Source organism: Rhodococcus aetherivorans, from assembly GCF_025722975.1.
GTDB lineage: Bacteria > Actinomycetota > Actinomycetes > Mycobacteriales > Mycobacteriaceae > Rhodococcus > Rhodococcus aetherivorans.
The window spans coordinates 2,400,427-2,456,904 of sequence record NZ_CP106982.1; the positions used below are offsets into that span (position 1 = coordinate 2,400,427).

55 protein-coding genes and 1 riboswitch (2 of these 56 cut by a window edge) are annotated in these 56,478 nt (G+C 71.3%); of the genes, 33 read left to right on the plus strand and 22 right to left on the minus strand.

Translation table 11 applies throughout. The features are described from left to right. Together OCS65_RS10830 and guaA are read left to right on the plus strand one after the other, a co-directional pair. On the plus strand, nt 1–441 hold the 3' portion of the coding sequence (locus OCS65_RS10830; protein ID WP_029544781.1) for an FAD-dependent oxidoreductase. It extends 1,293 nt beyond the left edge of the window; only the last 441 of its 1,734 coding nucleotides appear in the window; its start codon lies off the left edge, out of view; it ends in the stop codon at nt 439–441. Nucleotides 442–489: 48 nt separating this feature from the next. Then, a complete protein-coding gene (guaA, locus tag OCS65_RS10835; protein ID WP_006934964.1) occupies nt 490–2,061 on the plus strand; it encodes a glutamine-hydrolyzing GMP synthase in 1,572 nt (523 codons plus the stop codon). Nucleotides 2,062–2,115: 54 nt separating this feature from the next. Here guaA and OCS65_RS10840 read toward each other — a convergent pair whose 3' ends face one another. Together OCS65_RS10840 and OCS65_RS10845 are read right to left on the minus strand one after the other, a co-directional pair. Continuing rightward, the gene (locus OCS65_RS10840) at nt 2,116–2,349 is read right to left on the minus strand and encodes a hypothetical protein (RefSeq protein WP_006934962.1); all 234 of its coding nucleotides are present in this window, start codon (nt 2,347–2,349) and stop codon (nt 2,116–2,118) included. After that, entirely contained in the window at nt 2,342–3,661 is a 1,320-nt protein-coding gene (locus tag OCS65_RS10845) for a PspC domain-containing protein (protein ID WP_263510152.1), read from the minus strand. Before OCS65_RS10845 ends, OCS65_RS10840 begins: the two co-directional genes overlap by 8 nt. 133 nt (nt 3,662–3,794) lie before the next feature. On the opposite strand from OCS65_RS10845, the gene OCS65_RS10850 reads away from it, so the two are divergent. After that, nucleotides 3,795–5,069, plus strand: coding sequence for an ATP-binding protein (locus OCS65_RS10850; protein ID WP_006934957.1), 1,275 nt, complete (start codon nt 3,795–3,797; stop codon nt 5,067–5,069). Beyond that, the gene (locus OCS65_RS10855; protein WP_006934956.1) at nt 5,066–5,728 is read left to right on the plus strand and encodes a response regulator; all 663 of its coding nucleotides are present in this window, start codon (nt 5,066–5,068) and stop codon (nt 5,726–5,728) included. Before OCS65_RS10850 ends, OCS65_RS10855 begins: the two co-directional genes overlap by 4 nt. Nucleotides 5,729–5,823: 95 nt before the next feature. Here OCS65_RS10855 and OCS65_RS10860 read toward each other — a convergent pair whose 3' ends face one another. Further along, entirely contained in the window at nt 5,824–6,885 is a 1,062-nt protein-coding gene (locus tag OCS65_RS10860; RefSeq protein WP_065922357.1) for a DNA polymerase III subunit beta family protein, read from the minus strand. A gap of 39 nt (nt 6,886–6,924) precedes the next feature. Beyond that, on the minus strand, nt 6,925–8,154 hold the full coding sequence (locus OCS65_RS10865; RefSeq protein ID WP_256997114.1) for a serine/threonine-protein kinase: 1,230 nt from the start codon (nt 8,152–8,154) through the stop codon (nt 6,925–6,927). 163 nt (nt 8,155–8,317) lie between these two features. Between OCS65_RS10865 and OCS65_RS10870 the strand changes: the two genes are divergently transcribed. Genes OCS65_RS10870 through OCS65_RS10880 form a run of 3 tightly spaced genes read left to right on the plus strand, consistent with a single transcriptional unit; the run spans nt 8,318 to nt 11,445 of the window. After that, nucleotides 8,318–9,106: a hypothetical protein gene (locus OCS65_RS10870; protein ID WP_065922358.1), complete on the plus strand. Its 789-nt coding sequence runs from the start codon at nt 8,318–8,320 to the stop codon at nt 9,104–9,106. Beyond that, on the plus strand, nt 9,103–10,674 hold the full coding sequence (locus OCS65_RS10875; protein ID WP_065922359.1) for a DNA polymerase Y family protein: 1,572 nt from the start codon (nt 9,103–9,105) through the stop codon (nt 10,672–10,674). Before OCS65_RS10870 ends, OCS65_RS10875 begins: the two co-directional genes overlap by 4 nt. A gap of 15 nt (nt 10,675–10,689) precedes the next feature. Beyond that, nucleotides 10,690–11,445: an alpha/beta fold hydrolase gene (locus tag OCS65_RS10880; RefSeq protein WP_065922360.1), complete on the plus strand. Its 756-nt coding sequence runs from the start codon at nt 10,690–10,692 to the stop codon at nt 11,443–11,445. Nucleotides 11,446–11,534: 89 nt separating this feature from the next. Here OCS65_RS10880 and OCS65_RS10885 read toward each other — a convergent pair whose 3' ends face one another. Continuing rightward, a complete protein-coding gene (locus OCS65_RS10885) occupies nt 11,535–11,837 on the minus strand; it encodes a nucleoside triphosphate pyrophosphohydrolase (RefSeq protein ID WP_006945808.1) in 303 nt (100 codons plus the stop codon). A 32-nt stretch (nt 11,838–11,869) separates the two neighbouring features. Here OCS65_RS10885 and OCS65_RS10890 point away from each other — a divergent pair, with 32 nt between their 5' ends. From OCS65_RS10890 to OCS65_RS10910, 5 genes are all read left to right on the plus strand, one after another. After that, nucleotides 11,870–12,976 carry an HNH endonuclease gene (locus OCS65_RS10890; RefSeq protein ID WP_065922361.1) on the plus strand — a complete coding sequence of 369 codons (1,107 nt, stop codon included), beginning with the start codon at nt 11,870–11,872 and terminating at the stop codon, nt 12,974–12,976. Between the two features lie 29 nt (nt 12,977–13,005). Then, nucleotides 13,006–13,473: a DIP1984 family protein gene (locus OCS65_RS10895; RefSeq protein ID WP_029544765.1), complete on the plus strand. Its 468-nt coding sequence runs from the start codon at nt 13,006–13,008 to the stop codon at nt 13,471–13,473. Between the two features lie 271 nt (nt 13,474–13,744). Next, nucleotides 13,745–14,266, plus strand: coding sequence for a hypothetical protein (locus OCS65_RS10900; RefSeq protein ID WP_065922362.1), 522 nt, complete (start codon nt 13,745–13,747; stop codon nt 14,264–14,266). A gap of 2 nt (nt 14,267–14,268) precedes the next feature. Then, the gene (locus OCS65_RS10905) at nt 14,269–14,844 is read left to right on the plus strand and encodes a YdeI/OmpD-associated family protein (protein ID WP_006945818.1); all 576 of its coding nucleotides are present in this window, start codon (nt 14,269–14,271) and stop codon (nt 14,842–14,844) included. Between the two features lie 22 nt (nt 14,845–14,866). Then, nucleotides 14,867–15,751 (plus strand): sucrase ferredoxin, encoded by an 885-nt coding sequence (locus OCS65_RS10910; RefSeq protein ID WP_185712872.1) that lies wholly within the window; start codon nt 14,867–14,869, stop codon nt 15,749–15,751. Nucleotides 15,752–15,811: 60 nt separating this feature from the next. Here OCS65_RS10910 and OCS65_RS10915 read toward each other — a convergent pair whose 3' ends face one another. From OCS65_RS10915 to OCS65_RS10935, 5 genes are read right to left on the minus strand one after another with little or no spacing between them, the layout of a single operon-like run. After that, the gene (locus OCS65_RS10915) at nt 15,812–17,800 is read right to left on the minus strand and encodes an SDR family oxidoreductase (protein ID WP_065922363.1); all 1,989 of its coding nucleotides are present in this window, start codon (nt 17,798–17,800) and stop codon (nt 15,812–15,814) included. 32 nt (nt 17,801–17,832) lie between these two features. After that, nucleotides 17,833–19,956: an MMPL family transporter gene (locus tag OCS65_RS10920; RefSeq protein WP_006945823.1), complete on the minus strand. Its 2,124-nt coding sequence runs from the start codon at nt 19,954–19,956 to the stop codon at nt 17,833–17,835. A gap of 60 nt (nt 19,957–20,016) precedes the next feature. Beyond that, a complete protein-coding gene (locus OCS65_RS10925; RefSeq protein ID WP_231772665.1) occupies nt 20,017–21,600 on the minus strand; it encodes an ABC transporter permease in 1,584 nt (527 codons plus the stop codon). Continuing rightward, the gene (locus OCS65_RS10930) at nt 21,597–22,514 is read right to left on the minus strand and encodes an ABC transporter ATP-binding protein (RefSeq protein ID WP_050035508.1); all 918 of its coding nucleotides are present in this window, start codon (nt 22,512–22,514) and stop codon (nt 21,597–21,599) included. The genes OCS65_RS10925 and OCS65_RS10930 overlap by 4 nt, the downstream gene beginning before the upstream one ends. A 10-nt stretch (nt 22,515–22,524) precedes the next feature. Beyond that, on the minus strand, nt 22,525–24,066 hold the full coding sequence (locus tag OCS65_RS10935; RefSeq protein ID WP_050035507.1) for a multicopper oxidase family protein: 1,542 nt from the start codon (nt 24,064–24,066) through the stop codon (nt 22,525–22,527). A gap of 270 nt (nt 24,067–24,336) precedes the next feature. Between OCS65_RS10935 and OCS65_RS10940 the strand changes: the two genes are divergently transcribed. Continuing rightward, nucleotides 24,337–24,933, plus strand: coding sequence for a dihydrofolate reductase family protein (locus OCS65_RS10940; protein WP_050035506.1), 597 nt, complete (start codon nt 24,337–24,339; stop codon nt 24,931–24,933). Between the two features lie 10 nt (nt 24,934–24,943). Here OCS65_RS10940 and OCS65_RS10945 read toward each other — a convergent pair whose 3' ends face one another. Next, entirely contained in the window at nt 24,944–25,651 is a 708-nt protein-coding gene (locus tag OCS65_RS10945; RefSeq protein WP_065923427.1) for a ScbR family autoregulator-binding transcription factor, read from the minus strand. Nucleotides 25,652–26,042: 391 nt separating this feature from the next. Between OCS65_RS10945 and OCS65_RS10950 the strand changes: the two genes are divergently transcribed. From OCS65_RS10950 to OCS65_RS10980, 7 genes are all read left to right on the plus strand, one after another. After that, nucleotides 26,043–26,465 (plus strand): ArsR/SmtB family transcription factor, encoded by a 423-nt coding sequence (locus OCS65_RS10950; protein WP_029544759.1) that lies wholly within the window; start codon nt 26,043–26,045, stop codon nt 26,463–26,465. Continuing rightward, nucleotides 26,462–27,511 carry a cation diffusion facilitator family transporter gene (locus tag OCS65_RS10955; RefSeq protein ID WP_050035505.1) on the plus strand — a complete coding sequence of 350 codons (1,050 nt, stop codon included), beginning with the start codon at nt 26,462–26,464 and terminating at the stop codon, nt 27,509–27,511. Before OCS65_RS10950 ends, OCS65_RS10955 begins: the two co-directional genes overlap by 4 nt. A 265-nt stretch (nt 27,512–27,776) precedes the next feature. Continuing rightward, complete coding sequence (locus OCS65_RS10960) at nt 27,777–28,355, plus strand: carboxymuconolactone decarboxylase family protein (RefSeq protein ID WP_029544755.1); 579 nt, start codon at nt 27,777–27,779, stop codon at nt 28,353–28,355. Continuing rightward, a complete protein-coding gene (locus OCS65_RS10965) occupies nt 28,352–29,215 on the plus strand; it encodes an RNA polymerase sigma-70 factor (protein ID WP_029544753.1) in 864 nt (287 codons plus the stop codon). Before OCS65_RS10960 ends, OCS65_RS10965 begins: the two co-directional genes overlap by 4 nt. 79 nt (nt 29,216–29,294) lie before the next feature. Continuing rightward, nucleotides 29,295–32,555: an error-prone DNA polymerase gene (locus tag OCS65_RS10970; RefSeq protein ID WP_065922364.1), complete on the plus strand. Its 3,261-nt coding sequence runs from the start codon at nt 29,295–29,297 to the stop codon at nt 32,553–32,555. Nucleotides 32,556–32,566: 11 nt separating this feature from the next. After that, complete coding sequence (locus OCS65_RS10975; RefSeq protein ID WP_006945844.1) at nt 32,567–33,418, plus strand: DUF4349 domain-containing protein; 852 nt, start codon at nt 32,567–32,569, stop codon at nt 33,416–33,418. Then, nucleotides 33,411–33,719, plus strand: a complete 309-nt coding sequence (locus tag OCS65_RS10980) for a rhodanese-like domain-containing protein (protein ID WP_006945846.1) — start codon at nt 33,411–33,413, stop codon at nt 33,717–33,719. Before OCS65_RS10975 ends, OCS65_RS10980 begins: the two co-directional genes overlap by 8 nt. Before the next feature lie 22 nt (nt 33,720–33,741). On the opposite strand, the gene OCS65_RS10985 is transcribed toward OCS65_RS10980, so the two are convergent. Both OCS65_RS10985 and OCS65_RS10990 read right to left on the minus strand, forming a co-directional pair. Continuing rightward, nucleotides 33,742–34,788 carry a DICT sensory domain-containing protein gene (locus OCS65_RS10985; RefSeq protein ID WP_065922365.1) on the minus strand — a complete coding sequence of 349 codons (1,047 nt, stop codon included), beginning with the start codon at nt 34,786–34,788 and terminating at the stop codon, nt 33,742–33,744. Nucleotides 34,789–34,798: 10 nt separating this feature from the next. Beyond that, nucleotides 34,799–34,999, minus strand: a complete 201-nt coding sequence (locus OCS65_RS10990; protein WP_029544747.1) for a hypothetical protein — start codon at nt 34,997–34,999, stop codon at nt 34,799–34,801. Nucleotides 35,000–35,224: 225 nt separating this feature from the next. On the opposite strand from OCS65_RS10990, the gene OCS65_RS10995 reads away from it, so the two are divergent. Next, nucleotides 35,225–35,779, plus strand: a complete 555-nt coding sequence (locus OCS65_RS10995; protein WP_084648607.1) for a sigma factor — start codon at nt 35,225–35,227, stop codon at nt 35,777–35,779. 4 nt (nt 35,780–35,783) lie between these two features. On the opposite strand, the gene idi is transcribed toward OCS65_RS10995, so the two are convergent. Together idi and OCS65_RS11005 are read right to left on the minus strand one after the other, a co-directional pair. Continuing rightward, nucleotides 35,784–36,305, minus strand: coding sequence for an isopentenyl-diphosphate Delta-isomerase (idi, locus tag OCS65_RS11000; RefSeq protein ID WP_044476485.1), 522 nt, complete (start codon nt 36,303–36,305; stop codon nt 35,784–35,786). A 125-nt stretch (nt 36,306–36,430) separates the two neighbouring features. Continuing rightward, the gene (locus OCS65_RS11005; protein WP_050035501.1) at nt 36,431–36,895 is read right to left on the minus strand and encodes a tRNA (cytidine(34)-2'-O)-methyltransferase; all 465 of its coding nucleotides are present in this window, start codon (nt 36,893–36,895) and stop codon (nt 36,431–36,433) included. Between the two features lie 175 nt (nt 36,896–37,070). Here OCS65_RS11005 and OCS65_RS11010 point away from each other — a divergent pair, with 175 nt between their 5' ends. After that, entirely contained in the window at nt 37,071–37,925 is an 855-nt protein-coding gene (locus OCS65_RS11010; protein ID WP_198163403.1) for a bifunctional methylenetetrahydrofolate dehydrogenase/methenyltetrahydrofolate cyclohydrolase, read from the plus strand. Nucleotides 37,926–37,929: 4 nt separating this feature from the next. Further along, a complete protein-coding gene (locus tag OCS65_RS11015; protein WP_029544738.1) occupies nt 37,930–38,232 on the plus strand; it encodes a DUF3017 domain-containing protein in 303 nt (100 codons plus the stop codon). A 36-nt stretch (nt 38,233–38,268) separates the two neighbouring features. On the opposite strand, the gene metX is transcribed toward OCS65_RS11015, so the two are convergent. Further along, nucleotides 38,269–39,396 carry a homoserine O-acetyltransferase MetX gene (gene metX, locus OCS65_RS11020; protein ID WP_029544736.1) on the minus strand — a complete coding sequence of 376 codons (1,128 nt, stop codon included), beginning with the start codon at nt 39,394–39,396 and terminating at the stop codon, nt 38,269–38,271. Beyond that, entirely contained in the window at nt 39,393–40,718 is a 1,326-nt protein-coding gene (locus tag OCS65_RS11025) for a bifunctional o-acetylhomoserine/o-acetylserine sulfhydrylase (protein WP_029544734.1), read from the minus strand. The genes metX and OCS65_RS11025 overlap by 4 nt, the downstream gene beginning before the upstream one ends. 85 nt (nt 40,719–40,803) lie before the next feature. After that, a riboswitch (SAM riboswitch) is annotated at nt 40,804–40,919 on the minus strand. A 266-nt stretch (nt 40,920–41,185) separates the two neighbouring features. On the opposite strand from OCS65_RS11025, the gene OCS65_RS11030 reads away from it, so the two are divergent. The 4 genes from OCS65_RS11030 (at nt 41,186) to yhjD (ending at nt 45,529) form a co-directional block, all read left to right on the plus strand. Continuing rightward, nucleotides 41,186–42,403, plus strand: a complete 1,218-nt coding sequence (locus OCS65_RS11030; protein ID WP_006939696.1) for an NADP-dependent isocitrate dehydrogenase — start codon at nt 41,186–41,188, stop codon at nt 42,401–42,403. Nucleotides 42,404–42,488: 85 nt separating this feature from the next. Beyond that, a complete protein-coding gene (locus OCS65_RS11035; protein WP_029544732.1) occupies nt 42,489–43,292 on the plus strand; it encodes an exodeoxyribonuclease III in 804 nt (267 codons plus the stop codon). A 72-nt stretch (nt 43,293–43,364) separates the two neighbouring features. Beyond that, nucleotides 43,365–44,405, plus strand: coding sequence for a tryptophan--tRNA ligase (gene trpS, locus OCS65_RS11040; protein WP_006939694.1), 1,041 nt, complete (start codon nt 43,365–43,367; stop codon nt 44,403–44,405). A 59-nt stretch (nt 44,406–44,464) separates the two neighbouring features. Further along, nucleotides 44,465–45,529 (plus strand): inner membrane protein YhjD, encoded by a 1,065-nt coding sequence (yhjD, locus tag OCS65_RS11045; protein ID WP_043801408.1) that lies wholly within the window; start codon nt 44,465–44,467, stop codon nt 45,527–45,529. Here the strand turns inward: yhjD and OCS65_RS11050 are convergent. Continuing rightward, nucleotides 45,474–46,070, minus strand: coding sequence for a TetR/AcrR family transcriptional regulator (locus tag OCS65_RS11050; protein WP_029544730.1), 597 nt, complete (start codon nt 46,068–46,070; stop codon nt 45,474–45,476). The genes yhjD and OCS65_RS11050 overlap by 56 nt on opposite strands. Before the next feature lie 124 nt (nt 46,071–46,194). Here OCS65_RS11050 and OCS65_RS11055 point away from each other — a divergent pair, with 124 nt between their 5' ends. Further along, nucleotides 46,195–47,202, plus strand: a complete 1,008-nt coding sequence (locus OCS65_RS11055) for an NADP-dependent oxidoreductase (RefSeq protein ID WP_006939692.1) — start codon at nt 46,195–46,197, stop codon at nt 47,200–47,202. Between the two features lie 89 nt (nt 47,203–47,291). Beyond that, nucleotides 47,292–48,329 (plus strand): NAD(P)-dependent alcohol dehydrogenase, encoded by a 1,038-nt coding sequence (locus OCS65_RS11060; protein WP_065922367.1) that lies wholly within the window; start codon nt 47,292–47,294, stop codon nt 48,327–48,329. 69 nt (nt 48,330–48,398) lie between these two features. Here OCS65_RS11060 and OCS65_RS11065 read toward each other — a convergent pair whose 3' ends face one another. From OCS65_RS11065 to sdhC, 4 genes are read right to left on the minus strand one after another with little or no spacing between them, the layout of a single operon-like run. Continuing rightward, nucleotides 48,399–49,175 (minus strand): succinate dehydrogenase iron-sulfur subunit, encoded by a 777-nt coding sequence (locus OCS65_RS11065; protein WP_003935736.1) that lies wholly within the window; start codon nt 49,173–49,175, stop codon nt 48,399–48,401. Then, nucleotides 49,175–50,926: a succinate dehydrogenase flavoprotein subunit gene (gene sdhA, locus OCS65_RS11070; protein ID WP_006939688.1), complete on the minus strand. Its 1,752-nt coding sequence runs from the start codon at nt 50,924–50,926 to the stop codon at nt 49,175–49,177. Before sdhA ends, OCS65_RS11065 begins: the two co-directional genes overlap by 1 nt. Before the next feature lie 15 nt (nt 50,927–50,941). Beyond that, nucleotides 50,942–51,382 carry a succinate dehydrogenase hydrophobic membrane anchor subunit gene (locus OCS65_RS11075; protein ID WP_029544728.1) on the minus strand — a complete coding sequence of 147 codons (441 nt, stop codon included), beginning with the start codon at nt 51,380–51,382 and terminating at the stop codon, nt 50,942–50,944. Between the two features lie 33 nt (nt 51,383–51,415). After that, a complete protein-coding gene (gene sdhC / locus OCS65_RS11080; RefSeq protein WP_072635622.1) occupies nt 51,416–51,820 on the minus strand; it encodes a succinate dehydrogenase, cytochrome b556 subunit in 405 nt (134 codons plus the stop codon). 253 nt (nt 51,821–52,073) lie between these two features. Here sdhC and OCS65_RS11085 point away from each other — a divergent pair, with 253 nt between their 5' ends. The 4 genes in view from OCS65_RS11085 to OCS65_RS11100 are tightly spaced (at most 54 nt apart) and all read left to right on the plus strand, a layout consistent with a single transcriptional unit that may run on beyond the window. Continuing rightward, complete coding sequence (locus tag OCS65_RS11085; protein ID WP_044476117.1) at nt 52,074–52,496, plus strand: cytidine deaminase; 423 nt, start codon at nt 52,074–52,076, stop codon at nt 52,494–52,496. Next, nucleotides 52,489–53,772: a thymidine phosphorylase gene (locus OCS65_RS11090; RefSeq protein WP_065923429.1), complete on the plus strand. Its 1,284-nt coding sequence runs from the start codon at nt 52,489–52,491 to the stop codon at nt 53,770–53,772. The genes OCS65_RS11085 and OCS65_RS11090 overlap by 8 nt, the downstream gene beginning before the upstream one ends. 17 nt (nt 53,773–53,789) lie before the next feature. Further along, the gene (locus tag OCS65_RS11095) at nt 53,790–54,890 is read left to right on the plus strand and encodes an adenosine deaminase (RefSeq protein WP_065922368.1); all 1,101 of its coding nucleotides are present in this window, start codon (nt 53,790–53,792) and stop codon (nt 54,888–54,890) included. Between the two features lie 54 nt (nt 54,891–54,944). Further along, nucleotides 54,945–56,478, plus strand: partial view of an AAA family ATPase gene (locus OCS65_RS11100; RefSeq protein WP_065922369.1) — the 5' portion only. Its footprint extends 557 nt past the window's final position; only the first 1,534 of its 2,091 coding nucleotides appear in the window; its start codon is at nt 54,945–54,947; the stop codon falls past the right edge of the window.

Below are 56,478 nucleotides of genomic sequence, written 5' to 3' on the forward strand. Positions count from 1 at the left end.
ATTCCCGTCGGCAACGAGGCCACCCGCCGCATCGCCGAGAAGATCGACGGCGTCCCCGGCGGCACCTGGGGGGAGATCTTCAACATCCCGCTCACCGCGCACTTCCTCGGCGGCTGCGTGATCGGGACCGACCCCGAGCACGGCGTCATCGACCCGTACCACCGCGTGTACGGATATCCGACGCTGAGCGTCGTCGACGGAGCCGCGGTCTCGGCGAATCTCGGGGTCAACCCGTCGCTGACGATCGCCGCGCAGGCCGAGCGCGCGGCGGCGCTGTGGCCGAACAAGGGGGAGCAGGACCTGCGCCCCGCCCAGGGCGAGGGCTACCGCCGGCTGGACCCGATCGCCCCGAAGAAGCCGGTGGTGCCCGCGGGCGCTCCGGGCGCGTTGTCGCTGCCGATCGTCGAGGTCCGCAGCGGCTCCACCTCCGGCGTCGCCTGACCCGAACCGCCGTTCGTTGGGCGAGGACCGGGCCTCTAGACTGTTCGGGTGTCGCAAACCCAGCAGTCCAGGCCGGTCCTCGTCGTCGACTTCGGAGCCCAGTACGCGCAGCTGATCGCCCGCCGCGTCCGCGAAGCGAAGGTCTACTCCGAGGTCGTGCCGCACACCACGACGGTGGAGGAGATCGCGGCCCGTGAGCCGCTCGCCGTGGTGCTCTCCGGCGGCCCCTCCAGCGTCTACGCCGACGGGGCGCCGCAACTCGACCCGAAGCTGTTCGATCTGGACGTCCCGGTGTTCGGCATCTGCTACGGCTTCCAGGCCATGGCCCAGGCGCTCGGCGGCACCGTCGCGCACACCGGCAACCGCGAGTACGGGCGCACCGAGATGTCCGTCACCGGCGGTGTCCTGCACGACGGCCTGCCCGCGACGCAGCCGGTGTGGATGAGCCACGGCGACGGGGTCACCGCCGCGCCGGCCGGCTTCGAAGTGACCGCCAGCAGCGCCGGCGCCCCCGTCGCCGCGTTCGAGGACCGCGCGCGCCGTCTCGCCGGCGTCCAGTACCACCCCGAGGTGCTGCATTCCCCGCACGGCCAGCAGGTGCTCAGCCGGTTCCTGCACGACATCGCCGGAATCCCCGCCGCCTGGACGGCCGCGAACATCGCCGAGGCCCTGATCGAGCAGATCCGCGAGCAGGTCGGTGACGGCCGTGCCATCTGCGGCCTGTCCGGCGGGGTGGATTCCGCCGTGGCCGCGGCCCTGGTGCAGCGCGCCATCGGCGACCGCCTGACCTGCGTGTTCGTCGACCACGGCCTGATGCGTGAGGGCGAGCGGCAGCAGGTCGAGAAGGACTTCGTCGCCGCGACGGGGGCCCGGCTCGTCACGGTGGACGCCGCCGAGACCTTCCTGCGGGAATTGGCCGGCGTGACGGATCCGGAGACCAAGCGCAAGATCATCGGCCGCGAGTTCATCCGCAGCTTCGAGGGCGCCGTGTCGGAGGTGCTCGGCGAGAACGCCGCCCACGGCGAGACCGTCGAGTTCCTGGTCCAGGGCACCCTGTACCCGGACGTCGTCGAGTCCGGCGGCGGCACCGGCACCGCCAACATCAAGAGCCACCACAACGTCGGTGGTCTCCCCGAGGATCTGCAGTTCGCGCTGGTCGAGCCGCTGCGCCTGCTGTTCAAGGACGAGGTGCGGGCGGTGGGCCGCGAACTCGGCCTGCCCGAGGAGATCGTCGGCCGCCAGCCCTTCCCCGGACCGGGCCTGGGCATCCGCATCATCGGTGAGGTCACAGGCGAACGCCTCGCGATCCTGCGCCGCGCCGACTCCATCGCCCGCGAGGAACTCACGGCGGCCGGCCTCGACGGACAGATCTGGCAGTGCCCGGTGGTGCTGCTCGCCGACGTGCGCAGCGTGGGCGTGCAGGGCGACGGCCGCACCTACGGCCACCCGATCGTGCTGCGCCCGGTCTCCAGCGAGGACGCGATGACCGCGGACTGGACCCGGCTGCCGTACGAGACCCTCGAGCGGATCTCCACCCGCATCACCAACGAGGTCCCCGACGTCAACCGCGTCGTCCTCGACGTCACGAGCAAGCCGCCGGGCACCATCGAGTGGGAGTGAGACGCGGCTGCGCCCTTCGGATCCGATCCGAAGGGCGCAGTGCGTTCCGGGGTGTCAGCGCTTCTTCTTGCCCGGCGCGAACACCAGGGCCGCGCCGACGACGACGGCGAGCGCGACGAGCAGCCAGCGGAATTCGACGTTCGCGAGCGGCTCGAGGGAGAACGGCCCGATCAGCGCCCACCCGCTGACCGCCAGCGCCGCGATCGCGGACAGCAGCATCAGGATCGACGGGCCCCGCCGGCGGGTGCCGGTCGTGGGGTCGGTGGGGTCGGTGTCGAAGTCAGCCACGGCGCACCTCCGAGTTGCCGAATGCGGTGTCGAGGTTCAGGGTCAGGACCGGTCCGCCGACGCCGTCGTCGCCGCCGTCGAGGCCTTGCATCATGCACGAGTTCGAGGCCCGCTCGGTGCAGACGACGTCGACGTCGAGGTTCTTCGGCAGCATGATCTCGGTGGCACCGAAGCGGGTCTCGACGGTGACGGTCTCGTCCTCGGTGAGTTCGAGCCCGCGCAGGTCCAGTTGCAGGGCACCCATCTGCACCGAGTACGCCGGCTGCAGTTCCGCGGCGGTGCGGGGCGAGTACAGCTGTTCCCCCCACGACGAGGTGTCGATCGGCCCGACGAGCGAGGCCAGCACCACGAACCCGAGCAGCGGGCCCGTCACCACCAGCAGTCCGTAGCCGCGGTGCAGGAACGCCCCGAACAGCAGGCCGAGTCCGATCACCGCGAGCGCGATCGCGCCGATCCGCGCCGGTGTGAGCCAGGCGACCTCACCCGCGGAGGCCACCGCGCCGGCGGCCGCCGCGGCGAGCACCGCCAGGCCCAGCACCGTCGTGGTGAGCCGTGAGCGGGGCTGTTTCGCCGGCACGACCGACGGCGCGGGCGCCGGCTCGGGCAGGTCCCAGGCGAACGGTGCGACGCCGAGCGGATCCCAGGACGGCGGCGTCGGGCGCTGCAGCAACGGATCCTGCGGGGGCTCCGGGTTCGCCTCGGGGGACTCCGCGCCGGCGGCCCGGGGCGAGTCCGGTTCCGGCTTCGTCCAGAAGTTCGGATCCGCCGGCGCGGGCCCGGTGGCGGCGGTGTGCTGCGCGAAGGGCGCCTGCTGGTACTGGCTCTGCTGGAACGGGGCCTGGAAGGGGTTCTGTGGGAACAGCTGCGGCGCCCCGGGCAGCGCCGGGGGTTCGGGCCGGCGCTGGTACAGCAGCCACAGGCCGCCGAGCATCAGCACCATGCTCACGAACCCGGAACCGCCGACCCCGGGGCCCATCGGGCCGAAGGCGCTGGCCGCGACCGCCAGCACCACCAGGAGCACCACGGCCTTGGTGCTCGATTCGGAGCTGTGCCCCCGGCCGACGAGGGACTCGGCGGGGGAGACCTGATCGCCGTAGCGCGGCAGCAGCAGCCAGCACGCCAGATACAGCACCAGGCCGGCGCCGCCGAAGAACGTGGACACCACGAACGCCACGCGGATCAGCACCGGATCCACGTCGTACCGCACGCCGATGCCCGCGCACACCCCGGCGACATGGCCCTGCCGTGGCAGCCGGACCGGACGGGTGCGCCACATGTCCGAGAGCTGCTCGGGGAAGCTTCGCGTGTTCATGCTGCACATCCTTCTCGACCGCCGCCCCGCCGCACATCAGGGACCGACCCTGAATTCTGCCGCTGCGCGCGGCCGCCGGCTCAGGGTTCGTCCCCGATGCCCGGGGCGGGGTGCGCGTGCCAGTATCGAAGGTATGCAGCCGGTTCCCTACCCGCACCTGCCCACCCCCCGCCTCGAGCGCCGGGTCGGCGGCCGGGTCGTGGGCGGCGTGGCCGGTGGTCTCGCCGACCACCTCGGGGTCGACGTGCTCAAGGTGCGGGTGGCGTTCACGGTCCTGGCGGCGCTCGCCGGCCTCGGCATCGTCGCCTACGGGTTGCTGTGGGCGCTCACGCCGCAGGGCTCGGACACCGAACCGCCGTCGCCCACCGAGCGGCGCCGGGCGCTGGGCCTGGCGGTCATCGGACTGGGCCTGGCCGTAGGGCTTTCGTGGCTGCTCAACGGCGGTGTGGGCTCGGTGATCGCGCCTGTCGTCGTGGTGGCGGTGGGCGCCGCGCTGGTCTGGCGCGAGTTCGACGCCGAGGGACCGCGTTCGGTGCTGGGCCTGCCCGCCCGCCCGACGGTGCTGACCTGGGCGCGGGTGGTCGGCGGCGCCTCGCTCATCGTGCTCGGGCTCGGTGTCGTGATCCTCGCCCAGGTCGACGTGGCGGCCCTGCGCTCGTCGGTGCTGGCGGTGCTGGTGACGCTGGTCGGGGCCGGCCTGCTGTCGGTGCCGCTGTGGGTGCGGATGTGGCGCGCGCTCGAGGAGGAACGCGCCGCCCGCGTCCGCAACGAGGAACGCGAGGAGATCGCGTCGCACCTGCACGATTCGGTGCTGCAGACGCTCGCCCTGATCCAGAAGCAGGCCGACAACTCGCAGGAGGTGCTGCGCCTGGCGCGCAGCCAGGAACGCGAGCTGCGCCGCTGGCTGTTCGGCGGCGGCGAGACCCCGCACACCAGCCTGGCCGAGGCGCTGCGCACCATCGCCGGCGAGGTGGAGGACCAGTACGGGGTCTCGGTGGCGCCGGTGATCGTCGGCGACGTGGTGCCCGGCGACGACGAGGACCTGACCGCCGAGTCGTTCACCGCGCTGCTGGGCGCCACCCGGGAGGCACTGGTCAACGCGGCCAAGCACGCGCGGGTGGACAGCGTGGACCTGTTCGTCGAGGTCGAACCCGAACAGGTGAGCGTCTTCGTCCGGGACCGTGGCGTCGGCTTCGACGAATCCGCGGTGCCGGAGGACCGGCAGGGCCTGGCCCGTTCGATCCGGGGTCGCGTGGAGCGTCGCGGCGGCCGGGTCGGTGTGCGCTCGAACCCGGGCAAGGGCACGGAGATCCGCATCCATATGCCCCGTGCCGGTGCCGGACCGGAGCGGACGACGACCCTAGAGTGGGAGGGCACCGACGCCCATCCAGAGGAGCAGCCCACTTGACGTCACTCGACGCCTCCCGCCGTTTCCGTGTGTTCCTGGTCGACGACCATGCCGTGTTCCGGTCGGGGGTGCGCGCCGAACTCGGCCGGGAGAGCGACATGGAGGTCGTCGGCGAGGCCGGCACCGTCGCGGAAGCGGTCGCGGGAATCGATGCCACCCGCCCCGACGTGGTCCTGCTCGACGTCCACATGCCCGACGGGGGCGGGGTGGCGGTGCTCGGGCGGATCACCGAGGGCCCGGTGTGCCTGGCGCTGAGCGTTTCCGACGCCGCCGAGGACGTCATCGCGGTGATCCGGGCCGGCGCCCGCGGCTACGTCACCAAGACCATCTCGGGGGCCGAGCTGGCCGACGCGGTGCGCCGCGTCGCCGGCGGGGACGCGGTGTTCAGCCCGCGCCTGGCCGGGTTCGTCCTGGACTCGTTCACCGGCCGCTCGAGCGTCCCCGAGCCGCCGCTCGACCCCGAACTCGATTCGCTCACCCCCCGGGAGCTCGAGGTGCTGCGCCTGCTGGCGCGCGGCTACACCTACCGCGAGATCGCCGAGGAACTGGTGATCTCGGTCAAGACCGTCGAGACGCACGCGTCGAACGTGCTGCGCAAGACCCAGCAGTCCAACCGCAATGCGCTCACCCGGTGGGCGCACCGGCGGCGGATCGACTGACCGGAGTTCCGTGCGTGGGCAGCCGCTCGGTCGATCCGGCCGCGAGCGCCGCCGCGATCATCGCCCCGGCGACGGCGGTCATGGTCGGGTCGCGGTCACGGGTGTTCTTCTCGGCGGACGGGCATGGCCAGGGTGGTCAGGTCGCCGGCGGCAGCGGAACGGATCACGACGGGCCGGTCGTAGGAGGCGATGTCCAGCAGCACCTCCGGGCCGACGGCAGTGTCGAGGGCGGCTCCCAGCCCGTCCCGGTCGAAGGAGAGATCCAGGTCGGCGCCGGTGATGTCGGCGGGCAGCACGCGGTCGTGCCCCCGGTGGCCGACGGTGAGTGCCGCCGCCCGCACGCACAGGTCGATCGTGCCGGCCGCGGCGTCGCGCACGGCCCCGGCCAGGGCGTCGCGGTGCACGATCACCCGCGTGACCGGTGGGTCGAGGGCGGCGAGCATGCTGCCGTAGTCGGGGAAGGTGCCCCCGACGGCCGGGCAGCGGTGCCGCTCGCCGTCCGCGCCGGTGAGGGTGAGCGCGCCCGAGTCGTCGTCGAGGGCCAGGCCGACGTTCTCGTGTTCCCGCAGCCAGGCGGCGGTCCCGCGGAGCGCGGAGCCGTCGGCGACGGTGCGGAACGGGTTCCCGGTGCGGGCCGCGGCCGTCACGGAGCCGGTGGTCAGCCGGTAACGGTTCGTCGCCGTCAGGACCACCGCCCCGGCGTCGACCTCAACGAGAATGCCTGTCAGGCAAGGGATTTCCGAATCCGTGGCGACGGACGGAAAGACGCGTTCGACGGTGTCGGCGAGGAGCCTGCCCGGTACGACGACCGTCGGCGGCGCCACGAGGCGGGCCTTGACGGCGGAGGCCAGCCGGGTCGCGCGCTCGGCCCGGCGATGCAGCTCGGCGACGTATTCGTCGAGCAGCGCGGCACCGGACTCGGCATCGCCGTCGAGGATCCGGCCGACGTCGTCGAGCGGGACGTCGAGTTCGCGGAGCTGACGGATCGTCACCGCTCGCTCGCGCTGGTCGACCGTGTAGTACCGGTAGCCGGTGACGGGATCGACCACGGCGGGCACGAGCAGCCGGCAGTCGCCGTAGAACCGCAGCGCTCCCGGGGTGAGCCCGCTGAGCCGGGCCATGGTGCCGATCGTGATCAGGTCTGGGGAGGTGGTCACGGCCCCATCATCGAGTTTCGGCCGACCCGAAGGTCAAGCTCAGCTCACGACGACCGCGATGATCAGGGCCACGATCAGCGCGAGAACGAGCACGGCCACCATGATCGCCATCGCCATCGGTGCGAACGCCACGATCTTCTCCTGCGTGGTGCGCGGCGGGGGACCGGTGGGCCGCAGCCGGTGCAGCAGCTCCGCAGGGCGGGGCACGCCCCGCGGTGACATCGAGCGGGGCACGCCCCGCGGTGACATCGAGCGGGGCGCGCTGTGGGGAGCTGCGGGCAACCCGGTGAGGGTGCCCCCGGTGCCCGCGGTGCGCCGGGAACCGACGAGGGTCGTGGCGCGCCGCGCCCACACGGGGACGGTGCCGTCGGCGGACAGGATCGGCCGGCCGCGGAGCAGTGCCGGATCGGCGTCGGGCCCGAAGGCGACCGCGGCGAGACGGTCCCGGGCCTGCTCCATCGTCGGGCGGCGGGCGGGGTCCGGTTCCAGCATCGCGAGGAGGACGTCGGTCAGCGGGCCCGTCCGGGTCGGCGGGATGATCTCGGCGCGGGCGACGCGGTGCAGCAGGGCGATCGAGTCGGGGTCGATGCCGAACGGTGGCTGGCCCTCGATTGCGGTGTAGAGGGTCGCGCCGAGGGAGAAGACGTCGCTGGCCTCGGTGGGATCGCTGCCGCGGGCGACCTCGGGTGCGAAGAAGGCGGGGGTACCGGTGATCACACCGGAACGGTCGTGGTCGCCCTTGGCGCGGGCGATGCCGAAGTCGCTGATCTTCACGGTGCCCAGCTCGCGGCCGCGCTCGGCGACGAGGATGTTGCCCGGCTTGATGTCGCGGTGCACGATCCCGGCGGCGTGGGCGGCGGCGAGCGCGTCGGCGATGTGTGTGCCGATCTGCGCCACCTCGAGCGGCGGCAGGGTGTCGGCGATGTTCATCACCTGGGCGAGGCTGCGGGAGGGCAGATGCTCCATGACGAGCCACGGCTCGCCGGAGTGGAGGGCGACGTCGTACATGGAGATGGCGTGCTCGTGGGTGAGGCGGGCGGCGATCCGGCCCTCGCGCAGCGTACGGCGGCGGATCTCCTCGGCGGCCTCCGTGGGCAGGCCCACGGTCGAGGTGACCTGCTTGACGGCCACGTCCCGGTCGAGCAGGGTGTCGTGCGCGAGCCAGACCGCGCCCATACCACCGCCGCCGAGCTTGGAAACGAGTCGATAACGTCCGGCCACCAGCTGATCCGGGCCGACGACGCTTGCCGCTCGCTCCTGTTCCGCCACCTTGACGAGGGTAGTGGATGCCGCGGTGGGCCATCGCTTGACGGGCGCCCCGCCGTCGGGTCTACTGAACCTGTTCGAATACGTGTTCGAACAATCGCGTCTTCCCCGCGGTTTGTCGGTGGGCCGTGCTATACGCGGCCGGCGCAGGGCGAGGGGAGTTCGTGTGGGTGAGGTGGCCGAGTTTCCGGTCGAGGGCGGGTCGCAGGATCCGGCGGGGCTCCCCCGGCAGGAACGGCTCGAGGCGTTGCGGCGGCAGATCGCCGCGATTCCTGTGAGGGGGGAGAGTGCTCGTCCCCGCCCCGCCGAGCCCGCGACGTCCCCGGTGCCGGTCGACCGGCTGCTTCCGGTACCCGAGCCGCTCGCACGGCTGCTCCCGGACGGTGGCCTGGTCCGCGGATCCGTCGTAAGTTTCTCCGGGGCAATGTCTTTGCTGATCGGTGTGCTGGCCTCGGCCACCGCCGCCGGTGGGCACGCCGCCGTCGTCGGGCATCGCCGCCTCGGCCTGCTCGCCGCCGCCGAGATGGGGGCCGAACTGAGCCGGATCGCGCTGATCCCCGAGCCCGGACCGGATCCGGTGGAGGTGGCCGCCGTCCTGCTCGACGGCATGGACCTCGTCGTCCTCGGCCTCGGGGGCGCCGTGGTGCCGCCGGCGCGGACCCGGGCGGTGGTTGCGCGGGCCCGCAGCAAGGGCGCGGCCCTGATGGTCACCGACGGCCGGTGGGACGGAGCGCACGTGCGGCTCGAGGCCGCGGTGCACGGCTACCGGGGACTGTCGGCCTCGGCTCGGGGCAGGCTGTGCGGCACCGGGCTTTCCGTGCGCGCGCAGGGCCGTGCCTTCCAGCCCCGTGTGGCGCGAATAGACTTGTGTGCCGGTCGAACCGGAGTGGAGTGGCGCCCCGGAGAACCGGCGCGGGTGGGGAGTGTGCCCCGCCCGGCCGAGGTGGCGCGGTGAGCGAATCCGGCTGCCCGGCCCGGGTGGTGGCCCTGTGGTGTCCGGACTGGCCGGCGATCGCCGCCGCCGCGGCTGCCGACCTGCCGCCCACGGCGCCGGTGGCGGTGATCTCGGCCAACCGCGTGGCGGCCTGTTCCGCACCGGCCCGGGCCGCCGGCGTGCGACGGGGCCTGCGGCGACGGGAGGCTCAGGCTCGGTGTCCGGATTTGTATGTCGCCCAGGATGATCCGGGCCGCGATGCGCGGTTGTTCGAGCCGGTGGTGGCGGCGATCGACGCGGCGGCGCCCGGCGTGGAGGTGCTGCGCCCCGGTCTGGTGGTGCTCGCTGCACGCGGCGTCGTGCGCTGGTTCGGTTCCGAGGAGGCGGCGGCCGAGCGGTTGGTCGACGAGGTGGCCGCCACCGGCGTCGAATGCCAGGTCGGCATCGCCGACGAGCTGTTCACCGCGGTGCTCGCCGCCCGCCACGCCCGCCTCGTCCCGCCCGGAGAGGACGAGGAATTCCTTGCACCCCTGAATATTTCGGAGATCTGCGTGGAGCCGTCCCTGACCGCGCCGGACCGCGTCGACCTGGTGGACCTGCTGAAACGGCTCGGTCTGCGCACGATCGGGGCGTTCGCCGCGCTGTCGCCGACCGACGTCGCCTCCCGCTTCGGTGCGGACGCCGTCGCCGCGCACCGCAGCGCACGGGCACGGCCGCAGCGCCCGCCGTCCGGTCGTGCCCTGCCGCCCGATCTGGTGGTGGAGCGCCCCTGCGATCCGCCGCTCGAACGGGTCGACTCGGCCGCTTTCGCCGGCCGGGCGCTCGCCGCGCTGCTGCACACCCGGCTGGCCGCGGCGGGGGTGGCCTGCACCCGGCTGCTGGTGGCCGCCCGCACCGGCAACGGTGAGGAGCTGGCCCGGACGTGGCGCTGCGCCGAACCGCTGACCCCGGACGGCACCGCCGACCGGGTGCGCTGGCAGCTCGACGGCTGGCTCACCGGGCACAGCGCGACCCGCCCCACCGCCGGGATCGTGCTGCTGCGGCTCGAACCGGTGGAGGTGGTGGCGGCGGGGGCGCTGCAGCTGGGCCTGTGGGGCGGGGCCGGCGACGAGGACGAACGGGCCCGGCGCGCCCTGGTGCGGGTGCAGGGACTGCTCGGTGGCGAAGCCGTGCTGGTGGGGGTGCTCAGCGGCGGACGTGGCCCGCTGGAACGGGTGACCCTCGTGCCGCTGGGGGAGGAGCGGGTGCCGGCGACGGATCCGTCGGCGCCGTGGCCGGGTCGGCTGCCCCCGCCCGCCCCGGCGGTGGTGCTCACCACCCTGCCCCCGATCGCGCTCGAGGACGCGTCGGGCACCCCGGTGACGGTGACCGAGCGCGGTCTGCTCAGCGGCGATCCCACCCGGCTGAGCTGGGGCAGCCGCAGCTGGCGGGTGCACGCCTGGGCCGGGCCGTGGCCGGTGGACGAGTACTGGTGGGACCCGGCCGCGGCGCGGGCGGCGGCGCGGCTGCAGGTGCGGCTCGAGGAGTCCCGGGCCCTGCTGGTGATCCACGTCGACGACCGCTGGCATGTGGAGGGCGTCTACGAGTGAGTACCCTCGGTTGACGTGGAGACCAGTGTGCTGACGGCCGCGCCGAACGGTGTGGCGATCGCCTACCGGGATTCGGCTCCCAGGACGGGCCACCACCCGGTGCCGGTGATGCTGGTGCACGGGATGGGCGGCGACGGACGCACGTGGGACCGGTTCGCCCGGTCCCTGCTCGCGGCCGGTCGGCGGGTCGTCGCGGTGGACCTGCGCGGCCACGGGCGCAGCGCCCGCGCCGCGTCCTACCGCTTCGACGAGTTCGGCGCCGACGTGCTCGGGCTCTGCGAACACCTGGGCCTCGAGACGGTCGACCTCGTCGGGCATTCCCTCGGCGGGCACACCGGATCCCTCGTCGCGCAGCAGCGCCCGGGCCTGGTGCGGCGCCTGGTGCTCGAGGAGGCGCCGCTGCCGCTGCGCCCGGGCGATCCGCCGCAGGTGCTCGGCGGGCGCCTGCCGTCGCCGGCCGAGCTGTGGCACGCCTCGACGAGCCTGCTGCGCAATCCGCGCGCGACGTTCGCCTTCGACCGCTCCATGACCAGCTCGGCGCTCACCCAGTTCCGCGCGCCGAATCCGCGGTGGTGGGAACATCTTCCGCGGATCACCGCACCGACGATGATCCTGCGGGGCGGGCCGGGCAGCATGGTCGATCCGACCCGGCTCGAGGCCGCTGTGGACGTCCTCGGCGACGTCGCGGTCCACGACTTCACCTGCGGCCACAGCATCCACCGCGATCGGCACCGCGAGTTCGAGGCCGCCGTGCTGCCCTTCCTCACCTGAGCACTCGTTCCGCCACGACAGAGCTTCCGGACAGCGACAACCGTCGAGACGGTTGTCGCCGTCCGGAACCTGTTGCCGGTGTACCGACGCTATTCCAGCCAGATGCGGCGATCGAAGCCGCCGCGCTCGGCGCGCTTGGCGGTGGCCGCGGCAGCCACCTCCTCGGCGGCGATCCCGAACGCGGCGAGCAGGGACGTGAACACCTCGTGCACGTCGGCGAGTTCGCCGAGCCGCTCGTCGCCGTTGTGCGCTTCCCGCAGCTCGTGTGCTTCCTCGACCAGCTTGTCGAGCAGGGCGCTGCGGTACTCGTCCCGATCGAGTACACGGGTGCGCGCCACCCGGCCGTCGGCCTCGATGATGTCGGGAATCCGGTCGCGGACCAGCTTGCCCATCATGATTCCTCCCGCTGCGCTACCGTGGCGGGGTGGACGGTACCGGACCACCCACGGACGCCCTCGCGCTCGGTCAGCGCGTCGTCGCCGTCCTCGAGACCGGTGCCCGGACCGCCACTTACAAGCTTGCGACCCTTTCGGCACTTGTCGGCTTCTGCGTCGAACATCTGCCGGCGGACCCGGCCGCGGCACTCGACGTGCCGATCGACGCCCTGGCCGAGCGGGTGATCGACCTGTACTGGCCCCAGGTCCGTCCGTTCGACGGGCACCGGTTGCGCCAGTCCTCGCAGCCGAAGGCTCGGATCCTGACGGCGGTGGAGGTGCTGCGCGGTGCGGCGAACGCCGGCGGGGTGGTCGGCCTGTCCATCGCGAGGCTGCGGATGCCCGACTTGTACCGCGAGGCTGTCGCGGAGGTCGCGCTCACACTGGCGCAGCAACCGCTGTACCGGCTGCAGCGGCTACCGGGCGGACGTGGCGAACCGTTCCTCTACGACGACTCCTGGTTGCACTCCGGAATCACCCGAGCGGCGATTGCCCGGCACGGTGGCGTAATCCGCCTGTTTCCGGGGGTCGCGGCGGCGCTGGCCCGCCTGTCCGGTCTGCTCACCCCGACACTGGAGATCCTGTGGGTTCAGGACGTGTGCCGCTACAACGCCTTTCTCGACGAGGACGTTCCCGACATCGCGGGGCACCTGTTCGGCCGCGACCGCGTCTCGCTCGCGAAGCCGCGCGTGGCGCTGCGCGAGGCCTTCGGAACGCAGTGTTTCTATTGTGCGACAAGCCTTTCCGATGGAAATCCGGTTGACCACGTGCTACCGTGGTCCCGGGTGCCTCTCGACGGGCTGGCCAATCTCGTACTCGCCTGCGGAGGTTGCAACACCGACAAGCGGGATTCGCTGCCCGCGTTGGCGCACACCGAGCGGGCGTTGAGCCGAGATCGCACCGTCCTCGAGCAGCTCGCCGCCGACATCGGTTGGCCGACTCAGTACGACCGCACTCTTGCCGCCGCGCGCGGCCTGTACCGCAGCTCACCCCCGGGCACGCCGACGTGGCAGGGCCGTTCGCGGACCGGAACGTGGGACACGGTATTTCCGCCCGGCTGGGTGGTCTCGACGGTGCCGGAAACCGGGTTCACATGAACACGACCGGTCGTCTACGATTCGACGCCATGCGGTTGGCAGAGGCACTCGCCGAGCGAGGCGAGCTGAAACGGCGGATCGAGCAGCTCGGCACCCGGATCGTGGCCAACGCCCGGTACCAGGAGGGTGAGGAGCCCGCCGAGAATGCCGGCGAGCTCCTCGACCAACTCACCGACGCCATCGATCGGCATGCGCTGCTGATCGCTCGGATCAACAAGACGAACACCGCCACCCGCGTCGGCGACCGCACGCTCACCGACGCGCTGGCCGAACGGGACGCCTTGCAGGCCCGGCACCGTGCGCTGACCGCGGCCGCGGACGCGGCCTCGGGCAGCAGGGACCGATACGGGCGACAACTCCGGTCCGAACTGGCATACGTCTCGGCGCTGTCGGTCCGGGACCTGCGGCGCACCACCGACGACCTGGCCCGCCGGATCCGGCAGGTGGACATGGAGATCCAGCGCGTGAACTGGGAGGTTGATCTGATCGACGAGTGATCGTGGGCAGCGGGTACCCGAATCGGAAGCGAGCACACGCCGTGGGTCGCGGTGAATCGACCTTTTTGTATCCTCAGGCGCGCGGAGGGCAGCGCCGCGGGTTCGACTCCCGCACACAGGGCAGCCCTGCACGACGCACGAGGGCACGGTGCACGCCGGCACAGTTCATCACCACGTGCTGATCCGGATCGGGGAGGGCGGGAACGGGGCACCCACGAGCCGTCGGCCCGACAGGGCGCTCGCGCTGCGGCGCAGCCGCTAGGATCGCCGCATGACATGGACCGCGTCCGACCGTCGACTGTTGGCCGCCGCCGCGGTATTCGTGGTGTCGCAGGCGAACATCGCCCGCGTGCTCGGCCCCGCCGCGCCGGCGGTGGGACGGATCCAGGCCGCCTTCTCCGCGGCGACATACCGCAACGTTCTCGACGGACTCGACGCGGACACCGTCCCGCGGTATCGCCGGCACTATTACTGGGATCTGGTGCATCCCTTGATCTTTGCCATCGCACTGCAGGCCGGTGCGCGATCGCTCGCCGAGCACCGGCCCGTGCCCGCGCACACCCGCCGGGTCCTCGCCGTCGCTCCGGCGGTGGCCGCGGCGGCGGACTACGTCGAGAACGCCGCGGGCCTGTATCTGCTCGACCACCGTGACCGCATCACCGACACCACCGTTCGGGTGGCGACGACGGTCAGCACCGTCAAGTGGGTGCTCGCGCTCGGCTCTCTCGCCTACCTGTCCCAGGGCTTCCTGGGCCTGGGGACGCGGGCGGGCCTGCGCCGGCTGGGGAGATGATCATGGCCGACGAGCTGCCCGTCGAGTACTTCCCGGACCGGGAGTCCTTCGCCGCCTGGCTGCGTGAGCACCACACGGACTCGCCCGGCATCTGGGTCAAGCTCGCCAAGAAGGGATCGGCGCATCCGTCGGTGACCTACGCCGAGGTGGTCGAGGAACTGCTGTGCCACGGCTGGATCGACAGTCAGGCACGCAGGCTCGACGACGACTTCCGGCTGCAGCGCATCACTCCGCGCCGGGCCCGCAGCCCCTGGTCGCAGCGTAACCGGGCGCTCGCCGAACGGTTCGAGGCAGAGGGCCGGCTCGCGCCGGCCGGGGCCGCCGAGGTCGCCCGCGCCCGCGCCGACGGCCGCTGGGAGCGCGCCTACGCCGGCCAGGCGACCGCGCAGGTGCCGCAGGACTTCCTCGACGCCCTCGCGGGCAATCCCGCGGCGCAGGCCTTCTACGACACGCTCGACGGCCGCAACCGGTACGCGATCGTGTACCGGCTGCAGGCCGCGAAGCGCCCGGAGACCCGGGCACGCCGCATCGAGGCCTTCGTGCAGCAGCTCGCGGAGGGCCGTCGCTTCCACGACTAGCCCGAACGGACACAATGGGCGGGTGAGCCTTGCCTTTCCTCCTGCCTGCTCGGCGGCCTCCGCGCTGGACGAGCCCCTGCCCGGCACCGCGGCGACCGCCCCCGGCTGGGTGTGCCTCGAGATGCCGTCCGGCTGGGGGCGCGACGTCCTCGACGGCACCGCTCTCGGCCCCGGCCTCGCCGGCGAGATCTCGGCCGCGGCCGACGCCGCCGGAGTGCGGTTCCTGTTCGTCCGGCGGCCCGGTCGTGACACCGCCCGCCGCGGCGACGGCCGCACCGTGCTCCTGGCCCGCTCCGATCCGGGCGGCAGCTGGTGCGAGCGGCTGGAGGTCGGGGAGCCGAAGGAACTGCTCGACCTGATCCCGCGCATCGTCGCCGGCCCGGCGCCCGGCCTCGGCCGTGCGCAGGACCGGCCCGTCGCGCTGGTGTGCGCCCACGGCAAACGGGACCGGTGCTGTGCCGTGCTGGGGCGCCCCGTGGCGGCGGCGCTGGCTGCGGAGTTCGGCGACGACGTGTGGGAGTGTTCGCACACCGGCGGGCACCGCTTCGCCCCGTCGCTGATCCTGCTGCCCACGGGCTACACCTACGGCCGGCTCGACGTCGCGCAGAGCCGGGACGCCGTGGCGGCCGCCGCTCGCGGCGAGGTGTATCTGCCGGGGTTGCGGGGGCGCAGCAGCTGGTCCGCGGCCGGGCAGGTCGCCGAGATCGCGGTGCGGGGGCAGGTGCCCGCGGATGCGGACGCGCTCGTCGTCGACGAGGGCGACGCCGGAACGGTGGTGCGGCACCGCGACGGTCGCCGCTGGCGCGTGCAGGTCGAGACCCGGCAGTTGCCGCCGCGTCCGGTCAGCTGCGGCGCCGATCCGAAGCCGGTGCGACCGCTGATGGCGACGGAGACAACTGCGCTCTAGTGCGGTGTGTCCTTCGGGCGGCCGGGACCGCCCGAAGGACACACCGGCGGCGCAGCCGCCTCACCAGTGCACGCCGGGCAGTAGCCGGCCGATCCGGCGCAGCACCGCAGGGTTCGGCAGCACCGGACGGGGCAGCGCCCGCGGCTGCGGGGGTGCGTCGGCGGAGGCGCACTGCTCGCCGCGCGCGGCGGGCGCGTCGGGGTAGGCGTGGTAGTAGAGCGAGAACATCCGGTCCCGCAGGCCCGGCGCGAAGATGCCGCCGAGCTCGCCGAGGGTGCCGATCGGCACATCGATGCGTTTGGGCCGTTCGACGAGGGCCCGGACCACCATCCGCGCGGCGTCCTCCGGGCTGATCGCCGGACCCGGGTTGTACGCCCCGCTGGGTTCGATCATGGGGGTGCGCACGAGCGGCATGTGAATGGTGGTGAAAGTGATTCCGTCGTCCCGGGTTTCGGAGGCGGCGACGTCGGCGAACCCCTCGAGCGCGGACTTCGAGGCGATGTACGCGGCGTATCGCGGGGTGCGGGCCTGCACCCCGGCGGTGCTGATGTTCACGATGTGCCCGAACCGCCGTGCGCGCATGTGCGGCACCAGGGCCAGGGTCAACCGCACCGCACCGAAGTAGTTGACCGCCATGGTGCGTTCGAAGTCGTGCAGCCGGTCCGTCGAGTGGTACAGCCCGCGCCGGATGGAGCGTCCCGCGTTGTTGACGAGCATGTCGACGTGGTCGTGCTCGGCGAGGACCGCCTGCACGGTGCGTTCCACCGCCGCCGGGTCGGTGAGGTCACACGGATACGTGTACGCGCTGCCGCCGCCCGCGCGGATCGCGGCGACGACCGCGTCGAGTGCCTCGGCGCGACGGGCGAGGGCGAAGACCACGGCACCCTCGCGGGCCGCGGCGATCGCGCTCGCCCGTCCGATCCCCGAGGAGGCACCGGTGATCAGCACGTGCCGTCCCACGAGCGGTCCACGCGGATCGTCGCGGCGGGCACGGCCGGGGTCGAGGTGCTCGCGCCAGTAGCGCCACAGCACGGGGGCGTAGCCGGCGAACTCGGGCAGCGTGATGCCGCTGCCGCGCAGGGCTTCCCGGGTGCTGCGGTCGGCGAACCGGCTCGGGAAGGTCAGCTGGCCGAACACGACCGGTGGGATGCCCGTCCGTCGCAGTGCGAGGCGTCGGGCGGTCTTCAGGCCGGGAAGCGCGGTGATCGACAACAGCGGACGTGCCAGCGCGCCGGGCACGCCGGCGACGGGAACGGGGGCCCCGGCCGCGGCGGCCAGCGCCGCGAACACCTCGCGGACCGGTTGCGGGCGGGAGACGAGGTGGAAGGTGCGCCCGTCCAGTCCGGGACGATGCATCAGTTCGACGATCGCGGCCGCGACGTAGTCGACCGGCACCAGGTTGGTGTCGCCGAGGTCGGGCAGGACCAGCGGCAGCCGCGACGGCAGCGCCGCCAGCGCGGCCAGGGCGGGAAAGAAGTAGTAGGGGCCGTCGATCTTGTCGATCTCGCCGGTGGTGGAGCTGCCCACGATCGCGGACGGCCGGTAGATGCGCCGGCGCACCCGGCTCGCCCGGACCGCCTTCTCGGCCTCGAACTTGGTGCGGTGGTAGGGCGACGGGAAGTGCTGGCCCAGGTCGAGGTCGTCCTCGGCGAACGTGCCGCGGTGATCACCGGCGACGGCCACGGACGAGACGTGGTGCAGGGTCGCGCCCAGCTTCTCCGCGAGGGCGATCACCGCGCGGGTGCCCGCCACGTTCGTGGTGGCCTGCTCCTCTCCGGCGGTGAGGTCGTAGATGGCGCCGAGGTGCAGGACGTGCTCGGCCGGCGGAATCGTCGCGGCCTCGAGTCCGAGTCCCGGCTCGGTGAGATCGCCGAGCAGCGGGTGCAGCCGGGTCCCACCCTCCAGGCGCGCGGAGAGGGCCTCGAACTTCGGCAGCGACGCCGGCCGGACCAGCACATGGACGTCGGCGTCCGGGTGGGTCGCGAGCAGTCGCCCGAGCACGTGCGTGCCGAGGAAGCCGGTGCCGCCCGTGACGAGGTACGTGGCCATGGCCCGAACCTACTGCAAGGTAAGAACGGATTCTAGTGTCCGATGCCGACCTTCGCGTGCACCCGCTTCATCCACGCCGGCGCCCACCAGTTCGCCTCGCCCATCAGCTTGACCAGCGACGGCACCAGCAGCATCCGCACCACCGTCGCGTCGATGATCAGCGCGAGGATCATCCCCACACCCAGGAACCGCATGATCGACAGGCCCGAGATCGTGAAGGCGCCGGTCACCACGATCAGCAGCAGCGCCGCCGAGGTCACCACCCGGCCGGTGCGTTCGGTGCCGAACCGCACCGCCTCCTCCGTGCTCGCCCCGGCGGCCCGTGCCTCCACCATGCGCGACATGAGGAACACCTCGTAGTCGGTGGACAGGCCGAACACCACCGCCAGGATCAGCACCACGAAGCTCGGCTCCAGCGGGCTGGGGGTCACGCCGAGCAACTCCGCTCCGTTCCCGAGCTGGAACACCCAGGTGAGCACGCCGAACGTGGCCGCCAGGCTCAGGCCCGCCATCGCCACCGCCTTGAGCGGCAGCACCACGGACCCGAATGCCAGGAACAGCAGCACGAGGGTCGAGAGCACCATGATCGCGATCATTGCCGGCATCGACCGCGCTATCGCGGCGTTGCTGTCGTCGACCATCGCCCGGCCGCCACCGACGAGCAGGTCGGTGCCCGGCGGGGGCGGCAGATCCCGCAGTTCCCGGACGATCTCGCCGGCCCGCGGCGTCTCCTCCACGCCCTGTGCGTACAGCGCCTGCAGCACCACGACGTCGTTCCGCGAGGCGACGGTGACGGTCTGCGCGACGCCGTCCACGTCCGCCGCCGCGCGGGACACCGACGTGACCACGGCCGGGGCGGGCCCGGAGCCCTCGTCACCCCTCAGCACGAGCGTGACGCCGTTGCCGGTGGAGGGGAATTCGTCGAGCAGCGTCTGGGTGGCGGCACGCGCCGGGTCGCCCGCCGGCAAGGCCGTGTACTCGATCTCCCCGAAGGAGGCGCGCAACAGCGGCGTGGCGAGCAGCAGCAGGCCGGCGGTGATGGTCACCGCGACCAGCGCCGGCCGGCGCATCACCTTCGTCACCACCGCCCCCCAGAAGCGCCGGGCCCGGGCCTCGCCCCGCCGCGCGGCGCCCTCCCGCCACGTCAGTGCGTTGATGCGGTGCCCGAGTATCGCCAGCAGCGCGGGGATCGCGGTGAGTGAGAGCACCGCCGCGCTGAGCACCGCGGCGATCGCGCCGAGGCCCAGCGAGCGCAGCAGCGCCTGCGGGAAGACGAGCATTCCGGCGAACGCGCACATCAGCAGCAGCCCCGAGAACAGCACCGTGCGGCCCGCGGTGAGCACGGTGCGACGGGTCGCGGTCGCCGGGTCGGCACCCGAGTCGAGTTCCTCCCGGAAGCGGCTGACGATGAACAGCCCGTAGTCGATCGCCAGGCCCAGCCCGATGAGGGACGTGACGTTCAGCGCGAAGGAGCTCACGTCGGTGTACATCGTGAGCAGGCGCAGCGTGGCGAGGGCACTGAGGACGGCGAGGACCCCGACGAACACCGGGACCGCCGCCGCGACGAGACCGCCGAAGATGAACACCAGCAGCACCAGCGTCACCGGCAGCGCAATCGCCTCCGCGAACAACAGGTCGCGCTCGAGCCGGGTGGTGAATGCGACGCCGACGACCGAGTTCCCCGCGAACTGCGCGTCGACGCCGGGGACCTCGAGCTTCGGCAGCAGGCCCTGGAACGTGGTGACGGTGATCTCCGAGCCGGGCTCGAGGGTGACGGCCGCCGCCGCGCTGCCGCCGTCCTTCGCCAGCAGCAGCTGCTTCGCCGGCGGCGCGGCCGACCAGTAGGAGTCGACCGCATGGGTGGGAACCTCGGCGGCGAACCGGTCGAGCACCGCGGTCACCTCGGGTCCGATGTCGGCGACGGTGCGCCCGGGCGGCGGGGTGTAGATCGCGATGATGTCGGCGGTCTGCGGACCGAAGTTGTCGTCCACGATGCGCTGCACCTCGGCCGATTCGCTGCCGGGGTCGTAGAACCCGCCCTGCGAGAGCCGGCCGAACACCCCGGTGCCCCAGACCCCGGCGAGCACGACGACGAGGACGGCCAAGCCGAGCACCCACCAGCGCCGGTCGACGACGAATGTGGACCAACGGTTCATGTGGTGTGCTCCGTTCGCGGTGACGACCCGATGCTCCGCGACTGTAGTGGCGTCCGGTCCTCAGCCGACGTCCCGGCGCCGGAACCCCGCGAACCCCGCCGCGACGAACAGCGCGGCCACGGCGGTGAGCACGGCGAACCCGAGCCACTGCGGCGGCGCCGCCGTCACCACCGGCACGTGCCGGAACGGACTGATCCCCAGGATCCAGTTCCACAACCGGAACAGCGGCCCCAGGATCGTCAGCGCGAATGCGGCGACCACACCGAGCCAGCCGAGCATCCGCGCCTGGGGCCGGGCGCCGATCACCGCGACCGCCAGCCCGACCAGCACCCACACCGCCGGAATCGTCACGAGCGCCTGCCGGATCAGATCCCCGGCCGGAATCTGTCCACCCCGCGCCGACGAGACGTACGCGAACAGCGTCGCGCCCACGAGCAGCGCCGCCGCGGGGGCGAGCAGCGCGATCCCGGCGTGCGACGCGAAGTACCGGGTCCGGGTCAGCGCCCCGGCCAGCACCGGTTCGACCCGCAGCGCCAGTTCCTCGGCGCGCAGCCGCATCATCACCTGGACCCCGAACACCGCGGCGACGATGCCCATCAGCTGCAGCATCGTCACCACGAAACCGAACACGAGCGAGCCGCGGCCGCTCCCGAGCAACGATCCGAGCGCCGGATTGTCGGCGAAGACATCGGCGAACGTGGTGGACATGAATCCGAACACCACCCCGAGCGCCACGAACACCGTCGCCCACGCAGCGAGCGCACCGCGGTGCAGCCGCAGCGCCAGGCCCCACACGCTCGTCCCCGCGCCGCCCTCCGCAGGCCCGGGTGACGGCGCGATCACGCCGACTCCGAAGTCCCGTCGCGCCTGTACGACGAACGCGACCAGCAGCAGCACCGCCGTCAGCGTCAGGCAGGCCGCCAGCGGCCACCAGTCGTTTCCCGACGCGGGACGGACCTGCTGCACCCAGCCGAGCGGGGTCGTCCAGATCGCCCATCCGTCCGGAGTGGTCACGTCGACGTAGGCGCGGATCAGCAGGCAGGCTCCGAGGATCCCGATCGCGAGGGTATTGGCAGTGGGGGCGTAGGAGCCGAGCTGGGCGGTGACCGCCGCGAGGGCGCCGAACACCAGCCCGGACGCGGTGAACGTCGCGGCCAGCGTGATCGAGTTGGCGACACCGCCGCCGACGAGGATCGTCGCGCCCGCGCAGACGACACCGAGCGCGACGGAGGCCAGCGCCGCCCAGGCGACGGCCGTCGCCAGCCGGGCCTGGCGGCCGACGACGCCGGAGGCGATGAGCTCGGCCTGGCCCGAATCCTCGTGCGCGCGGCTGTTGCGGGTGACGGCCAGGATCGCCATCAGGGCCGCGAAGAACGCGCCGAGCGCCCCGGCCCGCCACGCGTTGAACCCGTCCGCGTACGTCAGGTCGCGAGCCGGACCGAACACGACCCGCAGAGCCGGGTTCGCGCCGAGCGTGGCATCGAGGGTGCGCCGGCTCGACGCGTCCGGGAACACCCAGCCGTAGGCGAGGACCGACGACACCGACAGCGCCGTGATGAGAACGATCCACGGCGCGACGTTGCCGCGGTCCTGCTCGGCGGTGGCCCGCAGCAGCGGCCGCATCCCCGTCAACGATGCCGTCACGTCGGGGCCTGCCCGTCCCGGCCGTGCCGGTGATAGTGCCGCAGGAACAGCTCCTCGAGCGACGGCGGCGAGACGGTGACGCTGCGGATGTCGTAGCGGCCCAGCGCGGCGAGCACCGGGCCGGCGCGGCCGTGCTCGACCGCGCAGTGCACGCGCGGGCCGTCGATCCGCACGTCGTGGATCCCGGGCAGCGCCGTCAGCGCCGTCGGGTCGGCCACGGGCGCGGCGAGGACCGCGTCGATCGTGGACCGCAGGTCCGCGCGCATGTCCTCGAGGGTGCCGGTCTCGACGACCCGGCCGTCGCGGATGATGCTCATCCGGTCGGCGAGCGCCTCGACCTCGCTGAGAATGTGACTCGACAGCAGCACCGTCCGCCCGCGCTGCTTCTCCCGGGCGATCTCGTCGTGGAACACCGCGGACATGAGCGGATCGAGCCCCGCGGTCGGCTCGTCGAGCAGCAACAACTCCACGTCCGAGGCCAGCGCCGCGACGAGCGCGACCTTCTGCCGGTTGCCCTTCGAATAGGTGCGGCCGCGCTTGGTCGGATCGAGTTCGAACCGGTCGAGCAGGTCCGCGCGGCGGCGCCGGTCGAGCCCGCCGCGTAACCGGCCGAGCAGGTCGACGGCCTCGCCGCCGGTCATGCCGGGCCACAGGCTCACGTCGCCGGGCACGTAGGCGAGCCGCCGGTGCAGGCTCACCACGTCGCGCCAGGGGTCGCCGCCGAGCAGTTCGACGTGCCCGGCGTCCGGGCGGAGCAGTCCCAGCAGGACCCGCAGCGTGGTGGACTTGCCGGCGCCGTTGGGGCCGAGGAAGCCGTGCACCTCGCCGGTGGCGACCTCGAGATCGAGGTCGTCGAGCGCGGTGAATCGTCCGAATCGCTTGACCAGTCCCTCGATCCGGATCGCGGACGTCATGGGACGCACGCTACTCGTGGACTGCGGTGTGGGCGGCCGGTTCGTGCGGCACGTTCGGCTCCTCGCCCGGGGCAACGACGACGAACTGTCCCATCATGCCGTTGTCCTCGTGCCGGAGCAGGTGACAGTGGTACATGTACGGCGTCGCCGGGCCGGGGCGGCCGGCGAACCGCATCAGCAGCCGGACGGTGTGCCCCGGCGCGATGTATACGGTGTCCTTCGGGCCGGACAGCGCGGGATGGCCGTCGCCGAGGACGCGGAAGCTCGTGCCGTGGATGTGGAAGTTGTGGATCGCGCCGCTGCTGTTGCGGACCTCCCACACCTCCGTGGCGCCGGCGGCGACGGTGTGGTCGAGGCGCGCCATGTCCATTTCGCGGCCGTCGATGGTGCCGGAGCCGGTGAGATCGATGCGTCGCGTGACGGTGGGTGTGCCGAGATCCTCGGGGGTGGTCGGTTCCCCGGGCACCGGCGCGCTGGGCGCGAGGGTCCGCGCGGCACGCAGTTCGAGGACGTCGAACTCGTCGTCACCGCCGGAGAACCGGGTCTGCCAGAAGTCCGCGCCCAGGTCCGGCGCCGTGCTGCGGAGCACGGTCGTCGTGCCCGCGGGCAACGCGACGACGATCTCGGCGCGCTCGCCGGGGGAGAGCTGGATGCGGCGCATCGGCGCCGGACGTTCGAGCAGGCCGCCGTCGGTGCCGATGAGCAGGAACGGCAGGCCGGCGTCGAAGGAGAAGTTGTAGACGCGGGCGTTGGAGGCGTTCAGCAGCCGCAGTCGGATCCGCTCGGTGGCGACGTCGAGGTAGGGCCGCGGGGTGCCGTTGACGACGATCTCGTCGCCGAGGAGACCGACGGCGGCGAACATCGGCCCACCGGTGTCGAGCTGGTCGCCGTCGAACCGCTTGTCCTGCACCACGAGTGGGATGTCGTCGATCCCGTATCGATCGGGGAGGGACGGGCCGCCGGCCGGGTCGTCGAGCAGGAACATCCCGGCGACCCCGCGGTAGACGTGGTCGGCGGTGGCGCCGTGCGGGTGCGGGTGATACCACAGCGTTGCGGCGGGCTGGTCGATCGTCCACTGCGGACTCCACGTCGCCCCCGGGGCGATCGGCTGGTGCGGGCCGCCGTCCATCGCGGCCGGCAGGTGCATGCCGTGCCAGTGCAGGGTGCCGGTCTCGCCGAGATCGTTGGTGACGTTCACCCGCACCTGCTCGCCGCGCCCGGCACGCAGCGTCGGCCCGAGGTACGACCCGTTGACACCCCAGGTCCGGGTACCGGGACCGCGACCGATGTCCGTGGTGCCGCGCTGCATGGTCAGATCGAACACGCGGACCCCGTCGGGCGTGACCGTGCTGTCCGCGAGCGGTGGGATGTTCAGCGGACGGTCGAAGGTGACCTGCCCGGTGGTGTCGACCACCGTCGAGTTCCAGGCGTGCACGACGACGCCGGCAGCGATCGCGGTGACGAGGACGATCACGGCGACGACGGCGCCGGACAGTTGCAGCAGTACCCGCTTCACGAGATCGATACTGCTGGGGCGGGCGCGGCGGCACATCCGGGCGCACACCGGAAATCGGAATGGGGGACAACCCCGAAGGGGACCGGCGCGCCTGGGTACTCGGCGGACCGAACGGGAGGTTCCTGCGACGAGCGGGCGGTTGCCGGGCGTGCTACTCGGCCGATGCCGCGGGAACCGCCTTCTCGTCGCGAGTTCCTCCCGGTTCGAGGCCGAAGGTGCGCACGAGGGACGGGAGAGGCGATGATTTCGGGGTGACGCGATGGTCTGTATCGCTGTACACCCCGTCGAGGAACAGGAGCGAGTCTCGTGCGCATCGTGGTCAGTGAGTTCATGAGCCTGGACGGCGTCGTGCAGGCGCCGGGTGGACCGGAGGAGGACACCGACGGGGGCTTCGCCCACGGCGGCTGGTCGTTCCCGTTCTTCGACGAGGAGGTGATGGGGGCGGCCATCGACGAGGCGATGGGCCGTACCGGGGCACTGCTGTTCGGGCGGCGCACGTGGCAGACGATGGCCGCGGCGTGGCCCGATCGGGCCGGCGACCCGTTCGCGGATCGGATGAACGCCGTCCCGAAGTACGTCGTGTCCCGGACGTTGCGGGACGCGGATCTGACGTGGAACAACACCACGCTGATCCCCGGCGATGAGGTCGTCGCAGCCGTGCGGAAGCTGCACGAGACCGACGGCGGCGACCTGATGGTCATGGGAAGCCCCACTCTCGTCCGGACCCTGCTCCACGAAGGGCTGGTCGACGAGCTGCGGCTCATGATCGAGCCGGTGATCCTCGGCGGCGGAAAGTCCATCTTCCCGGGCGACGGTGTGCAGCGCACGCTCGCGCTGGTCTCCACGGTCACCAGCGGGACGGGCGTGCACGTCTGCACCTACCGCCCCGTCGCCGACGGGTAGGAGAAAAGCGTCAGCGTGCTGTGCGGATCACCGGGATCCGGTCGTGCCGGTCGGCACGGACGATGCCGGGCAGCAACAGCTCCCACATCTGGTCGAGGCGGACCTCGAGGTCCGCGCGGCCGGCGAGGACCATCGACAGGAGATTCACCCCGGCGACGGCGGAGACGAGGAACCGGGCGTGCGCTGTCGGGTTCAGTCGGGTGCTCAGCTCGCCTTCGGCTGCGGCGCGTCGGAACAGGCTCTCGAACACTGTGATCCAGCCTCGGTACGCCTCGGGATCGGCGCGTTCGTATTCGCCGGTCAGCCGCAATCCGGCCTGGACGATCAGGTCCTCGGTGAACAACCGGCCCAGCGCATGGGTGAGCGCGACCAGCTGCTCGAGCGCCGGGGCGTCGGTGTGCAGGACCGCGCCGATCGTGGCGAGGGTGCGCTGTTCCTGTTCGGTGATCAACGCCTGGACCAAGGCGTCCTTGGTGGGGAAGTGGAAGGTCAGTGCGCCCTTGGTCACTTCGGCCGAGGCTGCGGCCTCTGCCAGGGCCGTGCCGTGGATGCCGTTGTCGGCGAACAACTGCGCGGCGGCGAGGAGGATCTGTTGTCGTGTCCGGATCGCGCGCTGCTGGGCCGGGCGCCCGGCAGGGGAAGCCGCGGCCGGCTCGTTCGCGTCGGCCGGGGCCGCTGCCGATTCGACGGTCGGTGCACCGACGGAGTCCCGGGGCATCACCACTCCTCGCTTCGTTGTCCGCCCCCACAGCATGCGTGACCTAGGTGCGGACGGGGGTGTTCCGTTCGGGCCGGCCCCCCGAGCCTGCCCGAACGGAACCTCACCCTCCGCTCCCTGCGGTGCAACCAGAGGCCCGTCCGTGCCGCGGCGCACGCCACGTCCCGGAGGTCTGTCCCTGGAGGCGCTCTCAGCGTACCATCGAAAAACCAATCGTCCGGTTTCGTTAGTGCATCTGCGTCGGTGGGCGGTCGACCTCGTGATCGGCGCCCTCGGTGCTGGTCGGTCTCGATCTGTCGGCGCCCGTTGATGTCCGCTTGTGCAGGGTAGTTGTCAAGAGGCGTCTTGCGCTTCCGTGGAGTCCATCACCCGTATTGGATATTATCTGCGTATGAATGCAGATAATGATTCATGTCGGCGGCGGTTGCCGAGCGATCAGGTCGATCTCGTGGTCGAGGTCTTCCGTATGCTGGCCGATTCCACTCGAGTCCAGGTGTTGTGGGCGTTGGTGGATCGAGAGTTGTCGGTCAACGACCTTGCCGAGCATGTGGGGAAGCCCGCCCCGTCGGTGTCGCAACATCTGGCGAAGCTGCGGATGGCGCGGCTGGTGCGCACTCGGAAGGAGGGCACCCAGGTGATTTACCGGTTGGAGAACGATCACGTCCGCCAACTGGTGACCGACGCGGTGTTCAATGCCGAGCATGCCGGGCCCGGCGTTCCCGGTCATCACCGCACCGGCGACGATCTGCGGATTCTGCATGCCGAGCGAGGCGTCGATCCCGCACCGGCACGCACGGAAGGTGGCCGAGCATGAGCCACGCGCCGAAACCGCCAACTCACACCCACAGCCACACCCACGGTCGTGGGCATGGGCACGAACGCGGTGGCCGGTGGGGTGCCGCGGTGCGGGAGGTGTTCGCTCCGCACAGTCACGACGCGGCGGACAGTGTCGACGACGCGCTCGAGTCCAGCGAAATCGGTATCCGGGCGGTCAAGATCAGCCTGGTCGCGCTGGTTGTCACCGCGGTCGCGCAGTTGGCTGTCGTCGCCGTCTCCGGGTCGGTCGCGCTGTTCGCGGACACGGTGCACAACTTCTCCGACGCGTTGACGGCGATTCCGCTGTGGATCGCGTTCGCGCTCGGCCGCCGGGCCGCCACCCGTCGCTACACCTACGGGTTCGGGCGGGCCGAGGACCTGGCCGGGCTGTTCGTGGTCGCGATGATCACCCTGTCCGCGGTGGTCGCCGGGGTCGAGGCGGTGCGTCGGCTGATCAACCCCGTCCCGATCCAGCAACTCGGATGGGTCGCCCTGGCCGGGCTCGTCGGATTCGTCGGCAACGAACTCGTCGCGCTCTACCGCATTCGCGTCGGCCGCCGGATCGGCTCCGCCGCTCTGGTCGCCGACGGGCTGCATGCTCGCACCGACGGTTTCACCTCCCTTGCCGTGTTGCTCGGCGCCGGCGGCGTGGCCCTCGGGTTCCCGCTGGCCGACCCGATCGTCGGACTGGTCATCACCGTCGCGATCCTCGTGGTCCTGCGCACCGCGGTGCGGGATGTGTTCCGGCGGTTGATGGACGGGATCGATCCCGAACTCGTCGATGCCGCCGAAAGATCGTTGTCCGAAGAGCCCGGCGTGCGCAGCGTGCGCAGTGTGCGGATGCGGTGGATCGGGCACCGGTTGCATGCCGACGTCGAACTCGACATCGATGCCGACACGAGCCTGGCCGACGCGCACCGGTTGGCGCACGAGGCCGAACACACCCTCACCCATGCGGTGCCGAAACTGTCCACTGCGCTCGTCCACGCCTATCCGGCGCACAACCCCGTCGCCGCCGGCAAGTCCTCACCGCATCGGCGGTGACGGACCACCCAGGGAACAAGCGGTGGGGTTCGGCGGCTTCCTTCGGCGAGTCCTCGACGGCCTGGCGGCCCTGTCCGGCGCGAACCCGGGCGATGAGGTGCTCGATGGTGTCCTCTTCGCGGTGGTTCGATCGGCTTGCCGCCGGCCGCGTGCATATTCGTCCTCCTCGGTTCGGCCGCCCGCGGCAACGATTTCCGGCTCGGATGTCACATTCGATTCGTGGCCGGTGTCTCCATGCCGAGAGCACATAACCGAAGGAGGAATCATGACCAGCAGCACCAGGATCCCGAAGGCGGAGCTGACCGGCATCTACGGCGCGCTCGTCAAGCGGATGTCCCGAAGGATGCTCGGCGACGTGCCCGAGGCGGTGGGGGTGATGTGGCACAACCGGAAAGTGCTGAACTTCAGCTTCGGGGTCGGTCGCCGGATTCAGAAGTGGGACCGGTGTGACGAGAACCTGAAGTCGTTCGCCCACATGGCGGTGGCCAGCCTGGTCGGATGCAGCTTCTGTCTGGACCTCGGCTACTTCCATGCCCACAACAAGGGGCTGGACGTGGCGAAGGCGCGTGAGGTGCCGCGGTGGCGCGAGTCGGATGTCTTCACGCCGCTGGAGCGCGACGTCATGGAGTACGCCGAGGCGATGACGCAGACCCCGCCGACGGTCACCGACGAGTTGTCGGCCCGGCTGCTGGAGGCGCTCGGTCCGGCCGCGATGGTGGAGCTGACCGCGTACATCGCGCTGACGAACTTCATGACCCGCTCCAACACTGCACTCGGCATCGAGTCGCAGGGGTTTTCCGCCGCCTGCAACCTCGCGCCGCTCGCCGTAGCGTCGAAGGCATGACCGACGACCCGTTCGTCGCCCACCGCAACCTGCTCTTCACCGTCGCCTACGAGATGCTCGGCTCTGCTGCCGACGCCGAGGACGTCGTCCAGGAGACGTGGCTGCGGTGGGCCGACGTGGACCGGACGGAGGTGCGGGACGCACGGGCCTATCTGGTCCGGATCGTCACTCGGCTGGCGCTCAACCGGCTGCGGGCACTGGCGCGGCAACGCGAGGAGTACGTCGGGGAATGGCTGCCCGAGCCGCTGCTCACCAGTCCCGATGTGGCCGAGGACGCCGAGCTCGCCGAGAGCGTCTCGATCGCGATGCTCACCGTGCTGGAGACCCTCGGTCCGGTCGAGCGGGCAGTGTTCGTGCTGCGTGAGGTGTTCGATACGCCGTACGACGAGATCGCCGAGGTGGTGGGTAAGACCCCGGCCGCGGTCCGGCAGATCGCGCACCGTGCCCGCCGGCATGTCACGGCGCGGCGGCCGCGGATGCGGGTGGACCCGGCCGAGCAGCTGGCAGTCGTCGAGACGTTCATGACTGCCCTCTCGACGGGGGACATGCAGGCTCTGATGGAGGTGCTCGCCCCGGACGTGGTGGCGATCGCCGACGGCGGCGGGGTGGTGCCGGCTGCCCGGAAGCCGATCGCCGGAGCCGAGAAACTGGCGGCGTTGCTGATCCGCTTGGCCAAGGCCCCGGGCTTCGTGGCGGCCGGCACCTGGCTCAACGGGATGCCGGGCGCACGATTCGAGGTCGAGGGCGCTGCCGCTGCAGTGAGTCTGGTGGTCGAGGGCGGCCGGATCACCCGCCTCTACGCGATCAACAACCCACACAAACTGGGGCGGCTGGAGACGTCGGCGGAACTGCGGCGGTGACCGTCGTCCGCGGGTGGTCGGCCGGCCAATCGAACATATGTACGATGAGCGCAGGAGGTCGACCCGAAGGCGGTGACGGATGGGGTGGGGGAGTGGCCCGCCGACCTGGTCGGAGCTCGAACGCGTGCTGTCGGGCCGGCCCCGGCGCGACGCGGAGTTCCCCGGTGACGGCAGCGACAGTCCCGCCTGGTCGCGCACCCGGGGGGAGTACGAACCGCGTGTCCGGCCGCCCGACGGGCCTACCGTGCCCTACGCCGAACTGCACGCCCACTCGGCGTTCAGCTTCCTCGACGGCGCTTCCGGCCCCGAGGAATTCGTGGAGGAGGCGGTGCGTCTCGGCCTCGAAGCCGTTGCGCTCACCGATCACGACGGCCTCTACGGCGTCGTGCGCTTCGCCGAGGCCGCCCGCGAGCTGGGGATGCGTACCGTGTTCGGTGCCGAGCTCTCCCTCGATGCCGGATCGGCGGACGAGACGCACCTGCTGGTCCTTGCGCGGGGGCAGGAGGGGTATCGGCGGTTGTCCCGCGAGATTGCCGCCGCGCACCTGGCGGGCGGGGAGAAGGGCAGGCCCCGCTACGACTACGACGCGCTCACCGGTGCGGCCGGCGGGCACTGGCAGATTCTCACCGGCTGCCGCCGCGGACACGTCCGCCGGGCACTCGAGGTCGGGGGGCCCGAGGCGGCGGGGACGGCACTGCGCGACCTCGTCGAGCGCTTCGGCGCCGATCGTGTCACGGTCGAGCTCACTCACCACGGCCTCCCCGAGGACGACGAGCGCAACGCGCTGCTCGCGGAACTTGCCGACAATCAAGGCCTTTCGTGTATCGCCAGCACGGCGGCCCACTACGCCACGCCGCACCGCCGGCGTCTGGCGACGGCTCTGGCCGCCATCCACGACCGGCAGAGTCTCGACGAGGCCGCGGGGCGGCTCCTCCCGACCGGTGGCGCCCACCTGCGTTCCGGCGCCGAGATGGCACGACTGTTCGCCGCCCACCCCGGCGCCGTCCGTCGTGCCGCCGAACTCGCCCGCGACTGTGCCTTCGACCTGCGGCTCATCGCCCCGAACCTGCCCCCGTTCGACGTACCCGAGGGGCACACCGAACTCAGCCGGCTGCGCGAACTCGCCCTGAGCGGGGCGCGGCACCGCTACGGCGCCCCCGAGGACAACCCGGCGGCCTACCGGCAGATCGAGCACGAACTCGACGTCATCGGCCGGCTGAACTTCCCCGGCTACTTCCTCGTGGTGCACGACATCGTCACCTTCTGCAAGGACAACGACATCCTCTGCCAGGGGCGAGGTTCGGCCGCCAACTCCGCCGTCTGCTACGCCATCGGCATCACCAACGTCGACCCGGTCCGCAACGAGCTGCTCTTCGAACGATTCCTCTCCCCGGAGCGCGACGGCCCCCCCGACATCGACATCGACATCGAATCCGACCGCCGCGAGGAAGCCATCCAGCACGTCTACGCCAAGTACGGGCGCATGCACGCCGCCCAGGTCGCCAACGTCGTCACCTACCGCGGCAAGTCCGCCGTCCGCGACATGGCGCGGGCCCTCGGCTATGCGCAGGGCCAGCAGGACGCCTGGAGCCGGCAGGTCACCCGGTGGCACGGCGTGGAACAGGAGACCGACACCGACATCCCCCCGCCCGTCCTCGAGCTCGCCGCCCAGGTCGAGGGCCTGCCGCGCCATCTCGGCATCCACTCCGGCGGGATGGTGATCTGCGACCGTCCCGTCGCCGACGTGTGCCCCGTCGAATGGGCCCGCATGGCGGGCCGCACCGTGCTGCAGTGGGACAAGGACGACTGCGCGGCCGCGGGACTGGTCAAGTTCGACCTGCTCGGACTGGGCATGCTCTCCGCGCTGCACTACATGATCGACCTCGTCGCCGAGCACGAGGGGATCACGGTGGATCTCGCTCGTCTCGACCTCGCCGAGGAGGGGGTGTACGAGATGCTGCGCCGTGCCGACGCCGTCGGGGTGTTCCAGGTCGAGTCCCGCGCGCAGATGGCCACCCTCCCGCGCCTGAAGCCGCGCGTCTTCTACGACCTGGTGGTCGAGGTGGCGCTCATCCGGCCCGGTCCCATCCAGGGCGGGTCCGTGCACCCGTACATCCGGCGCCGCAACGGGCTCGAGCCCGTCACCTACGACCACCCCTGCCTCGAGAAGGCCCTGAAACGCACCCTCGGGGTCCCGCTGTTCCAGGAACAGCTGATGCAGATGGCTGTCGACGCCGCCGGGTTCACGGCCGCCGAGGCCGACCGGTTACGGCGCGCGATGGGGGCCAAGCGTTCCACCGCGAAGATGGAACGGCTGCGCGGCCGGCTCTACGACGGCATGCGCGAGCGGCACGGCATCACCGGCGACGTTGCCGACCGCATCTACGAGAAGCTCTATGCCTTCGCAAATTTCGGTTTCCCCGAAAGTCATTCGCAGAGTTTCGCCGCCCTGGTGTTCTATTCCGCATGGTTCAAGCTGCATCATCCGGCGGCGTTCTGCGCGGGCCTGCTGCGCGCGCAGCCGATGGGGTTCTACTCGCCGCAGTCCCTCGTCGCCGACGCCCGCCGTCACGGTGTCGTGGTCCACGGGCCCGACGTGAACGTGGGCCTCGCCCACGCCACCACCGAGAACCGGGGCCGGGAGGTGCGTCTCGGCCTCGGCGCGGTCCGCCACCTCGGTGACGCGCTCGCCGAACGGATCGTCGCCGAGCGCACGGCGCACGGCCCGTACACGTCGTTCCCGGACCTGTCCCGGCGCGTCGAGCTGAGCACCGCCCAGGCCGAGGCCCTCGCCACGGCCGGCGCCCTCGGGTGCTTCGGCATCACCCGCCGGGAGGCGCTGTGGTCGGCGAGCGCCGCAGCGGCGCAGCGGCCCGACCGGCTACCCGGCGTCGGCGCTTCGACGCAGGCCCCCGCGCTGCCCGGCATGAGCGATGTCGAACTGTCCGCCGCGGACGTGTGGGCGACGGGAGTCTCCCCGGACAGCTACCCCACCCAGTTCCTGCGGCCGCAGCTCGACGCGCTCGGCGTCGTGCCGGCGGCGCGGCTGCTGCAGGTCCCCGACGGGGCCCGGGTGCTCGTGGGCGGCGCGGTCACGCACCGGCAGCGTCCCGCGACCGCCGAGGGCGTGACGTTCCTCAATCTCGAGGACGAGACCGGGATGGTGAACGTGGTGTGCTCCGTCGGCTTGTGGGCGCGGTACCGCACGCTCGCGCACACCGCACCGGCGCTGCTCGTGCGCGGGCGGGTGCAGAACGCGGAGGGAGCGGTGACGGTGGTGGCGGACCGGTTGCAGCGCATGGATCTGCGCATCATCGGAAAGTCCCGCGACTTCCGTTAGCATCCTGCGGCATGCGACGCCCCCTGGTGCTCCTGCTCGCCCTGCTCGCGTGGTTCCTGGCCGGATGCGCCGGAGGCGGCGAGGGGCCGGCTGACGGTGGGCCAGGTGACGGGGCGCCGCCGCAGCCCTCCCTGTCCGACGGCACCCGCGAATCCGCGCCCGCGGACGCGCAGGCCACCGCGCGCAAGGAGATCGTCACCGGGCACCTGGTTCTGCGTGCCGACGATCCGATCGCGGCCGGACGACAGGTGGTGACGCTCGTCGAGGCCGCGGGCGGCCGGGTGGATTCGGTCACCGAGCAGCCGGGCGCCGGCAGCATGCTGACCGTCCGGGTGCCGGCGGACCGGCTCACCGGAACGATCGAGGACATCCGCGGTCTCGGCGAGGTGACCAGCCTGACGACCACCCGCGAGGACGTCACGCTCCAGTACACCGATCTCGAGGCGCGGATCGCGGCCCTGCAGTCGTCGGTGGACCGGCTGCGCGCACTGATGGCCTCGGCCGCGAGCACCGCCGACCTCATCGAGGCCGAGAACGCGCTGGCGCAGCGCCAGGGCGAACTCGACGGCCTCGTCGCCCAGCAGCGCTACCTCGCCGACCAGATCGAGCTGTCCACCCTGACCGTGGACATCTCGGCAGAGCGCCGCGCGGACCGGGACAGCTTCTGGGACGGAGTCCTCGCCGGATGGGACGCGTTGCGCTCGGCGCTGGCCGGGTCGGTGGTCGCTTTGGGGGTGGCGCTACCGTGGGTGGGGTTTCTCGCCGTGTGCGCGGCCGTCGTCTACGTGGTAGTCCGGCTCCTCGCACGGCGCGGCAAACCGGAACCAGCCCCGAACCCGGAGAGGAACGACCAGGATGCGTGAGGTCGGCCTGGCCGCATTGGACACCGCGCTCGCCGCCGGTGCACCCGTCATCGACGTCCGTGAGCGCGACGAGTACCTGCAGGTGCGGGTGCCCGGCGTGACGCTCATCCCGCTCAGCGAGTTCGTCGCCCGCGCCGACGAGATCCCGGACGCCGACACCGTCTATGTGATCTGTGCGGTCGGAGGGCGCAGTTCGCAGGCGGCCAGCTATCTCGCCGGACGCGGCATCAACGCCGTGTCGGTGGCCGGCGGCACCGTGGCGTGGCAGCAGTCCGGCCGCGACATCGAAGCCGGGGTCTGACCGGCCGTCGCCCCGGAGGCGGTCACCCGGTCCCGCGCCGAGCGGCGGGGGAGGGGCCGCGTCGCAGGATCGAGCGGGCGCAGCGCACCACGGTCGGACGGTCGTAGGACACGACGTAGTCGAACTCACGGTCCCCGGCGGGATGCCGATGGTGGGTGCTCACCGCGGAGAGCACGCCCGCGAAGTGGGCCCCGAGGACCACGACGTTCCACTCCTCGGCCAGCGGGTCCGCCGGGTCGAGGGGCGTGTGGACGACGCCGGACTCCACACCGGCCTTCATTCCCACTGCATAGGCGCCGGCGTGGGCGACGCCCCCGGCCATGCCCGACCAGCGGGATCGGGTGGAGGCGCAGAAGTGGTCGAGGTGCCGGAACGTGCCGAGCACCAGGGTGTCCGGACCGGCGGTGGCGGCGTGAGCTTCCAGGGTGGCGGTCATCCGGGCCAGCAGATGCTCGGTGCTGCGCACCGGGACGCGGCCGGACGCCACGGTGGCGTAGGGGGTCGGCGTCTCCACGTCGGGTGTGCTCCACGTCGGGCTCGGCGGGAAACGCTCGGCGGGCTCGGCTCGCAGCGCCGGCGGATACAGCCGGCCGAGGCCGTGGGTGGCCCCGAGTTCGAGTGCCCGCCGCCGGTGCCGGAGTGAGTCGACCCCGTCGGCCACCAGGACGGCGCCCGTACGTTCGACGTGCGCGGCCACGGCATGGAGAGTGGGCGCGACGTCGCTGTCCGCCCGCCGCGTCAGCATCCCGGACGCGAGGATCACGATCTCCGGTTCGAGCAGCGCGAGCAGCGCCGAGGCCCGCGGATCGGCCCCCACCTCGTCGACCGCCACGAGCCGCCCGGCGCGGCGGGATTCGGCGGCCGCGCGCACGGCGTGGCCGAGGGCGTCGCGCGCGCCGGAGTCCGGTCCGAGGTGGACGGGGACGAGTACGGAGACGTCGGCGGCCGGAACCGCGCGGTGGGGCGGCCGGCGGCGGGGGGACGGCCCGGACGCGCGTACCAGTGATGCCGCGAGCAGTCCGTCGTCGAGGCGCCGGATCGGTACTTCGACGGCGTCGAGCGTTTCCACCTCGTCGCCGTCAGATCGCGGCGGCGACGACCGCCACCGCACCTGCGACGATGGCCGTGAGGGCGACGGCCAGCAGCGCGGAGCCGGCCACCGCCACGGCGGCGAGCGCACCCACGACCGTGACGCCGCCGGCGAGGATCATGCCTGCGTGCGGGCCGTCGAGCAGCGCCGAGGGGCCCTTCGGGCGGTGGGGGATCCGTGGTGCCGTCATCTCTGTTCTCCGAGTCGTTCGCCCGACAGCCGGTCGGCGAGCGTGTCGCCGGGTGTACCGGAGCGGTGCGAGTCCCGAGCATCCCCGTCGCCGGTGTCGAGCCCGACGCAGGAAGATCACGGAAGTGTAACGATGTATAACGAATTGATACGAAGTCCGATCTTCCTGCAACGCAAGGAAAAACGAACCCGGCGACGGGAGGGTGCGATGTCTACAGTCGTTCGTATGACTGCGACGACGGGCTCGCCGACGCCCCCGAAGCGCGCGCCGGACGCGGGGACCGAGGGGTCCGGCCCGGTCGGGGACGACCGCCTCCGGCCCCTCCTGGTCCGGGTCGCGGGAAAGGACCGTGCCGCCTTCGCGGCGCTCTACGACCTCACCGTCGCACAGGTGCACGGCATCGTCCTCCGAGTCGTGCGCGGCGGCACCGACGCCGAGGACGTCACCCGCGATGTGTTCGAGCAGGTGTGGCACACGGCCGACCGCTATGCCCCACAGGTCGGGTCCCCCCTGGCCTGGCTGTCGGCGCTCGCGCACCGCCGGGCCGCCGACCGGATCCGCTCACGGGCCGGCCGGCCGCACGCCGGGGTCCCGGCCGCGGCCGAGGCGACGCCGCCCGGGTGCGGGCACGGTGAGCCGCTGTATCTCGCCTACTACGAGGGAATGACCTGCGGGCAGATCGCCGAGCGCCTCGATCTGCCCGTCGCGACGGTCCGGGCCCGCATCCGGGCCGGTGTGGCCCGGATGCGGGCCACCGCCACGGACGTGCCCGCCGGCTGACGGCCTATCGGGTCAGCGCCGGCAGCACCGCGCCGAGGACATGCGGCATCCAGGGCGCGAACACCTGCGGGGTCTGTTCCACCTCGCGTACCACCTCGGCCAGGGACTGGAACCGCACCTCGGCCACTTCGCTCGGAACGGGACGAGGAGCCGTGGTGACGCGTCCGACGACCACGTGGTCGAACTCGTGCTCCATCAGCGACGAGTCCGGATCGTGGGCGGAGTAGACGACCGAGGCCACCTCCTGCAGGTCCGACGGGCGCACGCCCAGTTCGTCCCAGCTGCGCCGGGCCGCGGCGTCGAGCACGCTCTCGCCCGGCAGCGGATGTCCGCAGCAGCTGTTGGCCCACAGGCCGGCGAAGTGGTACTTGTCCAGGCTTCTGCGCTGCAGCAGCACGTTGTCGTCGGCATCGAGCAGGAATGCCGAGAATGCGCGATGCAGCGGGGCCGGGGGGCGGTGCGCCGCCACCTTCTCGGCCGTCCCGACTTCCCGACCGTCGCGGTCGACCAGCACGACTAGAGTCACGACGTCTCACCTCCCCGTTCCACGTTCCCACAGTTGCGGCGTTTCCCCACGACGAGGCTCCGCACGCGGCGTCGGTGGGCATTCGGAGCGGCCACCGGAGTGGATGGGTTCGCTGCCGGACCGGCTCAGACCGCGCCCGCGAAGCCGTGCTGGCGCCACGCCTCGTACGTGACCACCGCCGCCGCGTTCGACAGGTTCAGCGAGCGCCGGCCCGGCAGCATCGGAATCCGCACCGTGGCGGTGACGTGCGGGTCGGCGAGCACCTCGTCGGACAGTCCGGTCGGTTCCGGCCCGAAGAGGAACACGTCACCGGGCCGGTACTCGAGCGCGGCGTACGACACGCTCGCGTGCGCGGTGAACGCGTATACCCGCTCCGGCCGCAGCGCGGCCCAGGCGGCCTCGAGGTTCTTGTGCACGGACACCGACGCCAGATCGTGGTAGTCCAGGCCGGCGCGCCGCAACTTGGGTTCGGAGAGATCGAATCCGAGCGGCTCCACCAGATGCAGCTCGCATCCGGTCCCGGCGACCATGCGGATCGCATTGCCTGTGTTGGGCGGGATACACGGCTCGTGGAACATCACTCGGAACACCGATCCAGCTTGCCAGTCGGTGTCTCCGGGTCGTTCGCCGGCAGCCGCTCCCGGGTCGGACCGTCGTGCGCGGCCGTCCGGCCGAGTCGCCGACGCGGCGTGCCCGGCCCGGGGCGGGACCGGCTGTGGTGAGGCTGTCTCCGCCCCGGCTGGACGACCTGAGACAATGGCGGTCGTGACTGCGACGATCCTGGACGGCAAAGCGACCCGCGACGAGATTTTCGAGGACCTGAAGGCCCGCGTGGCCGCGCTGAAGGCGAAGGGCATCACCCCCGGCCTCGGCACCGTTCTCGTCGGCGACGACCCGGGATCCGCGGCGTATGTGCGCGGCAAGCACAACGACTGCGCCAAGGTCGGCATCACCTCCATCCGCCGCGACCTGCCCGCCGCCACGACGCAGGAGGAGCTCGAGGCGGTCATCGACGAGCTGAACGCCGACCCCGCCTGCACCGGCTACATCGTGCAGCTGCCGCTCCCGAAGCACCTCGACGAGAACGCCGCGCTCGAGCGGATCGACCCTGACAAGGACGCCGACGGGCTGCACCCGATCAACCTCGGGCGCCTCGTCCTCGGCAAGGAGGCGGCGCTGCCGTGCACCCCGCGCGGCATCGTGCACCTGCTGCGCCGCTACGAGGTCCCGATCGCGGGTGCCCACGTGGCCGTCGTGGGCCGCGGCGTCACCGTCGGCCGGCCGATCGGGCTGCTGCTCACCCGGCGCAGCGAGAACGCCACCGTGACCCTCTGCCACACCGGCACGAAAAATCTCGCCGCGGAGGTGCGGCGCGCGGACATCGTCGTCGCCGCCGCCGGTGTGCCGGGACTGATCACCGCCGACATGGTCAAGCCGGGTGCGGCGGTCCTGGACGTGGGTGTGAGCCGGACGCCGGAGGGCCTGCGCGGCGACGTCGCCGACGACGTCCGCGAGGTCGCCGGGTTCCTCTCGCCCAATCCCGGCGGCGTCGGCCCCCTGACCCGTGCGTTCCTGCTGGCGAACGTGGTCGAGCGAGCCGAACAGCTCGCCGGCCGCTGACCCGGTGGTGCAACTGGCCGGCGCGGAGCGCTGGGTGCGTCTGGCCCGGCGGAATCTGCCGCTGCTGGCGGTGACGGTCGTCATCGCCGCGGCGGTGATCCTCGTCGTGGCGGATCGGTGGCGCCGCGGTGCGTTCGTCTTCGGCAGCGCCACCCTGCTCGCCGGCCTGCTGCGCCTGTGGGTGCCCGAGGACCTGGTCGGCGTGCTCGCCGTGCGCAGCCGGACCTTCGACGTGTCCGCGCTCCTCGTGGTAGGCGGTCTCATCATCGCCCTGGCGGTCTCGATCGATCCTCTCGGCACCGGCTGAACCGCCGGGCCTCGGCGGCCCGGCGGCACGCGCTTCTCAGCCCCGCGCGAGGGTGACGAGCTCGGACAGGAGCTTGGCGACGGCGTCGGCCTCGGTGAGGAAGCCGTCGTGACCGTCCCGGGACTCGAGGACACGCAGCCCGTCGCAGCCGGGCAGCCCGTCGGCGATCTCCTGCTGCAGCCGCAGCGGGTACAGGCGGTCGGAGTCCACGCCGGCGACGATCGTCGGCACCGGGGTGGATCCGAGCGCGGCGGCCACGCCGCCCCGGCCGTGCCCGACGTCGTGCCGGTTCATCGCCTGGGTGAGCGCCACGTAGGTACCGGGATCGAAGCGGGCGACGAGCTTGTCGGCCTGGTGCTCCAGGTAGCTCTGCACCGCGTATCGGCCACCGTTCCAAGGGTTTTCACTCCCCTGGGGGGAGTTGGCGAAGCGGGTGTCGAGCTCGCCCTCGGTCCGGTACGTCAGGTGCGCGATCCGCCGTGCGATGCCCAGTCCGGCCCGCGGCACCCGTCCGGTTCCGTAGTAGTCCCCGCCTTGCCAGTCCGGGTCGGCGGTGATTGCGGCGATCTGCGTGGTCTGGGTGCCGATCTGGTCGGCGGTGGCGCGGGCGCCCACCGCCAGGACCAGGGCCGCCCGCACCCGTTCCGGATATCCGACGATCCATTCGAGCGTCCGCATGCCGCCCATGGACCCTCCGGTCACGGCGGCGAACCTGTCGATGCCGAGCGCGTCGGCGAGGGCGACCTCGGCGGCGACCTGGTCGCGCACCGTGATGCCGGGGAACCGGGAGCCCCACGCCTTGCCGTCCGGGGCGGTCGAACCGGGCCCGGTGGTGCCGCGGCAGCCGCCCAGCACGTTCGTCGCCACGACGCACCACCGGTCGGTGTCGATCGGCGCACCGGGACCGACCATCCCGGACCACCAGCCCGGCGACGGGTGCTCGGGCCCGGCGGGGCCGGTCACGTGCGAGTCCCCGGTGAGGGCGTGTTCGACGAGGACGACGTTGTCGCGGGTCGGCGACAGCCTGCCCCACCGTTGCACCGCCACCGTCACGTCGGGCAGGGTCGCGCCGCTCTCCAGCGCCAGCGGCCCGATGTCGACCGTGCCCAGACGGCCGTCCTCCGGCGGCAGCTCCACGTGGCGCCGGTCGACGCGCGCCGTCAAGACGCGACCGCCTCGAGGCCGGTGGTGATGTCGGCGAGGATGTCGTCGATGCCTTCGATGCCCACGGCGAGGCGGACCTGGCCGGGGGTGACGCCGGCGGCGAGTTGCTCGGTGGCGGTGAGCTGGGAGTGGGTGGTGGAGGCGGGGTGGATGACCAGCGAGCGGACGTCGCCGATGTTGGCGACGTGGCTGTGCAGGGTCAGTGCGTCGACGAACTTCTTGCCGGCGTCGACGCCGCCGGCGAGTTCGAAGGTGACGATGGCGCCGGTGCCGCGGGGGGCGAGCTGCCGGCCGCGCCGGTACCAGGGGGAGGAGGGCAGGCCGGCGTAGGACACCGCGGTGACCTCGGGGCGGGTGGTGAGGAACTCGGCGACGCGGGCGGCGTTGGCGACGTGCCGTTCCATGCGCAGCGACAGGGTTTCCAGGCCCTGGGCGATGAGGAAGGCGTTGAACGGGGAGACCGCGGCGCCGAGGTCGCGCAGCAGTTGCACGCGGGCCTTGAGGGCGTAGGCGGGGGCGCCGAGGTCGGCGTAGACCACGCCGTGGTAGCTGGGGTCGGGGGTGACGAACTGGGGGTGCCGCGCGGTGCCGTCGGGGCCGGTGGCGGTCCAGTCGAAGGTGCCGCCGTCGACGAGGACGCCGGCGATGGCGGTGCCGTGGCCGCCGAGGTATTTGGTGGCCGAGTGCACGACGATGTCGGCGCCGTGCTCGAGGGGGCGGATCAGGTAGGGGGTGGCGACGGTGTTGTCGACGATCAGCGGCAGGTGGTGCTCGTGGGCCACCCCGGAGATGCCCGGCAGGTCGAGGAGGTGGTTCTTGGGGTTGGCGATGGTTTCGCCGTAGAAGGCGCGGGTGGTGGGGCGGATCGCGGCGCGCCACTGGTCGAGGTCGTCGGGGTCGTCGACGAAGGTGACCTCGATGCCGAGTCGGGGCAGGGTGTAGTGGAACAGGTTGTAGGTGCCGCCGTAGAGGTAGGGGCTGGAGACGAGGTGGTCGCCGGCGGCGGCGAGGTTGAGCACGGCGAAGGTTTCGGCGGCCTGGCCGGAGGACAGCAGCAGGGCGGCGGCGCCGCCTTCGAGGGCGGCGATGCGTTGTTCGACCGCGTCCTGGGTGGGGTTCATGATGCGGGTGTAGATGTTGCCCGGTTCGGTGAGGCCGAACAGGGCGGCGGCGTGGTCGGTGCTGTCGAAGGTGTAGCTGGTGGTCTGGTAGATCGGCAGGGCGCGGGCGCGGGTGTCGCCGCCGCCGGGCTGGCCCACGTGGATCTGCTTGGTCTCGAAGCTCCAGCCGTCTTCGCGCCGGGTGTTCTCGCTGTCGGTCATGATGTCCTTCTGGCCGTGGTCGGGAGGTCGGGGCGGCTAGGGGCGACAGCTCATGATCACAACCCTCATGACGAATACCTCCATCGGACCGGCTTGTCGTGCGGCGTGGCGCCGGACGACCGGGTCATCACCCGGAGCACCCCACCCTGGCCGGAGGGTTGCCGACCAGCAAGCCGGGGCTTCACGCTGGTACTCATGACCTGGCGCGAGTCTAGCGGCTCGAACGGATGCTTCGGTAGGCGACCCATACCTGCCGGCGGGAGGCGCCTGAGCAGGCGAAAGTTACCCGCCGGTAGCCCGGGGCCCGCTTGGCGGACCGGGTCGATAGCAGTACGCTCGTCTTGTTTGGATCGTGTTCCGCACGTGTGAGCACGCCATAAATGGTTCATTGAGCCGACCACGATCGCACCCACAAAGTGCGATCGACTTGGGACCAGGGACACTTCCTAGGAGGACGCGAAGCGCACATGTCCAAGATCAAGGTTGAAGGAACGGTCGTCGAACTCGACGGCGACGAGATGACCCGCATCATCTGGCAGTTCATCAAAGACAAGCTGATCCATCCCTACCTGGATGTGAATCTCGAGTACTACGACCTCGGCATCGAGCACCGCGATGCAACCGACGACCAGGTCACCGTCGACGCAGCCAACGCCATCAAGAAGCACGGCGTCGGCGTCAAGTGCGCCACCATCACTCCCGACGAGGCCCGGGTCGAGGAGTTCGGCCTGAAGAAGATGTGGCGCTCGCCCAACGGCACGATCCGTAACATCCTGGGCGGCACCATCTTCCGTGCCCCGATCATCATCTCCAACGTGCCCCGCCTGGTGCCCGGCTGGACCAAGCCGGTCATCGTCGGCCGTCACGCCTTCGGTGACCAGTACCGCGCCACCGACTTCAAGGTCGACCGCCCGGGCACCGTCACCATCACCTTCACGCCGGAGGACGGCAGCGAGCCGATCCAGCACGAGGTGTGCCATATCCCCGAGGACGGCGGCGTCGTCATGGGGATGTACAACTACAAGAAGTCCATCCAGGACTTCGCGCGGGCCTCGCTGTCCTACGGTCTGCAGCAGAACTACCCGGTCTACCTCTCCACCAAGAACACGATCCTCAAGGCCTACGACGGCATGTTCAAGGACGAGTTCCAGCGGATCTTCGAGGAAGAGTTCAAGGCCGAGTTCGACGCCGCGGGCCTGACCTACGAGCACCGCCTCATCGACGACATGGTCGCCTCCTCGCTCAAGTGGGAGGGTGGCTACGTCTGGGCCTGCAAGAACTACGACGGCGACGTCCAGTCCGACACCGTCGCGCAGGGCTACGGCTCGCTGGGCCTGATGACGTCCGTGCTCATGACCCCGGACGGCAGGACCGTCGAGGCCGAGGCCGCGCACGGAACCGTCACCCGGCACTTCCGGCAGCATCAGGCGGGCAAGCCGACGTCGACCAACCCGATCGCGTCGATCTTCGCCTGGACCCGTGGCCTCGAGCACCGCGGCAAGCTCGACAACACCCCCGAGGTCATCGACTTCGCCCAGCAGCTCGAGGACGTCGTCATCAAGACCGTCGAAGCGGGACAGATGACCAAGGACCTCGCCCTGCTCATCGGCCCCGAGCAGGCATGGCTGACCACCGAGGAGTTCCTCGCCGCGCTCGACGAGAACCTCCAGAAGGCCCGCGCCTGACGCACGGACCGCACACGACGGGACGCCCCCCACCGGGGCGTCCCGTCGTCGTTTCGGGTCCGGCCCGTCGGCTACGGTGACCGTCGTGCCTCACGTCATCACCACCGTCAACGTCAACGGCGTCCGTGCCGCCGCCGGCAAGGGCCTGCTCGCGTGGCTGGCCACCGCGCAGGCCGACATCGTGTGCCTGCAGGAGGTGCGCGCCACCGAGCAGCAGTTCCACGCGGCGATCGCGCCCGCCCTCGACGCCGGGTGGTACGTGGTGTCCGCCGAATCGGAGGCCAAGGGCCGTGCCGGGGTCGCGATCCTGTCGCGGCGCCCGGCCGACGCCTCGCGCATCGGGTTCGACGAGGACGAGTTCGCGGCCTCCGGCCGGTACGTCGAGGCCGACTTCGGGGACGTGACCGTCGGCAGCCTGTACCTACCCACCGGCGAGGCCGGCACCCCGAAGCAGGAGGAGAAGGAGCGGTTCATGGCGTCGTTCGCCACGCACCTGAACCACCGCGCCGCCGAGGCCGGGGCCGCGGCCCGGCACATGGTGGTGTGCGGGGACTGGAACATCGCCCACACCGAACGCGACATCAAGAACTGGAAGGGCAACGTCAAGAAGTCCGGATTCCTGCCGAGCGAGCGCGCGTGGCTCGACACGCTGCTCGCCGACGGCCGCTGGGTCGACGTGGTGCGCGCCCTGCACCCGGACGTCGACGGCCCGTACTCGTGGTGGTCCTACCGGGGCAAGGCGTTCGACACCGACGCCGGCTGGCGGATCGACTACCACCTCGTGACGGCGGAACTGGCCGAGCGGGCGAAGGAGGCCCGCGTCGAGCGTGCCGCCACCTATGCCGAGCGGTGGTCGGACCACGCCCCGGTCACCGTGCAGTTCCGCTGATCCGGGCGGATCCGCCGATCGGAGCCGACCTCCCGCGAGCGGCTCTCCGCGCACGTGAAAGTATCGACAACCATGGCGAGCACTGCAGAACAGAACACCACCGCGCCGACCGCCCGGCCCCGGGTGCTGTCGGGTATCCAGCCGACCTCCGACTCGTTCCACCTCGGGAACTTCCTCGGCGCGCTGCAACAGTGGGTTCCGTTGCAGGACGAGTTCGACGCCTACTACTTCATCCCCGATCTGCACGCGATCACCGTGCCGCAGGATCCGAAGGGGCTGCGCCGGCGCACCCTCCGCGCCGCCGCTCAGCTGCTCGCCGTCGGCATCGACCCGGATCGGTCGGTGCTGTTCGTCCAGAGCCAGGTGCCCGAGCACGCCGAGCTGGCGTGGGTTCTGAGCTGCATCACCGGTTTCGGCGAGGCCGGCCGGATGACGCAATTCAAGGACAAGTCCGCCAAGGAGGGGACCGAGCACGCCAGCGTCGGCCTGTTCACCTACCCGGTGCTGATGGCGGCGGACATCCTGCTGTACCGCCCGCAGCGCGTGCCGGTGGGGGAGGACCAGCGCCAGCACCTCGAGCTGACCCGTGATCTCGCGCAGCGGTTCAACACCCGGTTCGGCAAGACGTTCGTCGTTCCCGAGCCGCAGATCATCAAGGGCACCGCCAAGATCTACGACCTGCAGAACCCCACTGCGAAGATGAGCAAGTCCGCGGCCACCCCGGCCGGTCTGATCAACCTGCTCGACGATCCGAAGGTGTCGGCGAAGAAGATCAAGTCGGCGGTGACGGACAACGAGCGCGAGATCCGTTTCGACCTCGAGAACAAGCCCGGCGTGAGCAACCTGCTCACCATCCAGGCCGCCCTGTCCGGCCGGCCGGTCGACGAACTCGTCGCCGGCTACGCGGGCAAGGGGTACGGCGACCTCAAGGCCGACACCGCGGAGGTGCTCACCGAGTTCGTCGTGCCGCTGCAGGCGAAGGTCGACGAGTACCTCGCCGACGAGGCGGAACTGCTGCGCATCCTGTCGACCGGCGCCGACCAAGCCCGCGAGGTGGCTTCCCGGACACTCGGGCAGGTCTATGACAGGGTGGGATTCCTGCCCCGCAAGTAGCCGGGGGCGTGCCCCGCACACAGCCCGGGGCGACGGAACGCGGAAGGAGTTGCCCACCGATGGCCGACGATTCCACCGAACCGTCGAAACCGGGATTCGTCGACCGGCAACGAGCAGCGCATCCGTCGCTCGACCACCTGGTGCGGGCCGGCCTGCGGTACCAGGAGCAGAAGGGCGACTACTACGCCGCGGGGATCACGTATTTCAGTGTGCTGTCCCTGATTCCCATCCTGATGCTGTCGTTCTCGGTGGCCGGTTTCGTGCTCGCGGGCCGGCCCGAGACCCTCGAGCAGCTGCAGACCGCGATCGCCCAGAACATCCCCGGCGAACTCGGTGCGACGGTGCAGGGTCTGGTGGACTCCGCGATCGCCTCCCGCAGCGCCGTCGGAACACTGGGCCTGCTCACCGCCGCGTATGCGGGGATCGGCTGGATCACCAACCTGCGGGACGCGCTCACGGCGATGTGGGACCATCCGCATGTCAAGGACGGGTTCGTGCGCACCAAGGTCAACGACGCGCTGACCCTCCTCGGCCTGGGCCTCGCCATCGTGGCGTCGCTGGCCCTGTCGGCCGCCAGCAGCGGCCCCGTCATGGACCTCTTCGTCGGGGTGCTGCGGCTCGAGAACGTGCCCGGCATCGGGGTGGCGCTGACGGTGGCGACGATCGCCATCGCCGTGTGCGCGACGTGGTTGCTGTTCACCTGGGTGATCGCCCGGCTGCCCCGGGAGCCCGTCACCTTCCGCAGCGCGATGCGGGCCGGCCTGCTCGCCGCCGTGGCGTTCGAGGTGTTCAAGCAGGTCGGCTCGATCTACCTTTCCCGGGTCACCAGCGGCCCCGCCGGGGTGGCGTTCGGCCCGATCCTCGGCGTGCTGGTCTTCGCGAACCTGACCGCCCGGATGGTGTTGTTCGCCACGGCGTGGGCGGCATCGTCCAAGGAGAATCTGGTCATGGCCCACGTGCCGCCGCCGGAGCTGGCTCGGATCACGCCGCGGGTGGAGGTGCACGAGGGGCCCGGCCTGCGCGGCGGTCTGGCGCTCGTCGGTGCCGGGGCCCTCGGCGGGGTCCTGCTCAGCGAGCGCTCGCGCGCCATTCGTCGAGCTGTGCGATCGCGGCTTCGGCGGTAGCGACCGCCTCGTCGCGGTCGACGCGGGCGAGCAGCAGCGTGCTCAGCGACAGCGACGCCAGCACCCGTACCCGGCGGGCCAGCGCCTCGTCGTCGGCGGCGGGGTCGAGGGCGCGCAGCGCGTGCGTGAACGCGGTGGTCAGTTCGGCGCGGTAGGCGGTGACGACCGCGCGTTGCGTCTCGTCGTGGGCCGCAAGGCCGGCGGTGCTGTTCAGCAGCAGGCAGCCGCGGCGCGGCGAGTCGTCCGGCAGGGCGGCCACGGTGCGGGCCAGTGCCCGGAAGTAGCGTGCCGCGGCATCGGGCGCGGTGGGCTCGTCGGTGAGGACGCGCAGCCGGGGTCGCACCACGCGGTCGAGGTAGTCGCGGACGGCGGCGTCGAACAATCCGCGCTTGCTGGTGAAGGCGTTGTAGAGGCTCGACCGGTTCAGCCCCGTCGCCCGCTCGAGCTCGGGGACGGAGGTGGCCTCGAAGCCTTTGTCCCAGAACAGATCCCGTGCCCGTTCCACGACGTCTGCGGTGTCGAACTCCGGTGGCCGTCCCATGTGCCCTTCCGTTCCCCGTTGTGCAAAGACCGTTCCAGTATATATTGGAACGGTCAGTTCAATACTTCGGAGGCGCCCGGGGACAGCTCCCGGCGGCTCGGCACGTGAGGAAGGTTCACGCCCTGTGACCTCGAGTACCCAGATCCAGCTGGTCCGACGCCCCGTCGGCTGGCCGACACACGACGATTTCCGCACCGCGACGGTCGATCTGCCCGACCTCGGACCCAACCAGGTCCGCGTCGTCAACGAGTTCGTCTCGGTCGATCCCTACATGCGGGGGCGGATGAACGACGTCAAGTCCTACATCCCGCCGTTCGCGCTGGGGGAGACCATGACCGGCGGCGCGGTCGGCCGCGTCGTGGAGTCGACGTCGCCGGCCCACCCGGTCGACTCGGTCGTGCTGCACGACCTCGGCTGGCGCGACGTCGCGCAGGGCGACGCCGCGGCCTTCCGCGTGGTGGACGAGCTTCCGGGCGTCCCGAACTCCGCGTACCTCGGCATCCTCGGCCTGACGGGACTGACCGCCTACGTCGGCCTGATGCACATCGCCCGCATGCAGCCGGGCGACACCGTCTTCGTCTCCGGGGCCGCGGGCGCCGTGGGCACCGCCGTCGGACAGATCGCCCGGCTCGAGGGCGCGACCCGCGTGCTCGGCTCCGCCGGATCCGCGGACAAGGTCGCGATGCTCACCGAGCGCTACGGCTACGACGACGCGTTCGACTACAAGTCGGCGCCCGTGCGGCGCCAGCTCCGCCGTGCGGCACCCGACGGCATCGACGTGTACTTCGACAACGTCGGTGGCGACCACCTCGAAGCCGCGCTCGACGTCCTGCGCGACGGTGGCCGGGCCGCCCTGTGCGGCGCGATCGCCCTGTACAACAACACCGAGCGCACGCCCGGGCCGGACAACATGGCCAACATCATCACCCGCGGCCTGACCCTGCAGGGCTTCACCCTCGGCCACTACACCCACCTCTTCCCCGAATTCGCGGCGAAGATGGGGCCGTGGCTCGCCGCCGGCGACGTGGTGTTCGACGAGACGATCGTCGACGGGATCGACAACTCGGTCGATGCCTTCCTCGACCTGATGCGCGGGCGCAACGTCGGCAAGATGCTCGTCCGTGTCGCCTGACGTCCGGGGCCGGAACGGCCGGCGTCGCGCAGCGGAAGATTCGCTGCAGTATCGGGCGGGCACGCACCCCCGGCCGTAGAGTCGGGCGCATGAAAGCCGTCCAGTACACCGAGATCGGCTCCGAGCCGGTCGTTGTCGACATCCCCACCCCGACGCCCGGGCCGGGTGAGATCCTGCTGAAGGTCACCGCGGCCGGGCTGTGCCACTCGGACATCTTCGTGATGGACATGCCGGCGGCGCAGTACGCCTACGGCCTGCCGCTCACCCTCGGCCACGAGGGTGTCGGCACCGTCGCCGAACTCGGCGAGGGCGTCACGGGATTCGGGGTGGGGGACGCCGTCGCCGTGTACGGGCCGTGGGGCTGCGGTGCGTGCCACGCCTGCGCGCGCGGCCGGGAGAACTACTGCACCCGCGCCGCCGACCTGGGCATCACGCCACCCGGTCTCGGCTCGCCCGGGTCGATGGCCGAGTACATGATCGTCGATTCGGCGCGCCACCTCGTCCCGATCGGAGACCTCGACCCGGTCGCCGCGGCGCCGCTCACCGACGCCGGTCTGACGCCGTACCACGCGATCTCCCGGGTCCTGCCGCTGCTGGGGCCGGGCTCGACGGCCGTCGTCATCGGTGTCGGCGGGCTCGGCCACGTCGGCATCCAGATCCTGCGCGCCGTCAGCGCGGCCCGCGTGATCGCCGTCGACCTCGACGACGACCGTCTCGCCCTCGCCCGCGAGGTCGGCGCCGACGCGGCGGTGAAGTCGGGCGCCGGTGCGGCGGCCGCGATCCGGGAACTGACCGGCGGTCAGGGCGCGACGGCGGTGTTCGACTTCGTCGGCGCCCAGTCGACGATCGACACGGCGCAGCAGGTGGTCGCGGTCGACGGGCACATCTCGGTCGTGGGCATCCACGCCGGCGCACACGCCAAGGTCGGGTTCTTCATGATCCCGTTCGGCGCCTCCGTCGTGACCCCGTACTGGGGCACCCGGTCGGAACTGATGGAGGTCGTCGCGCTGGCCCGCGCCGGCCGGCTGGACATCCACACCGAGACGTTCACCCTCGACGAGGGGCCGGCGGCGTACCGGCGGCTGCGCGAGGGCAGCATCCGCGGCCGCGGCGTGGTGGTTCCCTGAAACGGGTGAAGGTCCCCGTCGCCCGGTGGAACCGGGTGACGGGAACCTTCACCGTGGAGCAGAAGCAGATCAGCGGGCGAACAGCAGCGCGCGCTTGACCTCCTGGATCGCCTTCGTCACCTGGATGCCACGGGGGCACGCGTCGGTGCAGTTGAAGGTGGTGCGGCAGCGCCACACGCCCTCGACGTCGTTGAGGATGTCGAGGCGCTCGGCGGCACCCTCGTCACGGCTGTCGAAGATGAACCGGTGCGCGTTGACGATCGCGGCGGGGCCGAAGTAGCTGCCGTCGTTCCAGTACACCGGGCACGAGGTGGTGCAGCACGCGCACAGGATGCACTTGGTGGTGTCGTCGAAGCGGGCCCGGTCGGCCTGCGACTGGATCCGCTCGCGGGTCGGCTCGTTGCCGGTGGCGATGAGGAACGGCTTCACCGCGCGGAACGCGTCGAAGAAGGGTTCCATGTCGACGACGAGGTCCTTCTCGACCGGCAGGCCGCGGATCGGCTCGACGGTGATGGTCACCGGCTTGCCGTCCTTGGGCAGCATGTCCTTCATCAGGATCTTGCAGGCCAGGCGGTTGACGCCGTTGATCCGCATGGCGTCCGAGCCGCACACGCCGTGCGCGCAGCTGCGGCGGAACGTGAGGGTGCCGTCGAGGTAGCCCTTCACGTACAGCAGCAGGTTGAGCATGCGGTCCGACGGCAGCGCCGGAACCTGGAAGCTGTCCCAGTGCTGACCCTTGCCGTCCTCGGGGTTGAACCGCGCGATCTTGAGGGTGACCATGGTGGCACCCTCTGGCACGGGAGGCAGGTTCGAGACGTCGGCTTCGTTCTTCTCGAGGGTTGTCATCAGTACTTCCGCTCCATCGGCTCGTAGCGGGTCTGCACCACCGGCTTGTAGTCCAGGCGGATGGGGGAGATCAGCTCCGTCCCCTCCTTGTAGGCCATGGTGTGCTTGAGGAAGTTCTCGTCGTCGCGCGTCGGGTAGTCCTCGCGGGCATGGCCGCCGCGCGACTCCTTCCGGTTGAGCGCACCGGCGACGGTGACCTCGGCCATTTCGAGCAGGAAGCCCAGCTCGACGGCCTCGAGCAGGTCGCTGTTGTAGCGCTTGCCCTTGTCCTGGACGGTGATGTTCTTGTACCGCTCCTTCAGGGCGTGGATGTCCTCGAGCGCCTTGCTGAGCGTCTCCTCGGTGCGGAACACCGAGGCGTTGTTGTCCATGGACTGCTGCAGCTCGCTGCGGATGTCCGCCACGCGCTCCTTGCCACCGGCACCCAGGATCCGCTCGAGCCACTCCACGACGTTGCGGGCCGGGTCCTCCGGCAGGTCCACGTGGTCGTGGGTGTTCGCGTACTCGGCGGCCGCGATGCCGGCGCGGCGGCCGAACACGTTGATGTCGAGCAGCGAGTTGGTGCCGAGGCGGTTGGCGCCGTGGACGGAGACGCAGGCGCACTCGCCGGCGGCGTAGAGGCCCGGGACCTCGTCCTCGTTGTTGCGCAGCACCTCACCGTTGATCTTGGTGGGGATGCCGCCCATCACGTAGTGGCAGGTCGGGTACACCGGCACGAGCTCGGTGACAGGGTCGACGCCGAGGTAGGTGCGGGCGAACTCGGTGATGTCCGGGAGCTTCTCCTCGAGGACGTCCTCACCGAGGTGGGTCACGTCGATGTAGACGTAGTCCTTGTTCGGGCCGGCGCCGCGGCCCTCGAGCACCTCGAGCACCATCGAGCGGGCGACGATGTCGCGGGGCGCGAGGTCCTTGATGGTGGGGGCGTAGCGCTCCATGAAGCGCTCGCCGTCGGCGTTGCGGAGGATGCCGCCCTCGCCGCGCACGGCCTCGGAGATCAGGATGCCCAGGCCCGCGAGTCCCGTCGGATGGAACTGGTGGAACTCCATGTCCTCGAGCGGCAGGCCCTTGCGGAAGATGATGCCCATGCCGTCACCGGTGAGGGTGTGCGCGTTGGACGTCGTCTTGTACATGCGGCCCGAGCCTCCGGTCGCGAACACGATCGACTTGGCATGGAAGACGTGAATCTCGCCGGTGGCGAGCTCGTACGCGATGACGCCGGTCGCGACGGGGCCTTCGGGGGTTTCCGTCAGCGCGATGTCGAGCGCGTAGAACTCGTTGAAGAACTCCACGTCGTGCTTGACGCAGTTCTGGTAGAGCGTCTGCAGGATCATGTGGCCGGTGCGGTCGGCCGCGTAGCAGGCGCGACGCACCGGGGCCTTGCCGTGGTCACGGGTGTGGCCACCGAACCGGCGCTGGTCGATCTTGCCCTCGGGCGTGCGGTTGAACGGAAGCCCCATCTTCTCGAGGTCCAGCACCGCATCGATGGCCTCCTTGGCCATGATCTCCGCCGCGTCCTGGTCGACCAGGTAGTCGCCACCCTTGACGGTGTCGAAGGTGTGCCACTCCCAGTTGTCCTCCTCGACGTTCGCGAGGGCGGCGCACATGCCGCCCTGGGCGGCGCCGGTGTGGCTGCGGGTGGGGTAGAGCTTGGTCAGAACTGCGGTGCGGGCGCGGGGGCCGGCCTCGATGGCCGCACGCATGCCGGCGCCGCCGGCACCGACGATGACCACGTCATAACGATGTTCCTGCATGAAGTCGTAGCTCCCCTAGCTCGCAACGATGTTGGGGTCGAAGGTGAAGATCACATAGGTGCCCAGGCCCATGATCAGGATCATCGACACGACCAGGATCGTGTTGAGCCAGAATCGGGTCGAGTCCTTGCGGGAGTAGTCCGCGATGACCGTGCGCAGGCCGTTGCCGCCGTGCAGCTGGGCGAGCCAGAGCATCGTCAGGTCCCAGAACTGCCAGAACGGGCTGGACCAGCGGCCGGCGACGAACGCGAAGTTGATGCGGTGCACGCCCTCGTCCAGCATCAGCATGATGAACAGGTGGCCGAGCACCAGGATGATCAGTGCAAGGCCGGACAGGCGCATGAACAGCCACGCGTAGAGCTCGAAGTTGTTCTTCGCGGCGCGGCGCGGGGAGCGCGGGTTGTCCAGGCTGGCCGGGCGGTCGTACGCCGTGCCCAGAGTCTTCGCTTCAGTCATGTCAGTGCCCAATTCTTCGTCGCTGCGCTCATGTCAGTGCCCCGCAAACATGTTGTAGAAGATGCGACCGGCGGCGGGGATCATCACCACGAACCAGATCGCCAGGATCGTCCAGAGCATCACCCGCTGGTACTGCGGGCCCTTGGACCAGAAGTCCACGAGCATCACGCGCAGGCCGTTGAGGGCGTGGTAGAGCACCATCGCCACCAACCCGAGCTCCATGAGACCGACGACGGGATTCTTGTAGGTCTCGATGACACTGTCGTAGGTCTCGGGATTGACCCGGACGAGTGCCGTGTCCAGGACGTGAACGAAAAGGAAGAAGAATGTCGCCACGCCTGTGATCCGGTGCAGAACCCAGGACCACATGCCCGGGTCTCCCCGGTAAAGCGACCGTGTGCGCCCCGGTGCGGGAGCGGCTTCAGTCGTGCTGCTCATCGAGTGCTGTGCCTCCAACGTCAATGGTGGACGCGTCGAGCCTCTCCAGCCTCTGGGGGATTCCGCAGCACGGGCTCGACGTGAACCTGAACCGACTTGGACCGACTTTAGTCCTATCCGAAAGTCGGGAACTAATTCGAGTAGCGGTTCGTACGGCCTCCAAATAACAAGTTAGGTTTGCCTTTCCAACTGTGATCTGGCCCGGCCGGGCCGGTGAACCGTGGAATCGGCCACCGTGACAGGATGGACAACCATGCCGGACGTAGACTGGAAAACCTTGCGCGCCAAAGCACATGAGGTGATGGGCCGCGCGTACGCGCCCTACTCCCGATTCCCCGTGGGGGCCGCGGCGCTGGTGGACGACGGACGGATCGTCGTCGGATGCAATGTGGAAAATGTCTCACACGGAGTGGGTCTGTGCGCCGAATGTGTACTGGTCGGTAACTTGATTTCCGGTGGTGGCGGGCGGTTGCGGGCCGTCGCCGTCTGCGATGCCCGCGGGGCCGTCCTGAGCCCGTGCGGACGCTGCCGGCAGATCCTCCTCGAACACGGCGGCCCCGAGCTCGAGGTCGACACGCGCCGCGGTCCGCGCCCCATCTCCGAGCTGCTGCCCGACGCGTTCGGCCCCGGTGACCTGGACGCGGTGCGCGAGGCGGGAGGTGCCGACCGTGCCTGACGCCCTGTCCATCATCACCCGCAAACGGGACGGCAAGGAGCTCAGCGGAGCCGAGATCGACTGGATCATCGAGGCGTTCACGCGTGGTGTCGTCGTCGACGAGCAGATGGCCGCCCTCGCGATGGCCGTCTACTTCCGGGGCATGACGCGCGCCGAGACGGCCCGCTGGACCACCGCCATGATCGACTCGGGCCGGCGGCTGGACTTCACCGGCCTGGGCCTGCCCACCGTCGACAAACACTCCACCGGCGGTGTGGGCGACAAGATCACCCTTCCGCTGGCCCCGCTCGTCGCCGCCTGCGGCGTCGCCGTGCCGCAGCTCTCCGGCCGCGGACTCGGCCACACCGGCGGCACCCTCGACAAGCTCGAATCGATCCCGGGCTGGCGCGCCGAGCTGAGCATCGCCGAGATCGCCGAAATCCTCGCCGACCCGGCGGTCGGCGCCGTCGTCTGCGCGGCCGGCGCCGACCTCGCCCCGGCCGACCGCCGGCTCTACGCCCTGCGCGACGTCACCGGCACCGTCGAGTCCATCCCCCTGATCGCCAGCTCGATCATGAGCAAGAAGATCGCCGAGGGCACCGGCGCCCTCGTCCTCGACGTCAAGGTCGGTTCCGGGGCCTTCATGAAGGACCTCGGCGACGCCCGGGAACTCGCCCGCACCATGGTCGAGCTGGGCGAGGACGAAGGGCTGCACACCGTCGCGCTCCTCACCCGGATGGACGTCCCGCTCGGCCGGACCGCGGGCAACGCCCTCGAGGTGCGGGAGGCCGTCGAGGTGCTCGCCGGCGACGGCCCGCCCGACGTGGTCGAGCTGACCCTCGCCCTCGCCCGCGAGATGCTCGCCGCCGTCGGCCGGGACGACGTCGACCCCGCGGACAAGTTGCGCGACGGCACCGCCATGGACCGGTGGCGCGCGATGATCGCCGCGCAGGGCGGCGACCCCGACGCGCCCCTGCCGGTCGCCCGGCACACCGAGGTGCTGCGCGCACCCGGCGACGGCGTGCTCGCCGAACTCGACGCGATGGCGGTGGGTGTGGCCGCGTGGCGGCTCGGCGCCGGCCGCGAACGGCAGGGCGAACCCGTGCAGGCCGCGGCGGGGATCGAGCTGCACGTCAAGCCGGGGGACCGGGTCCGCGCCGGGGACGCGATCGCCACCCTGCACACCGACACCCCGGCGAAGTTCCCCGCCGCGATGGCGACGCTCGGTGAGGGCGTGCACATCTCCGACTCCACGCCGGCGACACGGCCGCTCGTCGTCGAGCGGATCACCGCCTAGCCGACTACCGTCGGGGCATGACGGAGCCGGCGACGACGACACTGACCGAATCCGCGCTGCGGACCGCGCCGAAAGTGCTTCTGCACGACCACCTCGACGGCGGTCTGCGGCCGGGAACCGTACTCGAGCTGGCCGATGCCTGCGGCTACCGGCTGCCGGCCGGCACGGAACCCGAGCTGGCGCGCTGGTTCCGGGACTCGGCCGACAGCGGCTCGCTCGAGCGGTACCTCGAGACGTTCGCGCACACCGTGGCCGTCATGCAGACCCCGGACGGCCTCGAGCGGGTAGCCCGCGAATGCGTGCTCGACCTCGCCGCCGACGGCGTCGTCTACGCCGAGGTCCGCTTCGCTCCCGAGCAGCATCTCGAGCGGGGGCTGGACCTGGACTCCGTGGTCGAGCACGTGCTCGAGGGGTTCCGGTCGGGGGAGTCCGCGGTGGAGGCCTCCGGCGCCCAGCCGATCCGGGTGCGGCTGCTGCTCACCGCGATGCGGCACGCGGCCCGGTCCCGGGAGATCGCCGAACTCGCGGTGCGGTTCCGCGACCGCGGCGTCGTCGGGTTCGACATCGCCGGTGCCGAGGCCGGCTACCCACCGAGCCGGCATCTCGACGCCTTCGAGTACATGCGCGCCGCCAACGCGCACTTCACGATCCACGCGGGGGAGGCCTTCGGGCTGCCGTCCATCCACGAGGCCATCGCGTTCTGCGGCACCGACCGCCTCGGCCACGGCGTGCGCATCGTCGACGACATCACCGTCGCCGCGGACGGCGCCGCCACCCTCGGCCTGCTGGCGAACTACGTCCGCGACAAGCGGATCCCGCTCGAGCTGTGCCCGAGTTCGAACGTGCAGACCGGCGCCGTCGACACCCTCGAGCAGCATCCGTTCGGCCTGCTGGCGCGCCTGCGGTTCCGGGTCACCGTCAACACCGACAACCGCCTGATGAGCGACACGACGATGAGCAAGGAGATGATGCGGCTGGTCGAGACGTTCGGGTACGGATGGTCCGACCTGGAGCGGTTCACGATCAACGCGATGAAGTCCGCGTTCCTGCCGTTCGACCAGCGGCTCGAGCTCATCGACGACGTGATCAAGCCCGGCTACGCCGTCCTGATCGGCTGACAGTCCCCTCGTCGGACAGTACCCTCGGCGAACCTCACCTCGTAGGGTCGAGGTATGGGCGATCGCGTCCCGCCCTCGGCAACTCTCGGCGACGTGCTCGCCGCGCGCCGGTGGCGTCGGTTCGTCGGTCGTTCGGCCGAGCTCGAACTCGTACGTGCCGCCCTCGACTCGCCCCGGCCCCCGTTCTCGGTGCTGTACCTGTACGGGCCCGGAGGGATCGGTAAGACGAGCCTGCTCGACGAGGTGGCCGATCTCGCCGTCGGGGCCGGTTCGGTCCTCGTGCGTCTCGACGGGCGGGACCTCGTTCCCGCCCCGGCCGCCGTGCTCGCCTCGTTGGCGGAGCATCTCGACCTGGACGCGGATCGAATCGCCACCGCCTCCGGGCAACGGCTGGTGATGGTGATCGACACGTACGAGGCACTCGCACCGATCGACGGCTGGATCCGCCGGGATCTGTTGCCGCGGTTGCCGGACAGCGCGGTGACCGTGATCGCGGGGCGGAGTCCGCCGTCGCCGCAGTGGCGCTCGGACCTCGCATGGGGCGATCTGCTGCGGGTGGTGTCGATGCGCAATCTCGCACCCCGGGAGAGCGTCGACTACCTGCGCGCCGTCGGGGTCCGGGACGACCTGCACGACCGCCTCTGCCGCGTGGCACACGGCCATCCGCTGGCGCTGTCGTTGCTCGCCGACGCGGTGCTCCGCGGCGGACGTGCCGACGCGGATCCGCTGAGTCCCGACCTCGTGGGGACGCTGCTGCGCCGGTTCGTCGACGAGGAACCGGGCACCGTGCATCGCCGGGCCCTGGAAGTGTGCGCACTCGCACGCGTGACCACCGAATCGCTCCTGCGGGACGCGCTGGGCACCGGCGACGACTGCGCCCACGACGCATTCCGGTGGCTTCGGGGCCTCTCGTTCGTCGAGACCGGGGCCGACGGCCTCCATCCCCACGACCTGGCTCGGGACGTCATCGACGCCGACCTGTGGTGGCGGGACGCCGACAGCTATGCCGACGTCTTCCGCCGGGTGTGGCGGCACATCCACCGAACCCTCGACTCGGCGACCGGCCGACGGCAACAACAGGCGATCTTCGACCTGAAGTTCGTGTTCCGTCACCTCGCCGGCGTGCTCTCGCCGGTGCAGTGGGAGAGCTGGGGCCGGTACTATCCGGAACCCGCCACCGCCGCCGAGCACGCGGCGGTCGTCGAGCTGATCCGGACCGCGGAGGGAGCCGAGTCCGCCCGGCTCGCGCAGCGGTGGCTCGACCGGCAACCGGACGGCTTCTTCGTTCTGCGCTGCCCGGACGGAACCGTCCGCGGAGTGATCGGGCTGCTGGACCTCACCCGCGCCTCCGAAGAGGACCGGGACCGCGACCCCGGGGCCGCGGCGGCATGGCGGGCCGCGCGGCGAGGCACGCCGGTGCGCGAGGGCGACGTCGTCACCCAGACCCGATTCGTCGTGGACCGGGAGACGTACCAGGATCCCTCGCCGACGCTCAACGCGGTCCCGATCCTCACGATGCAGCGATACCTCACCACCCGGGGCCTCGCCTACGACGTGCTCGTCCTGGCCGAGCCGGACCGGTGGGACG

Bases quoted from the DNA above. Each gene is read 5' to 3' on its own strand.
- OCS65_RS10845 (WP_263510152.1), bottom strand. From the start codon at position 3,661: ATGAACACGCGAAGCTTCCCCGAGCAGCTCTCGGACATGTGGCGCACC.
- OCS65_RS10850 (WP_006934957.1), top strand. From the start codon at position 3,795: ATGCAGCCGGTTCCCTACCCGCACCTGCCCACCCCCCGCCTCGAGCGC.
- OCS65_RS10885 (WP_006945808.1), bottom strand. From the start codon at position 11,837: ATGGGCAAGCTGGTCCGCGACCGGATTCCCGACATCATCGAGGCCGAC.
- OCS65_RS10895 (WP_029544765.1), top strand. From the start codon at position 13,006: ATGCGGTTGGCAGAGGCACTCGCCGAGCGAGGCGAGCTGAAACGGCGG.
- OCS65_RS10900 (WP_065922362.1), top strand. From the start codon at position 13,745: ATGACATGGACCGCGTCCGACCGTCGACTGTTGGCCGCCGCCGCGGTA.
- OCS65_RS10905 (WP_006945818.1), top strand. From the start codon at position 14,269: ATGGCCGACGAGCTGCCCGTCGAGTACTTCCCGGACCGGGAGTCCTTC.
- OCS65_RS10915 (WP_065922363.1), bottom strand. From the start codon at position 17,800: ATGGCCACGTACCTCGTCACGGGCGGCACCGGCTTCCTCGGCACGCAC.
- OCS65_RS10920 (WP_006945823.1), bottom strand. From the start codon at position 19,956: ATGAACCGTTGGTCCACATTCGTCGTCGACCGGCGCTGGTGGGTGCTC.
- OCS65_RS10930 (WP_050035508.1), bottom strand. From the start codon at position 22,514: ATGACGTCCGCGATCCGGATCGAGGGACTGGTCAAGCGATTCGGACGA.
- OCS65_RS10935 (WP_050035507.1), bottom strand. From the start codon at position 24,066: ATGTGCCGCCGCGCCCGCCCCAGCAGTATCGATCTCGTGAAGCGGGTA.
- OCS65_RS10945 (WP_065923427.1), bottom strand. From the start codon at position 25,651: ATGCCCCGGGACTCCGTCGGTGCACCGACCGTCGAATCGGCAGCGGCC.
- OCS65_RS10950 (WP_029544759.1), top strand. From the start codon at position 26,043: ATGAATGCAGATAATGATTCATGTCGGCGGCGGTTGCCGAGCGATCAG.
- OCS65_RS10955 (WP_050035505.1), top strand. From the start codon at position 26,462: ATGAGCCACGCGCCGAAACCGCCAACTCACACCCACAGCCACACCCAC.
- OCS65_RS10960 (WP_029544755.1), top strand. From the start codon at position 27,777: ATGACCAGCAGCACCAGGATCCCGAAGGCGGAGCTGACCGGCATCTAC.
- OCS65_RS10965 (WP_029544753.1), top strand. From the start codon at position 28,352: ATGACCGACGACCCGTTCGTCGCCCACCGCAACCTGCTCTTCACCGTC.
- OCS65_RS10970 (WP_065922364.1), top strand. From the start codon at position 29,295: ATGGGGTGGGGGAGTGGCCCGCCGACCTGGTCGGAGCTCGAACGCGTG.
- OCS65_RS10975 (WP_006945844.1), top strand. From the start codon at position 32,567: ATGCGACGCCCCCTGGTGCTCCTGCTCGCCCTGCTCGCGTGGTTCCTG.
- OCS65_RS10980 (WP_006945846.1), top strand. From the start codon at position 33,411: ATGCGTGAGGTCGGCCTGGCCGCATTGGACACCGCGCTCGCCGCCGGT.
- OCS65_RS10990 (WP_029544747.1), bottom strand. From the start codon at position 34,999: ATGACGGCACCACGGATCCCCCACCGCCCGAAGGGCCCCTCGGCGCTG.
- OCS65_RS10995 (WP_084648607.1), top strand. From the start codon at position 35,225: ATGACTGCGACGACGGGCTCGCCGACGCCCCCGAAGCGCGCGCCGGAC.
- OCS65_RS11025 (WP_029544734.1), bottom strand. From the start codon at position 40,718: ATGACCGACAGCGAGAACACCCGGCGCGAAGACGGCTGGAGCTTCGAG.
- OCS65_RS11030 (WP_006939696.1), top strand. From the start codon at position 41,186: ATGTCCAAGATCAAGGTTGAAGGAACGGTCGTCGAACTCGACGGCGAC.
- trpS (WP_006939694.1), top strand. From the start codon at position 43,365: ATGGCGAGCACTGCAGAACAGAACACCACCGCGCCGACCGCCCGGCCC.
- yhjD (WP_043801408.1), top strand. From the start codon at position 44,465: ATGGCCGACGATTCCACCGAACCGTCGAAACCGGGATTCGTCGACCGG.
- OCS65_RS11050 (WP_029544730.1), bottom strand. From the start codon at position 46,070: ATGGGACGGCCACCGGAGTTCGACACCGCAGACGTCGTGGAACGGGCA.
- OCS65_RS11060 (WP_065922367.1), top strand. From the start codon at position 47,292: ATGAAAGCCGTCCAGTACACCGAGATCGGCTCCGAGCCGGTCGTTGTC.
- OCS65_RS11065 (WP_003935736.1), bottom strand. From the start codon at position 49,175: ATGACAACCCTCGAGAAGAACGAAGCCGACGTCTCGAACCTGCCTCCC.
- sdhA (WP_006939688.1), bottom strand. From the start codon at position 50,926: ATGCAGGAACATCGTTATGACGTGGTCATCGTCGGTGCCGGCGGCGCC.
- OCS65_RS11075 (WP_029544728.1), bottom strand. From the start codon at position 51,382: ATGACTGAAGCGAAGACTCTGGGCACGGCGTACGACCGCCCGGCCAGC.
- sdhC (WP_072635622.1), bottom strand. From the start codon at position 51,820: ATGAGCAGCACGACTGAAGCCGCTCCCGCACCGGGGCGCACACGGTCG.
- OCS65_RS11085 (WP_044476117.1), top strand. From the start codon at position 52,074: ATGCCGGACGTAGACTGGAAAACCTTGCGCGCCAAAGCACATGAGGTG.
- OCS65_RS11095 (WP_065922368.1), top strand. From the start codon at position 53,790: ATGACGGAGCCGGCGACGACGACACTGACCGAATCCGCGCTGCGGACC.